Origin of the sequence: Duganella sp. Dugasp56 (assembly GCF_047304105.1) — a bacterium.
Classification (GTDB): Bacteria; Pseudomonadota; Gammaproteobacteria; order Burkholderiales; family Burkholderiaceae_D; genus Rugamonas; species Rugamonas hordei.
The window spans coordinates 1-55,453 of record NZ_JBGLYQ010000032.1 but is presented as its reverse complement, the minus strand read 5'-3'; the positions used below and the strand labels follow the sequence as shown (position 1 = coordinate 55,453).

Genomic DNA, 55,453 nt, shown 5'->3' with positions numbered 1-55,453 from the left:
TCAAGACCGATGACGACTTCCCATTCCATATGATTCTCGCTATTTGTTCTGTGGGTTAGATGCCGGCCGGAGCGCGGGTGTGCCAGTCGGTCGCCAGCTGGTACTGGTGGGCGACGTTGAGCAGCTTGGCTTCACCAAAGTGCTTGCCGATGATCTGCAGGCCCACCGGACGATTCTTGTTGCCGAAGCCGACCGGGATCGACATGCCGGGCAGGCCGGCCAGGCTGGTCGACAGCGTGTAGATGTCGGCCAGGTAGGCGGCGACCGGGTCGTCGGACTTGTCGCCCAGGTCCCAGGCCACGGTCGGCGCGACCGGTCCCATGATGACGTCGCAGACGGCGTTCGGGCCGTTCAGCACCGCTTCGAAATCCTGCGCGATCAGGCGGCGGATCTTTTGCGCCTTCAGGTAGTAGGCGTCGTAGTAGCCGTGGCACAGCACATAGGTGCCGACCATGATGCGGCGCTTGACCTCGGCGCCGAAGCCTTCGGCGCGGGTCTTGCGATACATGTCCGACAGGTCCTTGTATTCCGCGGCGCGGTGGCCGTAGCGCACGCCGTCGAAGCGCGACAGGTTGGACGAGGCTTCGGCCGGCGCGATCATGTAGTAGGCCGGGATCGACAGCGCGGTGTTCGGCAGCGAAATATCCACCAAGGTCGCGCCCATCTCGACGTACTTGGCCAGCGCGGCGCGCACGGCTTGCTCGACATCGGCGGACAGGCCTTCGCCGAAGTATTCCTTCGGCACGCCGATGCGCAGGCCCGTCAGCGGCTGGCCCAGTTCGCGCGTGTAGTCTTCGTCGATGCCGCCCATTTCAGGCGTCAGCGAAGTCGAATCGCGCTCGTCGAAGCCGGCCATCGCGTTCAGCAGCAGCGCGCAGTCTTCGGCGGTTTGCGCCATCGGGCCGCCCTGGTCCAGCGACGAGGCGAAGGCGATCATGCCGAAGCGCGACACGCGGCCGTAGGTCGGCTTGATGCCGGTGATGCCGCAGAACGCGGCCGGCTGGCGGATCGAGCCGCCGGTGTCGGTGCCGGTGACGGCCGGCGACAGGCGCGCGGCGATGGCGGCGGCGGAACCGCCCGACGAGCCGCCGGGCACGGCGCTTTTATCCCATGGATTCCTGACCGGGCCGAAGGCCGAGTTTTCATTGGCCGAGCCCATCGCGAATTCGTCGCAATTGAGTTTGCCCAAGGTGACCATGCCGGCCGCGCGGAATTTCTCCACCACGGTGGCGTCGAACGGGCTGACGTAGTTGGCCAGCATTTTCGAGCCGGCGGTCGAGCGCCAGTCGCGGGTGACGAAGATGTCCTTGTGGGCGATCGGCACGCCGGTCAGCGGCGTGGCGGTGCCGGCGGCGATGCGGGCGTCCGCCTCGGCGGCCTGCGCCAGGGTCAGCGCGCGGTCCACGTGCAGGAAGGCGTTCAGGTCGCTCTTTTCGATACGGTCGAGGAAGTGCGTCGCCAGCTCGGTGGCGGTGATGGCTTTGCTTTGCAGTAGCGCGGACAGCTCTTTAATGGTTTTGGTGTGCATGGCGTTTCAATTCAGATTCGTTGCGTCGTCCCCGCGCAGGCGGGGACCCATAGAACGCTGGCCAGATCGGCGCAGCATGGATTCCCGCTTTCGCGGGAATGACGATTTATTCGATCACTTTCGGCACCAGGTACAAGCCGTCCTGGGTCTTGGGCGCGACGGCCTGGTAGTCTTCGCGGCGGTTCGCTTCGGTGGCCGCGTCTTCGCGCAGGCGCAGCGCGATGTTGTTCATGTGCGCCGCCAGCGGATGGCTCAGCGGGGCGACGCCGTCGGTGTCGACCGCCTGCATCTGTTCGGCCAGCGCAAAAATGCCATTCAGCTGGTCCAGCGCCGTGGCGCTTTGCTGCTCGCTCATCTCAAGTTGGGCCAGTTTGGCGATGCGGGTTACGTCGGATAGGGTCAGGGACATGGCGGATGGCGCGGACGGGCCGCGCTAGGTTTAGTTGTTGTAATGATAAAAAACTGGATATTCTGCCTATTCGCTGGCAAAAGTTGATGATTTCCGGCTAACTTGCGACCTCAACCGATACACTTTTGGCTGGATTTTCGGCAAATCGCATTCAAATTATAAGGTAGAATGGCGGGTTGATGCGTTGACGGCGCTGAATCATTGCTGCCGCCGCGTCACGACAGGATTTCTTTCTAACGGCTTACGCGCACACCAGTAGCGCCACAGGACACACATGTTTGGTTTTTTACGCAGGTATATTTCCACCGATCTGGCCATCGACTTGGGCACGGCCAACACTCTGATTTACGTACGCGGCCAGGGCATTGTTCTTGACGAACCTTCGGTTGTCGCGATCCGCCAGGAAGGCGGCCCTAACGGCAAGAAGACGATCCAGGCAGTCGGTAAAGAAGCGAAACAGATGCTGGGCAAGGTCCCAGGCAACATCGAGGCGATCCGCCCGATGAAAGACGGCGTGATCGCCGACTTCACCGTCACCGAGCAGATGCTCAAGCAGTTCATCCGCATGGTGCACGACTCCAAATTCTTCCGTCCTTCGCCGCGCATCATCATCTGCGTGCCGTGCGGCTCGACCCAGGTCGAGCGCCGCGCGATCCGCGAATCGGCGCTCGGCGCCGGCGCCTCGCAGGTCTACCTGATCGAAGAGCCGATGGCGGCGGCGATCGGCGCCGGCCTGCCGGTCTCCGATGCCACCGGCTCGATGGTGGTCGACATCGGCGGCGGCACCACCGAGGTGGGCATCATCTCGCTGGGCGGCATGGTCTACAAGGGTTCGGTGCGCGTCGGCGGCGACAAGTTCGACGAGGCGATCGTCAACTACATCCGCCGCAACTACGGCATGCTGATCGGCGAGCAGACCGCCGAGGCGATCAAGAAGGCCATCGGTTCGGCCTTCCCGGGTTCGGAAGTGAAGGAAATGGAAGTCAAGGGCCGCAACCTGTCCGAAGGCATCCCGCGCTCGTTCACGATTTCGTCCAACGAGATCCTCGAAGCGCTGACCGACCCGCTCAACAACATCGTTTCGGCCGTGAAGAACGCGCTGGAACAGACGCCGCCGGAACTGGGCGCCGACATTGCGGAAAAAGGCATGATGCTGACGGGCGGCGGCGCGCTGTTGCGCGACCTGGATCGTCTGCTGATGGAGGAAACCGGCTTGCCGGTGCTGGTGGCGGAAGATCCGCTCACATGCGTGGTGCGCGGCTCCGGCATGGCGCTGGAGCGGATGGACCAACTGGGCTCGATCTTCTCCTACGAATGATCTGACAAAGACGGGGCCGCGAATCAGCGGCCCCGATGCTTAGTGCTGAGCTGACACTCGTTGGCGCGCGAGCGCCGGATTATTGGAAGTCATGGAATACAGTCCTCCGCCACTTTTCAAGCAAGGCGCCTCCGCCCGGGTCAAGATGACGGTGTTCGCGTGCATATCGATTGCACTGCTGCTGGTCGATTCACGCATGCGCACCTTGAATACCGTGCGCCAGGTCGCGGGTACCGTGCTGTATCCGCTGCAAATGGCAGCCTTGCTGCCGCGCGACGCCATCTACGGCGTCGGCGATTATTTCTCCACGCTGTCCTCGCTGGAAAAGCAGGTGCGCGAGCTCAAACGCCAGCAGATCGCCGGCGCGCTGGTGCTGCAGCAGGCGCAGCTCCAGGCCGCGGAAAACGGCCAGCTGCGCAAGCTGATGGACGCGCGCGAGCATTTGCCCGTCAAGTCGATGCTGGCTGAAATCCTGTACGACGCGCGCGACGCCAACAGCCGCAAGATCATCCTCGACCGCGGCACCCAGCAGGGCGTCTCGCTCGGCCTGCCGGTGATCGACAACCAGGGCGTAGTCGGACAGGTCACGCGGGTATTCCCGTTCACCTCCGAAGTGACGCTGCTGACCGACAAGGAGCAGGCGGTGCCGGTGCAGCTGCTGCGCAACGGCTTGCGCAGCGTGGCCTTCGGCCGCGGCAAGTCCGGCGCGCTGGAGCTGCGCTTCACGGCGCCCAACGCGGACATCCAGGTCGGCGACATCGTCGTCACCTCGGGCCTGGACGGCGTCTATCCGGCCGGCCTGGCGGTGGCGCGCGTGACGCAGGTGGAGAACAGCGCGGCCGGCTCGTTCGGCGGCGTGGTCTGCCAGCCGCTGGGCGGCATCTCGAACAACACGCAGCTGCTGATACTGATGTCGGCGCCGGACATGCCTCCGCGTCCGCCCGAGGAGGAGCAGCGCGCGCTCAAGAAGCATAACAACAAGATGGCGCCGATCAAGGAGGCGCCGAAAGAGGGCGTCGATCCGGCACCGGCTCCCGCCGCCGCGCCCGCGAACAACGCGGCGCCCGGCCTGATGCCGGTGATGCCGCCGCCCGCGCCCAAGCCGGCGCCGGCCGCCGACGCGACCGCACCTGCAACGGCGCCCGCGGCAGCGCCAACAACGACACCTGCCGCCGCGCCGGCCGCGACCAACGTCCAGCCCGCGCCCGCAGCCGCCAAACCGAAGGAGCCGGCACGATGAATCGTCCGCACTATATCCTGCTGCCGGTCAGTCCGCTGTTCATCGCGTTCAGCCTGTTCTGCGCATTCTTACTGAACCTGCTCCCCTGGGGGAACTTCATCGGCGTGCCGGATTTCGTGGCGCTGGTGCTGGTGTTCTGGGGGGTGCACCAGCCGCGCAAGGTAGGCATCGGCACCGCCTTCTTCCTCGGCCTGCTGATGGACGTCCACGATTCCACGCTGCTGGGCGAGAACGCGCTGGCCTACACGCTGCTGTCCTACTTCGCGATCATGCTGCACCGTCGCGTGCTGTGGTTCCCGCTGCTGACGCAGGCGATGCACGTGTTCCCGCTGCTGGTGATGGCGCAGTCGGTGCAGCTGCTGGTGCGCTTCTTCGTCTCCGGCAAATTCCCTGGCTGGTTCTACTTCATCGAAAGCGCCATCGCCGTGGCCCTGTGGCCGCTGGCCACCTGGCTGCTGCTTGCCCCGCAGCGGCGCGCGGTCGACCGCGACCACACGCGGCCGATCTGACGCCGGGGCAGGGGTATGACTGAGCTCAAGGACAACCAGCGCGAACTGCAGCAGTTCCGCCTGCGCCTGACGGTGCTGGGCGTGGTGGTGTTCGCGTGTTTCGGCGCGCTGCTGGCGCGCTTCATCTGGCTGCAGGTCTACAAGCATAGCGATTACGTCGCCCAGGCCGAGGAAAACCGCATCGCCATCGTGCCGATCGAGCCGAACCGGGGCCTGATCCTGGACCGCAACGGCGTGGTCCTGGCGCGCAACTACTCGGCCTTCACGCTGGAGATCACGCCGTCCAAACTGAGCGCCACGCTGGACGAAACCATCGACGAGCTGTCCAAGCTGATCACCGTCGAGCTCAAGGACCGCAAGCGCTTCAAGAAGCTGCTGGAGGAATCCAAGGGCTTCGAGAGCGTGCCGCTGCGCACCCGCCTGACCGACGAGGAAGTGGCGCGCTTTTCCGCGCAACGCTTCCGCTTTCCCGGCGTGGAGGTGCAGGCGCGCCTGTTCCGCCAGTACCCACTGGGCGAGATCGCATCGCATGTGATCGGCTTCATCGGCCGCATCAACCAGAGCGAGGCCAAGGCCATCGCCGACACCGAGGACGCCGCCAACTACAACGGCACCGATCATATCGGCAAGGAAGGCCTGGAAAAGAGCTACGAGAAGCAACTGCACGGCATCACCGGCTACGAGGAAGTGGAGAAGTCGGCCGGCGGGCGCGCCATCCGCACGCTGTCGCGCACCGCCGCCACGCCGGGCAACAACCTGATACTGTCGATCGACATCGAGCTGCAGAAGGTCATCGAGGAAGCCTTCGGCGAATGGCGCGGCGCACTGGTGGCGATCGAGCCGGAGACGGGCGACATCCTGGCCTACGTCTCGCGCCCCGGCTACGACCCCAACCTGTTCGTCGACGGCATCGACGCGCAAAGCTGGAACGAGCTCAATACCTCGCTGGACAAGCCGATGGTGAACCGGCCGTTGTCCGGCACCTATCCGCCCGGCTCCACCTTCAAGCCCTTCATGGCGCTGGCAGCGCTGGAGTCGGGCAAGCGCACGCCGGGCCAGACGATTTTCGATCCGGGTTCGTTCACGCTGGGCGGCCACAAGTTCCGCGACGATAAGCCGGGCGGCCACGGCACGGTGGACATGTACAAGTCCATCGTCGAATCCTGCGACACCTACTACTACATCCTCGGCAACGAGCTGGGCATCGACGCCATCAGCGACTTCATGAAGCCGTTCGGCTTCGGCCAGATCACCGGCATCGACCTGGAACACGAGAAGCAGGGCGTGCTGCCGTCGAAGGAATGGAAGCGCAACCGCTTCAAGAAAAATCCCGCCGCGCAGAAGTGGGTCGGCGGCGACACCATCTCCATCGCCATCGGCAACGGCTACAACAACTACACGCCGCTGCAGATGGCGCACGCGGTGTCGAACCTGGCCAACAACGGCATCGTGATGAAGCCGCACCTGGTCAAGATCATCGAGGACAGCGTCTCCCGCGCGCGCAAGCTGACGGTGCCCAAGGAAAGCTATCGCATCGCGCTCAAGCAGGAAAACATCGACGTCATCAAGAACGCCATGGTCGGCGTGACCACCGGCGGCACGGCGGCGCGCGCGTTCGCCGGCGCCGGCTACACCTCGGGCGGCAAGACCGGCACCGCGCAGCTGGTGGCGATCAAGAAGAACGAGAAGTACAACGCCAACCTGATCGCCGAACGCCTGCGCGACAACGCGCTCTACACCGCCTTCGCGCCGGCCGACAAGCCGCGCATCGCGATCGCGGTGGTGGTGGAAAACGGCGGCTTCGGCGCCGGCGTGGCCGCGCCCATCGTGCGCAAGGCGCTCGACTACTACCTGCTGGGCAAGCGCCCGAACGAAAAAGAAACCACGCGCGTGCCGAAAGAGGACGCGGAACTGCGTTCGGTGCAGGACATCCAGGCCGAGCAGGGCGTCCCCGACGACAAGAAGCCGGGCGCCGAAACGCCGGGCAACAAGGAATAAAGGATCAGCATGCGCATCAACGAAAGGCGTTCCCTGTGGCGCCGCCTTCGACCGTACTTTGCCGTCTTCGACATACCGCTCGCGCTGATCATCATGGCGCTGTTGTCGGTCGGCCTGGTCACCTTGTACTCGGCCGGTATCGGCATACCCGGCAAGGTGGAGGACCAGCTGCGCAATATCGTGCTGGCCTTCGTCGTGATGTGGGTCGTGGCCAACGTCACGCCGCAGATGATGATGCGGATCGCGGTGCCGGCCTATGTGGTGGCGGTGGCGCTGCTGGTGGGCGTGGCGCTGTTCGGCACCATCAAACTCGGTGCGCGGCGCTGGCTGCACGTCGGCGTCGATATCCAGCCGTCCGAATTCATGAAGATCGCCATGCCGCTGATGCTGGCGTGGTTCTTCCAGCAGCGCGCCGGCCAGCTGCGCTGGCAGCACTATGTGATCGCCGCCGTGCTGCTGGCGATTCCCGTCGGCCTGATCGTCAAGCAGCCCGACCTCGGCACCGCGCTGCTGGTGGTGGCCGCCGGCTTCTGCGTGATCTTCCTGGCCGGCCTGGCCTGGAAGGCGCTGATGGTGCTGTTCGTCGCCGGCGCCGCCAGCCTGCCGGTGATCTGGTCGGTGATGCACGATTACCAGCGCGAACGCGTGATGACGCTGATCGACCCCACCTCGGACCCGCTGGGCAAAGGCTTCCACATCATCCAGTCGACCATCGCGGTCGGCTCGGGCGGCATCACCGGCAAGGGCTGGACCCACGGCACGCAGGCGCACCTGGAGTTCATCCCCGAGCGCACCACCGACTTCATCTTCGCCGTGTTCTCTGAAGAATTCGGCCTGACCGGCAACCTGGTGCTGATGGTGCTGTACCTGCTGCTGATCGGCCGCGGCCTGGTCATCGCCGGCAACGCGCCGACCTTCTTCACCCGCCTGCTGGCGGGCGCCATCACGATGATTTACTTCACCTACGCCTTCGTCAACATGGGCATGGTCAGCGGCATCCTGCCGGTGGTTGGCGTGCCGTTGCCGTTCATGAGCTACGGCGGCACCGCGCTGCTGACGCTGGGCCTGGGCGCCGGCATCCTGATGAGCATTCAGCGCCACCGCAAGCTGGTGCAGACCTGATGCGCATCCAGGACGGCCGCTCGCTGTGGCAGCGCGCGCGGCCCCATGTGATGGTGTTCGACGCCCAGTTGGCCGTCATCATGCTGATGCTGCTGTCGGTCGGGCTGGTCACGCTGTACTCGGCCGGCATCGCCATTCCGGGCAAGGTGACGGACCAGCTGCGCAATATCTGCATGGCCTTCCTGGTGATGTGGGCGGTGGCGAACATGTCGCCGCAGGCGATGATGCGGCTCGCCGTGCCGGCCTACACGCTGGGCGTGATCCTGCTGCTCGGGGTGGCGCTGTTCGGCGTCGTCAAGGGCGGTTCGCGGCGCTGGCTGAACGTGGGGTTCCAGATCCAGCCTTCCGAATTCATGAAGATCGCCATGCCGCTGATGCTGGCGTGGTACTTCCAGGGCCAGCAGGGGCAACTGCGCTGGCAGTCGTATGCCGTCGCCGCGCTGCTGCTGGCGATCCCCGTCGGGCTGATCGCGCGCCAGCCGGACCTCGGCACGGCGATGCTGGTGGTGGCCGCCGGCGCCTGCGTGATCTTCCTCGGCGGCCTGTCGTGGAAGGCGATGGCGGCGCTGGGCGCCGCAGTCTGCGCCGGACTGCCGCTGCTGTGGGCCGTGATGCATGACTACCAGCGCGACCGCGTGCTGACGCTGATCGATCCCTATCACGACCCGCTGGGCAAGGGCTTCCACATCATCCAGTCGATGATCGCCATCGGCTCGGGCGGCGTCGGCGGCAAGGGCTGGACCCATGGCACGCAGGCGCATTTGGAGTTCATCCCCGAGCGCACCACCGACTTCATCTTCGCCGTCTTCTCGGAGGAATTCGGCCTGACCGGCAACCTGGTGCTGCTGGTGTTGTACCTGCTGCTGATCGCGCGCGGCCTGAAGATCGCGGTGAACGCGCCGACCTTCTTCACCCGCCTGCTGGCCGGCGCCATCACGATGATTTACTTCACCTACGCCTTCGTCAACATGGGCATGGTCAGCGGCATCGTGCCGGTGGTCGGCGTGCCGCTGCCGTTCATGAGCTACGGCGGCACCGCGCTGATGACGCTGGGCCTGGGCGGCGGCATCCTGATGAGCATACAACGCCACAGCCGCGGCATCCGCAGTGGCGCCGCCGTGCCGGCATGGGGCGCGACGGCATGATGGAGATTAAGGATACCGAACGCGAACTGAGCGAATTCCGCACCCGCGTCAACGTGCTGGGGGCGTTGGTGTTTGTCTGTTTCGGCCTGCTGCTGGCGCGCTTCATCTGGCTGCAGGTGATCAAGCACAGCGACTTCGCCGTCAAGGCGGAGGAGAACCGCATCGCCATCGTGCCTGTGGTGCCGAACCGAGGCCTGATTTTGGACCGCAACGGCGTGGTCCTGGCGCGCAATTACTCTGCCTTCACGCTTGAGATCACCCCGGCCAAGCTGACCAACACGCTGGACGAGACCATCGACGCCCTGTCCGAGCTGGTGACGGTAGAGATCAAGGACCGCAAGCGCTTCAAGAAGCTGCTGGAAGATTCCAAGGGCTTCGAGAGCGTGCCGCTGCGCACCCGCCTGACCGACGAGGAGGTGGCGCGCTTCTCTGCGCAGCGCTTCCGCTTCCCTGGTGTCGAGGTGCAGGCGCGCCTGTTCCGCCAGTATCCGCTGGGCGAAACCGCGTCGCACGTGATCGGCTTCATCGGCCGCGTCAGCCGCTCCGAGGCCAAGGCCATCGAGGATACCGACGATGCGGCCAACTACCGGGGCACCGATCATATCGGCAAGGAAGGGCTGGAGAAAAGCTACGAGAAGCAGCTGCACGGCGTAACCGGCTACGAGGAAGTGGAGAAAACGGCGGGCGGCGCGGCGATCCGCACGCTGTCGCGCACGCCGGCGGTGGCGGGCAGTAACCTGATCCTGTCGATCGACATCGAACTGCAGAAGGTGGTCGAGGAGGCGTTCGGCGAGCGGCGCGGCGCGCTGGTGGCGATCGAGCCTTCCACCGGCGATATCCTGGCCTATGTTTCGCGTCCCGGCTACGATCCCAACCTGTTCGTCGACGGCATCGACGCGCAAAGCTGGAACGAGCTCAATACCTCGCTGGACCGGCCGATGGTCAACCGTCCGCTGTCCGGCACCTATGCGCCGGGTTCCACCTTCAAGCCCTTCATGGCGCTGGCCGCGCTGGAACTGGGCAAGCGCCGGCCCGGCGACGTCACCTCCGATCCCGGCTACTACTACCTCGGCGGCCATAAGTTCAACGACGACGTGGTCGGCGGCCATGGTTCGGTCGACATGCGCAAGTCCATCATCGTGTCCTGCAATACCTATTACTACGCGCTGGGCCACGACATGGGCATCGACGCCATCCACGATTTCATGAAGCCTTTCGGTTTCGGCCAGCAGACCGGCATCGACCTGGAAAACGAGAAGACCGGCGTGCTGCCGTCGCAGGACTGGAAGCGCAAGCGTTTCAAGGGTGCGGCAGGAAAGTGGGTGGGTGGTGATACCATTTCGGTCAGCAACGGCTCGGGCTACAACGCCTACACGCCGCTGCAGATCGCCCACGCGGTGGCCAACCTGGCCAACGACGGCGTGGTGATGAAACCGCACCTGGTCAAGATCGTCGAAGACAGCGCCACGCGCGCGCGACAGCTGACCGTGCCGAGGGAAAGCTATCGCATTCCGCTGAAGCAGGAGAATATCGATTTTATCAAGAACGCAATGGTCGGCGTGACCACCGAGGCCGGCGGCACCGGATTCCGCGCCTTCAGCGGCGCGGGCTACACCGTGGGCGGCAAGACCGGCACCGCGCAAGTGATCACCATCAAATCCGGCGAGAAGTACAACGCCGCGAAGCTGGCCGAGCGCCTGCGCGACAATGCCCTGTTCACGGCGTTCGCGCCGGCCGACAAGCCGCGGATCGCGATCGCGCTGGTGGTGGAAAACGCCGGCAAGGGCGGCGCGGAAGCGGCGCCGATCGCGCGCAAGGCGCTGGACTACTACCTGCTGGGCAAGCGCCCGGCGGAGAAGGACACCACCAAGGTGCCCAAGGAAGACGCGGAGACGGTGCTGCCGGTCGAAGGGCAGACGCTGGAAGAGCAGGCGGCGGCCGCCGAGTTCGAGCGGCAGGCGCCGACGCAGCCTGCTGCGCCTACGCCTACGCCTACGCCGGCGCCCGCGACTCCCGCCGCACCGGTGCCGGCCGCTCCGGCCGCGCCAGTGCGGAAAAAACCATGAGGACGACATTATGCATAACATCGTGCGTAACATCATGCGTATAAACCGAAGCCGTATCCTGTTTTGCTTCGCCGCGCTGGCGATGCTGGCGCTGGCCGGCTGCGGCACCGCGCCGACCGTCAACGAACCGGTTTCCAAGACGCCGCGCACCGGCGGGCCGGTGATCAAGTCGCCGTCCACCACCAAGCCTTCCTCCGGCCTGCCCGAGCTGCCGCCCGCCAACTCGGGGCGCGGCGGCTATTACCAGGACGATGGTCCGGGCGACGCGCCGCCGCCTAACCTGGCCGACGTGCCGGACGCCGACGTGCGCAACGATCCGTTGCTGCCGCGCTCCAATCGTCCGTACGTCGTCTTCGGCAAGACCTACACGCCGATCACCGACAACCAGCCGTTCACGCAGATCGGCGTGGGCAGCTGGTACGGTAAGAAATTCCATGGCCAGCGCACCTCGTCCGGAGAAATCTACGACATGTACAAGATGACGGCCGCACATCCGACGCTGCCGATTCCATCCTATGCGCGCCTGACCAACCTGGTGAGCGGCGCCGTGGTCGTCGTGCGCATCAACGATCGCGGCCCGTTCCACGCCAACCGCGCGATCGACGTGTCGTACACGGCGGCGTTGAAACTGGGCTTGCTGGGCAAGGGCAGCCACGAACTGCAGATCGAACGCATCCTGCCGGATGAGGTGGACCGCATGCTTGCCACGCGCGCCGGCGTATCGGGCACGGTGTCGCCGCGCCTGCAGTCGCAATCGCCGTCGCGGCAGGCATCCGGCGGCGGCTTGGGTAACAACGGCTCGGGCTCGCCGCTGATGCTGACGCCGTCGATGTCGCTGACCCAGCCGCTGGTGTTGACGCCGAAGGCCGTGCCGGCAACCGCAACGACGAGCGGGCGGCCGGCCGCCGCGCCGGCAATCGAAGCATTGATGCTGGCCGACCGCGCGCCTGTGGACGAAAATGTGCTGGCCGCCAGCAGCGGCGGCAGCGCCAAGGGCGGCTTCTACCTGCAACTGGGCGCCTATTCGCGCGCCGAGAACGCCGATGCGATACGCAACAAGCTGGCCGGCAGCGGCTTGAATGGATTGGAGGTAGTGCAGAGCGGTCCGGTGCACCGCCTGTTCACCGGGCCGTTCAGCACGCGCCAGGAAGCGCTGCAGGCGGCGCAAGGCCTGCCGACATCACTGAGCCTGAAACCGATCGTGGTCCAGCGCTAGGGTTTATTTGCAGGCGTGTGCTTCGGCGTTCGGGAAGCCGCCGCGGATCTGTTCCAGTTTGGCCTTCAGCGCGCCGTCGACGTCGCGGAACTGGAAGGCCAGCAGCTTGCTGCCGCTCATGCGCGGCGTGATGCGCGCGGTGCGCACGCCCTGTTTCATCAACGCCGCCAGCTGGTTCTGCGCGGCGCTTTCCGACTTGAACACGCCCAGCGAGATCGCCCAGCGCAGCGGCGAATTGTCGGACATGATGAAGTAATTGGTGACGCCCAGCGCGCGCAGTTCGGCGGCCTTCTTGTCGGCGCCTTCCTTGCTGCCCTGCGGCGGCATATGCACGATATAGCTCGATACTTCCGTGCCCGGCAGGTTGTGGCGCGACTGGCGGTCGCCCAGGTTCAGCGGCGCCAGCTGGGTTTCAAAACGGCGCGCGTCGGCGATCAGGAAGCTGCCGATCTCCAGGCAGGCCTGCGCTTCCGGCGCGTCCTTGGCGGCAGCGCTGGCGGCGGCGCTGGCCGCTGCGGCGGTCGCGGCGGATGCGTTGTTGGCCTTTTCCGCCGAGACGATGGCCAGCTTGCCGGCGTTGAGCTGGTTGAGCAGGCGTTGCGGCTCGCGCTCGTTGCCGCTGAAATGGCCGAGATAGCCCCTGCCGTACGCGAACAGCGCGGCATTGATGGCAACCAGCGACCAGAAAATAAATTTCAGCACAAGCTTCCTTCGGTGTCTTACCCGGCGCTGCCGGCGGCAGCATGCAATCCGATCAACACGATATTCTCGACCACACGGTACGGCACTTTCAGCATCGGCGCAATATACGGCGCGGCGCCACCGGAGATGATGCACTCGCTGGCCCCGTGCAGCGCGAACGCGTGCTCGATGGCGCCGCTCTGCGCGGCCAGGCAGCCGCTCAGGATGGCGTCGTCGGTATTGTCGGCGAATCCGTCGGCCAGCTTACCGTCTTGCGCGATTTGCGGCAACTGCGCGGTGTTGCGCGCCAGCGAACTGGCCATCAGGCCCAGGCCCGGCAGGATCATCCCGCCGAGGAACATGCCGTCGCCGGTGACGGCATCGATGGTGGTGGCGGTGCCGCAGTTGGCGACGACGATATCGTGCCCCGGCGCCAGCGCGTGGCCGGCGATGGCGGCGGCGAAACGGTCGCAGCCCAGCTGTCCTGGATTGCGGTAGCCGTTGGTCACGCCGGCCAGCGACGGCAGCGAGGCAAACCAGTCGATCGCGTATTCGGGCAGCAGCATGGCGGGGAAGGTCCGCTGCAGCACGTATTCCAGCTGCACGCGCAGCGCGCCGCCGGCCACGTTGGCGATGATGATGCGGTCCACGCCGCGATCGCCGACCGCTTCGCTCAGGTGCAGTTCAAGGTGCAGCAGGTCGGCGTGCATGACGGCGCCGTGGGCGACCCATGCGCCCAGCTCCGTGCCCGGTTCGGCCAGCGCCCATTTGACGCGGGTATTGCCGGCGTCGATCAGTAAAATCATGATAGTCCGATAGTAGAAGATAAGCGTAGCGATACATCGCCGGACAGCACCTCGGCGCGGCCCTGTTCCGTATCGAGCATCAGGCGGCCGATGGCGTCGACGCCGGCGGCGCGGCCCTGTTGCAGCACCTTGCCGTTGTCGAGGATGACGACTTCCCGGCCTTGCCATGCGTGCAGCCGGTTCCAGCGCTCGGCAAAGGGCGCGAAGCCGGTGTCGTCGAATTCGTCCAGCACGGCGGCCAGGCGGCTGAGCAGGGCGGCCATCAGCTGGTTGCGGTCCATCTTGGCCAGCCACGGCGCGGCGGCGACCTCGCGGCCGATGGCGGCTTCCAGTTCGTCCGGCATGACCAGGTTGATGCCGACGCCGATCACCGCCCAGATGCCGCTGTCGTGGCGGGACGGCTGGGTTTCGACCAGGATCCCGGCCAGTTTTTTACCATCGCGCAGCAGGTCGTTCGGCCATTTGATCTGCACCGGCACGCCGAGCGAGGCGATGGTTTCCGCCAGCGCCACGCCGACCGCCATCGGCAGGCCGGACATCCTTTGCAGCGGGCCCTTGAAGCGCCAGGCCAGCGAGAACATCAGCGCGGCGCCCGGCGCGGACAGCCAGCTGCGGCCGGCGCGGCCGCGGCCAGCGGTCTGGTTGCCGGCGATGCGCAAGGTCGGACCGCGCAAGCCGTCGACGCGGGCCAGCAGGTCGGCGTTGGTGGAGCCGGTTTCTTCGACGAGTTCAATCGCCACGTGCGACGCGCTCGTCGCACAGGCGGCGTTGATGGCGGCGGCGGACATGGTCATGGTCATGGCGGCGTGGCCGGCCCGGGCGGGGCGGCAGTTTCAACAGCGGCGGATGTGCGCGGCTTGTGCGGCGCCTTGCCGAAGGCGAAATCGTAGACCGCATTCGGCAGCGCCCTCAACACCTTGGCGACGACCCCCATCTGCCACGGGATCACCTTGTAGCTGCTGCCTGCGGCAATGGCGCGCACGGCCCGGGCAGCGAATTTTTCCGGCGCCATCAGGAACGGCATCGGGTAGGGATTCACCCTGGTCATCGGCGTGTCGATGTAGCCGGGGCAGAGCGTCACCACCTTGATGCCGTAGGGTTTCATCTCCAGCCGCAGCGATTCGCAGTAGCTGATCACCGCCGCCTTGGAGGCGCTGTACGCTTCGGCGCCGGGCAGGCCGCGTATGCCCGCCACGCTGCCGATGCCGACCAGGCGCGCCGGCGCGCGCTGCGTCCGCATCGCGGCGATGAAGGGCGCGAAGGTGGCGGCGGTGGCGACCACGTTGGTCGCGATCACCGCTTCGAACACGGCGATGTCCTCGGCGAACTCGGTCAGCGTGCCGACCGAGATGCCGGCGTTGGCGATCACCACGTCGACGCCGCCCGCGTAGGCGAGGAAGGCTTGCGCGGCGGCCGCGATGGCGGCGTGGTCGCGCACGTCGGCCGCGTAGGCGCGGTGGCGTTCGGAATTGGGAAGGGTGGCGATCAGCTGGTCCAGCATCTCGCCGCGGCGGGCCAGCAGGCCGAGCGTGGCGCCCTGCGCCGCATATTCGGCGGCGAGGGCCGCGCCCAAGCCGCTCGAGGCGCCGGTGATGAAGACCCGCAGCGGGCCGGCGCCGTGGTCAGGCATGCTTATTTCTTTTCCGCTTTCGCTTTCGCGACCAGGATGTCCATCACCTGCAGGCCTTCGGCGTGCAGTTCCGCTTCGGTGTTGGCGGACTTGGAGCCTTCGTTGGCCATGGTCGGCGAGGTGACGTACTTGCCGTCGATGGCGATCATCGGCCACGAGTCGACGCCGTAGGCGTCCATCATCGAGATCGACTTGCGCACGCTGCCGGCCACGCCGAATCCGCGATAGGTGTCGATGAACTTCTGCTTGTCGATGCCCTGCTTGGCGATGAAATCGAATACCAGCTCGTCACGGTTCATGCGGTTGCGGTTGACGTGCATCTCGTTGAAGATCTTGCTGTGCATGGCGTCGTTCAGCAGGCCCATGGCGCTCAGCGTGAAGAACATCTTTTCCTGCGGCAGGTCGGTGCCGCTGCGCGAGATGTGCATGCGCTTGAAGACTATGGCGTCGCCCTGTTTCTTGACCCATGCGGTCAGCGACGGATCGAAGGCGAAGCAGTGCGGGCAGGCGTAGTCGAAGAACTCCAGCACTTCCACTTTCTTGCCGGTGTCGACCGGCTGCGGCGCCGCCAGCGTCTTGTACTCGACCCCGTTTTTCGGATCGGCGGGGGAGGCCGACGACAGTGCCACAGCGCTCATCATCAGCGCGCCAATTACGAATTTCATCAATCGCATCTTGAGACTCCTGGCTTATTTTTGATTGCGCACGACTGCGACGTCGACGCCGTTTTCGGACAACTTGCTGCGTACCTTGTTCATCGCCTCGACCTGGTTGAACGGGCCCAGGCGCACGCGGTGCAGTACACCGGTGTCGGTGGCGCGGTCCGAGACGTTGGCCTCGAAGCCCAGCAGGGCCAGCTTGGCGCGGGCGCTTTCGGCATCGGCGATTTCACGGAAGGCGCCGGCCTGCAGGTAGTAGATGAATTTGTCGTCGCCGCTGTCCGCAGCGGCGGCCGGAGCTGTCTTGGCCGGCACCGGCGCGACGTTGGCGGCTGCCGGCACGGCTGCCGTCGCAGGCGGTGCCGCTTTAGGCTTTTCTGCCGGCGCAGGCGCTGCGGCCGGCGTGCCCTGGATCTTGTCCACCACCGCCTGCAGCGGATCGCCCGCCGGCGCCTTCGGCGTGTCCTTGGCAAAATCCTTTGCCGCTTCGCGCGCCGCGTCCTTGTTGCCGTACATCGGCTTGTTCGGATCGGCGGCCTGTCCCGCAGTCGGTTCCGTCGCCTTGCTGCTGCGTCCCTTGTCGGTGAACGGCGTCGAGCCCTTGTTGATCACCAAAGCCACGACGACGGCGATCGTCAGGCCGATGACCAGGCCGATCACGATGCCGATGATGGTGTTGCCTTGCTGACGCGAACGCGGGTTAAAGCTGGAGCGGAAATTCATTGTGCGGGATGTCCTTCGCAATTACATTTTATTGGGCGCGGAGACGCCGATCAGCGCCAGGCCGTTGCGCAGCACCTGGCGGGTGGCGACCATCAGCGCGATACGGGCCGCCTTGAGCGCCTCGTCGTCGACCAGCACGCGTTCGGCGAAGTAGAAGCTGTGCAGGTTGGCGGCCAGGTCGCGCAGGTAGAACGCGATCTGGTGCGGGCCCAGTTCCGCCTGCGCGCGCGCCAGCGTTTCCGGGTAGGCGGCCAGCGTGGCCAGCAGCGTCGCCTCGGTCGGCGCGGTCAGCGGCGACAGGTCGACGTTGGCCAGGTCGGCCTCGGCGCCGGTCCACTGCTCCAGCATGCGACAGATGCGCGCGTGGGCGTACTGCACGTAATACACCGGATTCTCGTCCGAGGTCTTCAGCGCGACGTCGACGTCGAACACGAACTCGGTGTCGGCCTTGCGCGAGATGAGGAAGAAGCGCACCGCGTCGCGGCCTTTTTCGATGTCGCCGCCGCCCGACCATTCAATCAGGTCGCGCACGGTCACGTAGGAGCCGGCGCGCTTGGAGATCTTGACTTCCTCGCCGCCCTTCATCACGGTGACCATCTTGTGCAGCACGTAGTCCGGGTAGCCTTGCGGGATGCCGACGTTGACCGCCTGCAGGCCGGCGCGCACGCGGGCGATGGTGCCGTGGTGGTCCGAACCCTGGACGTTGATGGCCTGGGTGTAGCCGCGCTGGAACTTGACGATGTGGTAGGCGACGTCCGGCACGAAGTAGGTGTAGGTGCCGTCCTTCTTGCGCATCACGCGGTTCTTGTCGTCGCCGTAGTCTTCGGTCTTGAGCCACAGCGCGCCTTCTTCCTCGTAGGTCTTGCCGGACTTGTTGAGCATGTCCACGGCCGCATCGACCTTGCCGTCGGCGTACAGCGACGATTCGAGGTAGTAGTTGTCGAACTTGACGCCGAAGGCCTGCAGGTCGATGTCCTGCTCGTTGCGCAGGTAGGTCACGGCGAAGTGGCGGATCGATTCGATGTCCTCGACGTCGCCCGAGGCGGTGGCCGGCGAGCCGTCCGAGGCCGACACGGTTTTCTTCGCCATGAAGTCGGCGGCGATGTCGGCGATGTAGTCGCCGTTGTAGGCCGATTCGGGCCACTGGGCGTCGCCCGGCTTGTAGCCGCGCAGGCGCGCCTGCACAGAGTTGGCCAGCGTCTGGATCTGCACGCCGGCGTCGTTGTAGTAGAACTCGCGGGTCACATCGTAGCCCTGGGAGCCGAACAGCGACGACAGCGCGTCGCCCAGCGCGGCCTGGCGGCCGTGGCCCACGTGCAGCGGGCCGGTCGGGTTGGCCGAGACGAATTCGATGATGACCTTCTTGCCGGCGCCGGCCGCCGAGGCGCCGTAGGACGCGCCTTGCGCCAGCACGGCCTTGACCACGGCCTGCTTGGAGGCGGCGGTGACGCGCAGGTTGATGAAGCCCGGACCGGCGATGTCGGCCGATTCCACCAGGCCCTTGCCGGCCGGGTTGGCCAGCAGCGCGTCGACCACCTTGGTGGCCAGTTCGCGCGGGTTCATTTTCAGCTGCTTGGCCAGTTGCATGGCGATGTTGCAGGCCACGTCGCCATGCGAAGGATCGCGCGGCCGCTCCAGAACGACGTTGGCAGTGACGTCGGTACCGGCCAGGATGGGTGCGAGGGCGGCCTGGAACAGGGCGGTGATATCTTGTTTTTGTTGGGCGAGCATGAGCAGTCTGGCGGCCGGGCCGCGCTAAAAATGTATCCGAAAGCGAAAATGGCCGGCGGCGGGCGCCGGCCAAACAGCGGTAATTATACTGGTTTGCCAAGATGGTGCGTGGGCACGCCGGACGCGTGAAGCAAGAAAGCTGGCTGAAGTCAACGGCGGCTTTCTTCCGTCGCATTACAAAAGTGTAACGCCGCATTCGTTGCCATGGCGCGGATTTGAAAATATGATTTGCGCACATCCACCACCAAACGGAGCACCTCATGTCTGGATTCAAGCACGTGGTACTGGCGGCCGCCCTGCTGGCCTCGGCCCAGGCGCATGCCGGCGACGCCGTCTCCGGCCCGCTGCCCCCGGGGTGGACGCCGTTGCAGGGCGGGGCGACGCTGTCGGGGGCGTTCCGGCAGCCGGGCAGCACCGATGTCGCCGTGCTGGTGCGGCACGGCGGCGGGGATGCATACGGCCTGGCCGTGGTTTCGGCGGCGGGAGGCAAGGCGGCAGGCGTGGTCAAGACCTTCGGCGATGCCCGGGCCAATCCGCCCAGCTTGTCCCTGGTCCGGCCGGGCAGCTACCGGCCCGTGTGCCACGACGGTGGCGATTGCCCGCCGCAGGCCATCGCCAACGAGGCGATCGGCCTGTGCTTCGGCGAAGCCAGCTGCGAGATCATCTATTTCCGTGACGGCGTCCTCCATGAGCTGGTGACGACGGACTGACGCCGGGGCCGGCCCCGGCCGGCATATATGTACCGTTACACTTCGCTTCATGCCCTTGTCATATGCACTGCTGTATACTGCGCGATCACGCCCGCCGGCAATACCTGGAATTAGCATATGAACAAGCAGCGCCCGACGCTCTCCTTAAAGTCCCCCGCAAAGGCTGCAGCGCCCAAGCTGCGCGCCAGCCATGCGCGCGACCTGAAACCGTCGCTGCAAACCAGCTTCCAGACCGGCCTCAAGCCCGATTCGCTGGCCTATAGCCTGATCGGCGCCGCCCAGGCGGTGGCCCAGGTCCGTACCGGCACCAATCTGCCGCAGGCGCTGGCCCAGGTCTGGGCCAAGGGCGACGCCACGCCGCAGGCGCGCGGCGCGATGCAGGACATCGCCTACCGCTGCATGCGCCAGCTGGGCCAGAGCGAAACCCTGATCGGCCTGATGGCGCCGAAGGCCCCGGAACCGCTGGTGGCGGCGCTGCTGGCCTGCGCGCTGGCGCTGATCACCGCGCCGGACGAGGTGCCGCCGTACGAGGAATTCACCGTGGTGGACCAGACCGTGACGGCGGCCGACGCCCATCCGGACACCGCCCGCGCCAAGGGCATGGTCAACGCCGTGCTGCGCCGCCTGCTGCGCGAGCGCAAGGCGCTGCTGGAGACCGCGCTGCTGCAGCCGCTGGCCAAGTGGAACTACCCGCAATGGTGGATCGACGCGGCCAAGGCCGCCTGGCCGCAGGACTGGCAGGGCCTGCTGGCGACCGGCAACACCGCGCCGCCGCTGACCTTGCGCGTCAACGTGCGCAAGACCACGATGGAACAATACCTGGCCACCCTGGACGCGGCCGGCATGGCCGCCGAACAGATCGGCCCGTTCGCCGTGCGGCTGGCCAAGCCGGTCGGCGTGACCTTGATACCGGGCTTTGCCGACGGCGCGGTCTCGGTGCAGGACGCCGGCGCCCAGCTGGCCGCGCCGCTGCTCGATGTCCGGGACGGCATGCGCGTGCTCGACGCCTGCGCCGCGCCGGGCGGCAAGACCTGCCATATATTGGAGCTGGCCGACGCCAGCGTCACCGCGCTGGACGCCGACGCCAAGCGCCTGGCGCGCGTGGGCGAGAACCTCGAGCGGCTGCAACTGCAGGCCACGCTGCGCGCCGCCGACGCCCAGAGCGCCGGATGGTGGGACGGCAAACCGTTCGACCGCATCCTGGCCGACGTGCCGTGCACGGCCTCCGGCATCGTGCGCCGCCACCCGGATATCCGCTGGCTGCGGCGCAAGGGCGACACGCTCCAACTTGCAACACTTTCGTCCAAAATCCTCGACAATCTTTGGCAGATGCTTGCCCCGGGTGGTAAATTGCTATTCGTGACATGTTCCGTGTGGCCGCAGGAATCCGAGGCGCAGGCGGCCGCTTTTGCTGTACGTAATCAGGCTGTGCGGCTCGATGCGCCCGGTCAGTTGCTCCCCGCCGGCGGCTCCGGGCAGGATCACGATGGTTTGTTCTACGCGCTGTTCCAGAAAAATGCGTAACCGTTTTGCCTGTATATTCCCGAGTACGACGCAACCGACGCAACCATTGAGCACCGGCCCACACGTGACACGACGATTTTTTCGCCTCCTGATCGGACAACTGCTGCTGATACTGGCATGCCTGCTGCCGCAGGCGGCAAGCGCCGCCGATGGCGTCGAGATCCGCCGGGCGCTGGTCGAGGCCAGCGACGAGGGCTACCGGCTCAACGCCAAGTACGGCTTCGAGCTGACCAAGGACATGGAGGACGCGCTGGGCTACGGCGTGTCGCTGTACTTCACCACCGAGATCGAATTCACCCGTCCGCGCTGGTACTGGTTCGACGAGAAGGCCATCGTCAAGCGCCAGACCCTGATACTGGGCTACAACGTGCTGACCCGCAGGTACAGCGTCAGCGTCAGCGGCGGCGTCAAGCTCAACTACTGGTCGTCGCTGGAAGAGGCGCTGGAGACGATACGCAACCCGAACCGCTGGGTGGTGGCGCCGCGCGGCGCGCTCAAGGTCGGCGAAACCTATAACGTCAAGCTCAGCATGGGGCTGGACCCCAACTACGTGTCCAAGCCGCTCAAGGTCAACGCCCTCAACAGCAGCGAATGGCGTCTGGCGTCGGACAAGAAAAACTTCCCGTATAAGGCGGAGTAGTGAGCACGGCCCTGCGGTATTTTTCCGTCGTCGGCGGCGCCATTGTCAGTATCCTGCTGTTCCTGCTGGCGTCCGCGTCGGCCAATTCCGGCTTTTTCGACCGCTACTACGCCTGGCTGCTGGGCCTGAACGCGGCTGTGGCCGGCGCCTTGCTGCTGCTGGTGGCGGTGTCGCTGTTCCGCCTGTATGCCCGCTACAAGAGCGGCAAGTTCGGCTCCAAGCTGATGGCCCGGCTGGTGCTGCTGTTTGCCGCCATCGGCGTGCTGCCGGGCCTGGTGATCTTCCTGGTGTCGGTGATGTTTGTTTCCCGGTCGATCGAATCCTGGTTCAACGTGCCGGTCGAGCAGGCGCTGGAATCGGGCATCAACCTGAGCCGCGCCGGCCTGGACGCGGCGTTGGGCGACCTGACCGTGATCGCCCAAAAGACCGTCCAGCAACTGGCCGAGCAACCCTACGGCACCGAGCGCGCCACCCTGGCCGGCCTGGTCAAGGAACAGGCGGGCATGCAGAACGCCATCATCGTCGATGCCGAGGGCGGCCTGGTCGTCAGCGCCCGCGCCAGCCGCAGCGGCAACCTGTCGGCCGACCTGCCGACCCGCGAAATGATGGACAAGGCCAAGAGCGGCGACAGCTACGGCGCGCCCGAGGGCGGCAACGAGCTGCGCAGCAATCTGATCGATGCACCGGTCAACCAGCAGGACAACGCCAACCAGCTGCGCCTGCGGGTGGTGATGGCGATCCCGGACCGGGTGCAGGACAACGGCACCCACCTGGCGCCGCGCTACCTGCAGCTGATCCAGCTGGCGCCGGCCCAGCTGGCCGCCGACGGCGAAACCATCCGCAGCGCCTATTCCGACTACAAGGAGCGCTTCGTGGCCCGCGTCGGCCTGCGCAAGATGTACATCGTCACCCTGACCCTGACCCTGCTGCTGGCCGTGTTCGGCGCCATCGCCAGCGCCTTCCTGATCGCCAGCGACCTGGCCCAGCCGCTGCTGCTGCTGGCCGAGGGCACGCGCGCGGTGGCCGAGGGCGACCTGTCGCCGCGGCCCATCGTCGCCACCTCGGACGAGCTGGGCACGCTGACGCAGTCGTTCAACACCATGACGCGCCAGCTGTCGGACGCGCGCAGCGCCGTCGAGCGCAACCGGGCGGCGCTGCAAAACGCGAAAGCCCACCTGGAATCGGTGCTGGCCAATATGTCGGCCGGCGTGATGGTGCTGGACCACGAATTCCACCTGATCAGCTGCAACGACTCGGTCGAGCGCATCCTGCAGCAGGCCGGCGTGACGATGATAGGGCAGAAGCTCGACGAGATCGAAGGCTTGCAGGAGTTCGGCGGCGCCATCGTGGCCGCGTTTGCCGCGCAGAGCGCGCAATCGGCGGCCGGGCGCAACCTGCAGCGGCTGCACTGGCAGCGCCAGATCGAGGTGCCGCGCCGCAGCGCCAGCCTGGACGACAACGACCTGACCTTGCTGACGCGCGGTTCGCGCCTGCCGGTCGAGGGTGGCGGCAGCGGCTACCTGGTGGTGTTCGACGATATTTCCGACGTCATCTCGGCCCAGCGCTCGATCGCCTGGGGCGAAGTCGCGCGGCGGCTGGCGCACGAGATCAAGAACCCGCTGACGCCGATCCAGCTGTCGGCCGAACGCCTGCAGATGAAGCTCGAAGGCAAGCTGGCGCCGGCCGACGAGGAGCTGCTCAACCGCGGCACGGCCACCATCGTCAACCAGGTGGCGGCGATGAAGCGCATGGTCGACGACTTCCGCGACTACGCCAAGACGCCGCCGGCCGTGCTGCAACCGCTGGACCTGAACGCGCTGGTCGAGGAAATCCTGCACCTGTACCTGAGCGGCGAGGGCGACGACATCATCCACCCGCAGCTGGCGCCCGGCCTGCCGCTGGTGATGGGCGACGCCACCCAGCTGCGCCAGGTGATCCACAACCTGCTGCAGAATTCTCAGGACGCGATGGCCGAGCTGCCGGCCGGCGCGCCGCAACCGCACATTGACGTGATCAGCGAAGCCATTCATTATCAGGGCGCGGACGGCAGCACGCGCACGGCGGTGCGCCTGGCGATCTCCGACAACGGCCCCGGATTCGCGCCGAAGATCCTGGCGCGGGCGTTCGAACCGTATGTCACGTCGAAGGCGCGCGGCACCGGCCTGGGCCTGGCGATGGTGAAAAAAATTATCGATGAACATGGGGGACGGATCGATATCCAGAACCATGTCGATAGAAGTGGCGCGTCGGTATTGATTTTGCTGTTAAAGTTAGCACCGGCGACGCAAAATACCTAGTTTCAATGACTAAAAAAATCATTGCCGCACATATGACGGCGAAATGAGGAAGGCAAGGGAAGATGGCAAACATTCTGGTAGTGGACGATGAAATGGGTATCCGCGAGTTGCTCTCGGAAATCTTGAGCGACGAGGGACACGCAATACAACTGGCGGAAAACGCCCAGCAGGCGCGCGAGGCGCGTGCCGGCGGCGCGCCGGACCTGGTGCTGCTCGATATCTGGATGCCGGATACGGACGGCGTCACCTTGCTCAAGGAATGGCAGCGCGACGGTTTGCTGACCATGCCGGTGATCATGATGTCCGGCCACGCGACGATCGATACGGCGGTCGAGGCGACCCGCATCGGCGCGCTCAATTTCCTGGAAAAGCCGATCGCGCTGCAAAAACTGCTGAAGGCGGTCCAGCAAGGCTTGACGCGGGCCCAGGAAACGGTGCGCGCGCCGGCGCTGGCGCCGCGTCCGGCGGTGGCCCAGCCGGAGGAGGTGGCCAATGTCAGCTTCACGCAGGCTCCGGCCGCGTCGATCACCGTGCGCGGCGGCGCCACCGTCGCCGGCAGCGACAACCACATGTTCAACTTGTCGTTCGACCTGCCGCTGCGCGAGGCGCGCGACGCCTTCGAGCGCATGTACTTCGAGCACCACCTGGGCCGCGAAGGCGGCAGCATGACGCGCGTGGCCGAGAAGACCGGCCTGGAACGCACCCACTTGTACCGCAAGCTCAAGCAATTGGGCGTGGAGCCGGGCAAGCTGGCAAAAAAGGGCGCCTGAGTCCGTGACCGGACCCATGGTCCCCGGCGCTGCCCCCAAGCGGGCGCCGGTGCCGACCTGGCTGGTTACGGGCTCTCGCGCCGGCGAGCGCGAAAACGCCATTGCCGCCCTCCTGACGACGGGAGTGGCCAGCGTCATCATCCTGGAGGGCTTGTCGGACGGCGGTTCGGCACTGGCCTTCGACCCTGCCGACGGTCCCGTCCGGCTCGATCCTGTTCCGCAAGTGTTGCGTATTGCCCCCGGCTGTCTTCATTGCAGCGGCAATCTCGTTTTGCGAGTAACATTGAATCGCGTGCTGCGCCAACCTCCCGCGCGGCTGTATATCAGTCTGGCAACGGCCGAGCACCTGGAACTGCTGCGTTCCTGGCTGTCCGAGGCGCCCTACGGCGAGTTGCTGGATTTGCAATCCGATATCGCGGCCTAGACCCAGCCTGCCGATCGGGCCTTGTAGGACTTGAATCGTCTGCTTTCGGCCCCATTTCTGTGCTGAAGGCGGAACCGAAGAGTGTCTCGCCCCCTGGAGAAAGGAAGCAAAATGAACCTCATCTACAACAGCGAACAGTACAGCGTGGTCGAATTCGGCGCTGACCGGAATCTGGATGCCTTGCGTTTCGGCGGCTATGAAATCGTCGACAAGGGCGGCAAACGGGAGATTTTCATCAACGGCATCCTGGCGCAGAACTTCCGCCGCGACGTCAACGAGCTGATCGCCGGCGAGCCGACGATGGCGGAGATTGATGAATTTCTGGGCAGTTACGATGAGTTGATGAGCCATCCGGTGGCCCTGCACTGAGATCGCAGGCGGCACATGGCGTTATAATCACGCCATGTGCCAACTTCTAGGAATGAATTGCAATGTCCCCACCGACATTGTGTTCAGCTTTACCGGCTTCGCCATGCGCGGCGGCCAGACCGACACCCACCACGACGGCTGGGGCATCGCCTTTTTCGAGGGCGCCGGCGTACGCCATTTCGTCGACCACCAGGCCGCCATCGCCTCGCCGATCGCCGAGCTGATCAAGCGCTATCCGATCAAGTCCAAGAACGTCATCGCCCACATCCGCAAGGCCACGCAAGGCCAGGTGGCGCTGGAGAATTGCCATCCCTTCGTGCGCGAGCTGTGGGGGCGGTACTGGGTGTTCGCCCACAACGGCGACCTGAAAGCGTTCGCGCCGCTGCTGAACGGCGCCTACCGCCCGGTCGGCACCACCGACAGCGAACAGGCGTTCTGCTATATTTTGCAGCAGTTGCGCGCCCGCTTCGGCGAGCGGCGCCCGCCGCTGGCCACCTTGCGCGCCGCGCTGGCCGAGCTGGCCGGTGAAATCGCCGCCTACGGCACCTTCAACATGCTGCTGTCGTCCGGCGGCGAGCTGTTCGCCCATTGCTCGACCCACCTGTTTTACCTGGTGCGCCAGTATCCCTTCGATACCGCCAAGCTGTCCGACGAGGATGTCAGCGTCGATTTCTCGCAAGTGACGACGCCCAACGACCGGGTCGCCATCATCGTCACCCAGCCGCTGACGACCAACGAACAATGGACGGCTTTTACCGCCGGTGAACTGAAAGTGTTTATCGACGGTATTCCTCAAGCGGCAGATTGATATAAATTATCCAGACAGCCAGCCGCAATACTGTCAAAATATTAGTATGGCGAAATATCAGCCCCATGCCTTGGACTGACTAGCAATGATCGATCTCTCCCAACAAGATGCCGGTTCCCGCAGCCTGCGCGTGCGCGAATTCTATCTGGGCCGCCAACCCATCCTGGATCGCAACCAGGCGCTGTTTGGTTATGAGTTGCTTTTCCGCAACGCTCCGGTCGGCCCGGCCAACGTCACCAACGAACTGACCGCGACCGCGGCGGTGATCGCCCATGCCTCGCAGCTGGGGATGGAAAAAACCATCGGCGACGCGCTGGGTTTCGTCAATGTCGATGCCAGCGTGCTGATGACCGACATCTTTTCCTTCCTGCCGCGCGAGAAAGTGGTGCTGGAGATCGTCAATACGATGCAGGCGACGCCGCAAATCCTGACCCGCATGCAGGAGCTGGTGGGCCATGGTTTCAGCTTCGCGCTGGACGACGTGACCGGCGACACCGGCAAGGTCGCCGAGCTGCTGCCGCTGGTCGACTACGTCAAGATGGACATGCGCAACATCCCGCTGTCGACGCTGATGAAGCTGGCGCCGCGCTTCCGCCAGGACAAGAAAAAGCTGGTGGCCGAGAAGGTCGAGACGCGCGAGGAATTCAAGAATTGCCTGGACCTGGGCTTCGATTACTTCCAGGGCTATTACTTCGCCAAGCCGGTCATCATGAGCGGCAAGAAGCTGTCGCCGTCGCAGCTGGCGGTGATGGAGCTGATGACCCTGGTCACCTCGGAAGCGGACAACCAGGACATCGAGCGCGCCATCAAGCGTGACGTGTCGCTGGCGCTGAACCTGCTGCGGCTGGTGAACACGCCGGCCGTCGGCGCCCGCCAGCGCATCGATTCGCTGAGCCAGGCGGTGACGATACTGGGCCGCCGCCAGCTGCAGCGCTGGCTGCAGATCATGCTGTACGCCGAACCGAGCAAGCGCGGCCACAGCATGACGCCGCTGCTGATGCTGGCCACCACCCGCGGCCGCCTGCTGGAGCTGTTGGCCGGCAAGCTGCGGCCCAGCCATCGGGGCGTGGCCGATATCGCTTTCACGGTCGGCATCATGTCGCTGATGGATACGTTGTTCGGCATACCGATGTCGGAGATCCTGGCCCAGATACCGGTCAACGAGGAAGTGTCGGAAGCGCTGCTGTACCGCGGTGGTTTCTTTGGCGACCTGCTCAAGCTGGCCGAGTGCATCGAACGCATCGAAGAGATGGACGACCACATCATTCCAACGCTGCGCGATCTCGCCATGTCTACCGACGAACTGGTGGAGCTGGAAATGGCCGCCTTCGAATGGAGCGACAACGTGGTGCGCTACGCCTTGTAACGCACCACGAACTGCAGGTCACGCGCCGTTCAAGTCGCGTGGCCGGCGCCTGGCCAGTGCTTGACCAGTTCGGGATCGGTGCGCATTTCCCACAGCGCCAGCACCACCACCGCGATGCCGACCACCACCGAGTTCCACATCAGCTCGCGGTTGTCGGCGATTTTCAGCACCCACGGCGATACCGCCACCCAGATCCCCACCAGCAGGTTGAGCACCACGGCCCAGAAGTAGGTCTTGTACAGGTCGAATGCCGCCAGTATCGCCATCACCGCGCCGGAAATGAAGGCGGTCCAGGCTTGCGTGGACGGAATCGGATAGCCGAATACCCAGGGCGTGATGAAGAACCACAGCCCCAGCAACAGGATCAGCTGGTCTTGCCAGCGTTTGACGGATGGATTAGTTGCCATATGCGCCTCCCAAAGACAGGCCGCCGGATGGCGGCGTTCATTCTTAGGCCGCGGGTGTGGTGAAAAGTTCATCGCGGCTTGCCATTTAATTATTGCAACGTTATGCTCGTGCCCTTGTGATAACACTCGACGGGACAGCTCTATGGCCTCTGTTTTACTCAGCGTGGATCAGGTATCCAAATCGTATGGCGCGCGCAAGGCGGTCGACGGCGTCTCGTTCAAGGTGCATCAGGGCCAGACCGTCGGCCTGATCGGCCCCAACGGCGCCGGCAAGTCCACCACGGTGGGCATGATCTGCGGCCTGCTGCAGGCCGACAGCGGCGGCATCACGATGGATGGCGAGACCATTACGCTGGGCGTCAGCGGCGCCAAGCGCAAGATCGGTTTCGTGCCGCAGGACCTGGCGCTGTACGACGACCTGACGTCGCTGGAAAACCTCAAGCTGTTCGGCGCGCTGTACGGCCTGAAGGGCGCGTTGCTGAAGCAGCGCTGCGAGCAGGCGCTGGCGCTGGTCAACCTGGCCGACCGCGCCAACGACAAGCCGGCCACCTTTTCCGGCGGCATGAAGCGCCGCCTCAACATCGCCGCCGCGCTGCTGCACGATCCGCAGCTGCTGATCCTCGACGAGCCGACCGTCGGCGTCGACCCGCAAAGCCGCAACGCCATCTTCGACACGCTGGAAGCGCTGAAGGCGCAGGGCCGCTCGCTGATCTACACCAGCCACTACATGGAGGAAGTCGAGCGGCTGGCCGACCACATCGTCATCATCGACCACGGCAAGGTGCTGGCCGACGAAACCCCGGCCGCCCTGTACCAGCGCCTGCCGGCACAGGCCGCGCTGCGCGCCGAGCTGGCCGCCGAACCGTCGGCCGCGCTGCTGGACGGCGTCAGGGCGCAGCCGGGCGTGACCGGCGTGCAGTGCGAAGGCCATGCGCTGGACATCGGCCTGGCCGACGCCGCGCGCGCGCCGGCGGTGCTGGCCTGGCTCGCCGGACAGGGGCCGCTGCTGCACTTCGCCACCGCCAAGACTTCGCTGGAAAACATCTTCCTCAACCTGACCGGCCGCAGCCTGCGCGACTGATAGGAACACCATGACTGCTTTGATCGCACTGGTCCGCAAAGACCTGATCCTGTATATCAACGACAAGCGCGCGCTGATGCTGCACCTGCTGATGCCCGTGATCCTGGCGGCCTTCTTCGGCTCGCTGTTCGGCGGCGGCTCGGAGGCCAAGACCAGCAAGATCGAGGTCGGCCTGGTGCAGCTGGACCAGTCCGACAGCGGCAAGAAAATCGCCGCCGGCCTGAAAGGAGACAGCTCGCTGAAGATCGTCGAGCTGAGCGACGCCGAGGCCAGGGCCCGGGTGCGCGAGGGCAAGCTGGCGGTGGCGGTGGTGATCCCCGACGGCTTTGGCGAGCGCGCCGGCGACGCCCTGTTCAGCGGCCGCGACAAGCCGGAAATCCCGGTCTACTACGATCCTTCGCAATCGACGATGCTGGCGATGGTGAAGGGCTTGCTGACGCAGCAGGTGATGCAGGTGACCAGCGCCGCCGTCATGAGCCCGAAGGGCAACAAGACCACGGAACGGCAGCTGGCCGAACTGCAGGCCAGCGGCGCCAGCGATCCGGACAAGGCCCAGATCAGCGAGTTCCTCGTCAGCCTGAAAAAATTCCAGGACCAGCGCGCCGCCACCGAGGCCGAGAAGGAAGCCGCCGCCAAGGCCGGCGGCAAGCCGGCGCCGGAAACCGCTCCGGTCGGCATGAGCATGCCCTACACCACGCAGGACCAGCCGCTCAGCAGCGGTCCCAAGTACAACGGCTATGCGCACTCGTTCGCCGGCATGGGCGTGCAGTTCATCCTGTTCATGGGCATCGACATGGGCATCGGCATTTTGCTGGCGCGCCGCATGGGCATCTGGAACCGCCTGCTGGCGGCGCCGATCTCGATGACGACGGTGCTGGCCGGACGCGCCATCTCCGGCGCCATGATCGCGTTGGGGCTGATGTGCGCGATGTTTGCCTGCGCCGTGCTGATCTTCAAGGTCGAGATCAGCAGCATCGGCGGCTTCCTCGGCATCGCCCTGAGCTTCTCGCTGATGACGGCGGCCTTCGGCCTGCTGATCGCCGCCTTCGGCAAGACGCCGGAAGCGGCGCGCGGCATCGCCGTGTTCGCCACGCTGATCATGGTGATGCTGGGCGGGGCCTGGGTTCCGTCGTTCATCTTCCCGGAATGGGTGCAGCAGGTCACGCTGGTGGTGCCGACGCGCTGGGCCATCGACGGCTTCGACGCCGTCACCTGGCGTGGCCTGGGCCTGGAAGGCGCGCTCAAGCCGATCGCCGTGCAGCTGGGTTTTGCGGCGGTGTTCGGTTCGCTGGCGCTGTGGCGCTTCCGCCGTTAAAGTTTCCGCAAAACAATCCGTTACATAAGGATACAAACCGTTTCGTGAGCTTTTTCGATGGCGTTATCCGTCAGGTCCCTGATCGCGCAGTGCGTCAATCAGGTCATCCGCCAGCACTATCCTGAACAATATTGTTCGCTGTGCCACGTGTACGCCATCGTCGGTTCGAATCTGATCAGCATCGTGCTGGACCGGGTCTACCGGCCGGTGGCGGGCCTGGCCGCGGTCGATTGCGGCGCCGGCCGGCTGATGCGCATGATGGATAACGATGCCTTTTCCAATCCTGCCGGCGGCGCCTATCACTGCTGGATCGAATCGGCCGACGACCTGGTCGGCGAGCGGGAGGTGGTCGACCTGACCTTCCGCCACAACCACACCTACGCTGAAAAGAATGGCTACGGCTGGCACCGCGAGCCGCCGCCCGATTATTTGTGGGGACCGCAAAGCCGCATCGTGGTCAAGGCGCCGTTGGCGGCGATCCCCGACGGCTTCCCCGACGGCATGGTGTGGCTGTGCGAAACGGAAGAGGGCTGGCAGTGGATGACGCGCCAGCTGATGGAGCACCAGAACGCCTTCGTGGCGCTGACGGCGGAGGCCTTGAAGCTGTTGAAGCAAAGCCTGCCGCCCGGATCCACGCTGCTGGCGCCGGCGGCGCCGCAGGTGAACACGCCGGCCACCGTGGTGATGGCCGCGCTCTAGATAACTTAGTTAAGACAGATTCGGCGCCAGCCAGCGCTCCAGTTCAGCCTTGTCCACCTTGCGGCGTTCGGCCATGTCGGCCAGCTGGTCTTCGCCGATCTTGCCGACCACGAAGTACTTCGATTCCGGGTGCGCGAAGTAGAAGCCCGACACGGCGGCGCCCGGATACATGGCAAACGATTCCGTCAGCTCCATGCCGATCTCGCCGGCCTGCAGGGTCTTGAACATGTCGCGCTTGACGGTGTGCTCGGGGCAGGCGGGGTAGCCCGGCGCCGGACGGATGCCGACATACTTCTCCGCGATCATGTCGTCGTTGCTCAGCGTCTCGCCGGTGGCATAGCCCCACAGGTCGGTGCGCACGCGCTCGTGCATGTATTCGGCGAACGCCTCGGCCAGGCGGTCGGCCAGCGACTTGAGCATGATGGACGAGTAGTCGTCGTGCGCGTCCTCGAAGCGCTTCTCGTACTTCTCGATGCCCAGGCCGGCGGTGACGGCGAACATGCCGATGTAGTCCTTGACGCCCGAGGCCTTGGGCGCGATGAAATCGGCCAGGCACTGGTTAGGGCGCTGCACGCCGTCCACCACCGGCTTGACGCCCTGCTGGCGCAGGCCGTAGTAGGTGAAGTCCACGGTGGCGCGGGTGTCGTCGGTATAGATCTCGATGTCGTCGTCGTTGACCGTGTTGGCCGGCAGCAGGGCGATGACGCCGTTGGCGCTCAGCCAGCGGCCGTCGATCAGCTTCTTCAGCAGCGCCTGGCCTTCCTCGAACACCTTGGTGGCCGCCTCGCCGACCACTTCATCGGTCAGGATGGCGGGGAACGGGCCGGCCAGGTCCCAGGTCTGGAAGAACGGGCCCCAGTCGATGTAGCGGGCGATGGTCGCCAGGTCGACGTTCTTGAACTCGCGGCGGCCGATGAACTTCGGCTTGACCGGCGCGCCGGCGCCGTCGAACGGCACCACCATCTTGTTGGCGCGCGCGTCCTTCAGCGACAGCATCGGCAGCGCCTTCTTGTTGGCGTGCTGCTCGCGGATGCGGATGTAGTCCTGCGAAATCTCTTCGATGTACTGGTCGCGGCTCTCCGGCGTCAACAGCGACTGCGCCACCGACACCGAGCGCGACGCGTCCGGCACGTAGACCACCGGGCCTTCGTAGTTGTGGGCGATCTTGACGGCGGTGTGGGCGCGGCTGGTGGTGGCGCCGCCGATCAGCAGCGGGATCTTCAGCATGCGGAAGTGCTCGTCGCGCTGCATTTCCTTGGCCACGTGGGCCATCTCTTCCAGCGACGGCGTGATCAGGCCGGACAGGCCGATGATGTCGGCGTTTTCCAGCTTGGCGCGCGCCAGGATCTCGGAGCAGGGCACCATCACGCCCATGTTCACCACTTCGAAGTTATTACATTGCAGGACCACCGAGACGATGTTCTTGCCGATGTCGTGCACGTCGCCCTTGACGGTGGCGATGACGATCTTGCCCTTCGGCTTGGCGACGATGCCGGTGCGCTTTTCCTCGGCCAGCTTTTCTTCCTCGATGTACGGAATAAGGTGGGCCACGGCCTGCTTCATCACGCGCGCCGACTTGACCACCTGCGGCAGGAACATCTTGCCCTGGCCGAACAGGTCGCCGACGATGTTCATGCCGTCCATCAGCGGGCCTTCGATCACGTGGATGGGACGGCCGTTGGCGGCCAGCACCTGCTGGCGCATCTCTTCGGTGTCGTCGGTGATGAACTGGGTGATGCCGTGCACCAGCGCGTGCGCCAGGCGCTTCTCGACCGGGCCGCTGCGCCATTCCAGGTTCTGCGCATCCTGCTTGCCGGCGCCGGCCTTCAAGGTGCCGGCGATGTCGATCATGCGTTCGGTGGCGTCGTCGCGGCGGTTCAGCACCACGTCCTCGACGCGCTCGCGCAGCTCGGCCGGCAAGTCGTCGTAGACGCCGACCATGCCGGCGTTGACGATACCCATGGTCATGCCGGCCTTGATCGCGTGGTACAGGAACACGGTGTGGATCGCCTCGCGCGCCGGGTCGTTGCCGCGGAAGGAGAACGACACGTTGGAGACGCCGCCCGAGATTTTCGCGTGCGGCAGGTTTTCCTTGATCCAGCGGGTGGCGTTGATGAAGTCCACCGCGTAGTTGTTGTGCTCTTCGATGCCGGTGGCGATGGCGAAGATGTTCGGGTCGAAGATGATGTCCTCCGGCGGGAAGCCGACGGTGTTGACCAGCAGCTTGTAGGCGCGCTCGCAGATTTCGATCTTGCGCTCGAAGGTGTCGGCCTGGCCTTTTTCATCGAAGGCCATGACGATGACGGCGGCGCCGTAGCTGCGGCACAGCTTGGCCTGGCGGATGAATTCCTCCTCGCCTTCCTTCATCGAGATCGAATTGACGATGGACTTGCCCTGCACGCACTTCAGGCCCGCTTCGATCACCGACCATTTGGACGAGTCGATCATGATCGGCACGCGCGAGATGTCCGGTTCGGAGGCGATCAGGTTGAGGAAGCGGGTCATCGCCGCCAGCGAATCGAGCATCGCCTCGTCCATGTTGATGTCGATGACCTGGGCGCCGTTTTCCACCTGCTGGCGCGCCACGCTCAGCGCCTCGTCGTACTGCTCGTTGAGGATCATGCGCGCGAACGCTTTCGAGCCGGTGACGTTGGTGCGCTCGCCGACGTTGACGAACAGCGAGCTGTCGTCGATGGTGAACGGTTCCAGGCCCGACAGGCGCTGCGCCACCGGCACGACCGGCACGGTGCGCGGCGCGGTCTTGGCCAGCATCGAGGCTATGGCCTTGATGTGGTCCGGCGTGGTGCCGCAGCAGCCGCCGGCCACGTTGATGAAGCCGGCGTCGGCGAATTCGCGCAGCAGCGCCGAGGTGTCGGCCGGCAGTTCGTCGAAGCCTGTGTCGCTCATCGGGTTGGGCAGGCCGGCGTTCGGGTAGATGCAGACATAGGTGTCGGCGATCTGCGACAGCTCTTCGGCGTAGGGACGCATCAGCGCCGCGCCCAGCGCGCAATTGAGGCCGATGGTCAGCGGCTTGGCGTGGCGCACGGAATTCCAGAAGGCTGGAACGGTCTGGCCGGACAGGATGCGGCCCGAGGCGTCGGTGACGGTGCCGGAGATCATCAGCGGCAGGCGCGGCAGGCCCGGGTTCTCTTCGTAGAATTTGTCGATCGCGAACAGCGCGGCCTTGCAGTTGAGCGTGTCGAAGATGGTCTCGACCAGCAGCACGTCGACGCCGCCTTCGACCAGTCCCTTGGTTTGCTGGTGGTAGGCGTCGACCAGCTGGTCGAAGGTGATGTTGCGCGCGGCCGGGTCGTTGACGTCGGGCGAGATCGAGGCGGTCTTCGGCGTCGGGCCGAGGGCGCCGGCGACGAAGCGCGGCTTGTCGGCGCTGCTGTACTTGTCGCAGGCGGCGCGCGCCAGCTTGGCCGCTTGCACGTTCATCTCATAGGCCAGGTGGGCCATGTGATAGTCGTCCTGCGCGATGGTGGTGGCGCCGAAGGTGTTGGTTTCGATCAGGTCGGCGCCGGCGGCCAGGTAGCGCTCGTGGATTTCCTGGATCACTTGCGGCTGGGTCAGCGTCAGCAGCTCGTTGTTACCCTTGACGAACAGCTCGCGCGCGCCGGAACCAGCGGGGGCGGCGAAGTCGATGAACCGGCCCGTCGGGCCGCCGCGGTACGCGGTTTCATCCAGCTTGTACTGCTGGATGATGGTGCCCATCGCGCCGTCGAGAATCATGATGCGGCGGGCGAGGATCTCGCGCAGCTGGGCATCGGTCTTGGACATCACGGGGCGGGACACGTTGTTATTCATCTAATACTTTCTGTGGTCGTGGGCGAGCGGCGCCAACGATGGTCGGCGGTCTAAAATTATACGGCATCGCGGAATAAGCTTCAGCCAACCGCTGCGTCGCAGCAACAATCTGCCGTTTTGTTACTTGTTTGCTACTTGTCCTTACTTGGTTTTGCATGGATTTACCGGGGAAACAGAGCGATACCAAGTGCAACATTGCGCAATTAGCCAGCAACGTCGCGTCGACAGAATGAAGCCTCCTTCATGTCGATTGCGCTACGATGAAAATCACCGTCATTATTTCCGCGCACTGCAAGGGGCGCGAGCTGGAATGCGTGCTCACCGGCTATGCCAGGCAAACGCACAGGCCGGACCAGATCATCATCGCCCAGGACGGCGTGGACCCGGCGATCGGCGCCGCCATCGCCGCGGTACAGGCCGAGGGCTGGCAATTACCGCTGCTGCACCAGATGCAGGAGCAGCGCGGCTTTGGCAAGTACCGCGCGCTCAACCGCGCCATCCTGGCGGCCTGCGGCGACCTGTTGCTGTTCACCGACGGCGACTGCATTCCGCGCGACGACTATGTCGAGAACTACGTGCGGCTGATGCGGCGCGGGATCTTTTTATCCGGCGGCAGCCACATCAGCATTCCCGAGGCCTACCACATGCGCAACAACCTGCTGGGGGCGGTGCGCGACCAAAGCCTGTTCAGCTATGGTTATCTGAGCGCGATACCCGGTTTTCACAAGGGCGCGTCGCGGCTGACGCGCAACCGGCTGCTGGCGCGGATGCTGGACGTGCTGACCCAGCGCGACGCCTTCAGCGGCTCCAACAGCTGCGCCTGGCGCAAGGATGTGCTGGCCGTCGGCGGTTTCGACGAGCAGATGGCCTACGGCGGCGGCGACCTGAACATGGGCTTGCGGCTGAACCATATCGGCGTACGCGGCGTGCGGGCGCGGCATACGCTGGTGAGCCTGCATCTGGATCACGGCCGCAACTACTACTGCGCCGACAAGGAGCGCGCCAACCACGACTGGAACCGGCAGGTGCGCAGCAGCAAGCTGGTGCTGCCGCGCGAATCGCAGATATGTGCCGGGTTTGTCCAAATCGTCTGACATGCCGGCGCCATCGTTCGCCTGCCAGCTCCGTGATTTAACTTATACTTCCTTATTTGCAAAATTAAGGAAGTATCGATGAAGATTTCTCAATCCATCCGCCTGATCTGCGCGGCCGGCGCGCTGGGTTTGGCTTTGAATGCCAACGCCGACAGTTTCGTTTCGTCGGCCTCCAGCGCTGGATCGGCGTCCAGCGGCAGTATTTCCGATTCGCTCAACGGTTCGAGCAACAGCTCGAAAGGCGACAACCGCCGCGTCGCCGACGGCGAGTACCGCATCATCCAGATCGCCGCCACGCCCGACCGCGCCGGCCGTACCCGTGTGACCATGGAGACCGGCGATCCGCAGCAGCGCGTCGTGCTGGACCTGCCGCAGACCACCTTCGACAAGCAGCAACTTGCCGTCGGCGATGCGATGTATGCGCAGAACCGCGTCTACGGCATCGAGTTCGGCCGCGGCGACACGCATCAGCCGTTCTACCTCGTGCTGGCCGATGAGTGGTACGGCGAGCTGGCCTCGCGCCCACTCGGCATTTGAAGCTGGCCCGCGCGCTGGCGCTGGCCACGCTGGCCTGCGCCGCGCTGTGCACGGCCGGCGCCGCGCAGGCCGGCGGTTCCTCCGGTGCTTCACGTTTTTGCGACCGCAGCCAGCCGCTGACCGCGTTCGAACAAGACCGCTTGCTGCGCTTTGCCGCCGTGCTGCGCGAGGAACTGGCCGGCGTCGACGATGGGCTGGCGCTGGTCAGCCGCTCGGGACTCGACCTGTCGCGCTTCGGCATCCGCTACTCGCACGCCGCGCTGGCCTGGCGTTCGGAAGCCGGCGCCTGGTCCGCGCGCCAGCTTTACTATGCCTGCGACGAGCATCGTCCACGGATATTCGACCAGGGACTGGCCGGCTTCGCGCTCGGCACCGACGATCCCGCGCTGGGCTACATCTCCATCGTGCGGCTGCCGCCGCAGGCCATCGCGCCGCTGCGTCCGGCCTTGCTCGACACTCCGCGCGTGCTGCATCTGCTGGCCGCGCAGTACAGCGCCAGTGCCTATGCCTTCAGCACCCGCTACCAGAACTGCAACCAGTGGGTCATGGAAATGCTGGCCGCCGGCTGGGGCGACCTGGCGGATGGCGACGACCTGCGCGAACGAGCCCAGCGCTGGCTATATGGCGAGCGCTATGCGCCGGAACCGGTCGACGTCGATTCCCGCGTCCTGATGCTGGTCTCGCACTTCGTGCCGCTGCTGCATCTGGACGACCATCCCGATGATGACCGCTGGGCGATGAAACTGAAGATCAGTCTGCCCTCGACTGTCGAAGCCTTTGTGCACCTGCGCTTCCCAGGCAGCGAGCGCGTCGAACTGTGCCACGACGAGCGGCAGATCGTCATCCACCGAGGCTGGACGCCGATCGCCGCAGGCTGCAAGCCGGGCGACGGCGATCGTGTGATCTCGCTGCGCGACTAGTGGACTAGCGCATCGCCATCGCCACCGCGTCGTCCAGCCGGTCGTTCCCCCAGAACATGGCGCCGTCCACCATGAAGGTCGGCGCGCCGAAGATATGCAGCGCCTTGGCCTGCTCGGTGCGCGTGCGCAGCCGGGCCTTGTTGGCGTCGCTCTGCGCTTCCTGCAGGATGGCTGCGGCGTCCTGGCCCAGCGAGGTCAGGATGTCCGTCATGACTTCCGCGCTGCCGATGTCGCGGTCTTCGGAAAAATTGGCGAGCATTACACGCTCGCACAAATCCTGCATCCATGGCTGTTCTTCGCACAGGATGGCCACGCGCGCCGCCAGCAGCGAGTTGCGCGGGAACTCGGTCGGCTGCCGCCAAGGCAAGCCGTACTTGGCGCACTGGCGCGGCATGTCCTGCCAGACGTAGGCGCCTTTGTCCTTCTGCAGAACGAAGGGCGAGTTGTTCCAGCCCGCTTCCTTGAAGATCGGGCCAAGCAGGAAGGGGCGCCAGGCCACGCCGTCCGGCGCCAGGCTACGGATGCGCATCACGCTCAGGTAGCTGTAGTTGCTGGCGAAGTCGAACCAGAATTCAATTTTCATTTTGCATCTCCTTGATAGATCAGCAGACAGCGGATTTCAATGCTTTCACGTAGCGGCGCACCCGTCGGTGTTTCCGGGTGCTCAAAAGCGGCATGGGGCGTATGGCCCGCCATTTCGGTATCGTACTGCTTGAAGATCAGCACCTCCTCGCGCGTCATCGCATGGAAGTATGCCCATGATTGCGCGGGATTGTGCATGGCCTGGTAAATTTCTCCGGTGCGCTCGGGGTAGAAGATATCGCTGGCGACCAGATCGTCGGACGACACGCTGCGCGCGTCGCACACGGCCAGCGGCGCATCGAACACCGGATGGCGGATCGAACGCCACAGGTTCACGATGGCGTAGCGCCGAACGCCTGCCGCCTTGTCGCCCAACTCCTGCAGCAGCCTGCGGTGCGCCGACGCCGGCGTGAAATCGCAGTGCACCCGTCCCGCCGCGCCGGGGCGCTGGCCTTCGACGCGGCCGAACGCCTGCGGCGAACCAGGCGTGCGCTTGCGCACCAGATGGTCGAACACAAAGGCCAGGCTGGCGCCGGAGACTGCGAGCGCAAGCTCCGCCACTTCGGGATAGTAGAGGCGTACCACCTGGTCCTTGTCGAGGAAGTCGCGCACCGCAGTGGGCGCCTCGCGCAGCTCGTAGCCTTCGCGGTCGATGGACAGGCCGCCGTCCGCGCGCGCGTCGCGTATCGCCACCGCCACGGATTCGTAGGCGGCGTTCTGCCACGGCCGGCCGTCGGGCGGCGGGTACATATAGGTGTATGGCCGCTCGGATGTCGGCTGCAGGAACTCCAGCGCGGCGGTGGTGTGATGAGTCATGTCGGTCTCCCTGAAAGCCTCATTGAATCCGATTCCGCCTCGCCGCTCAAACGGTATATTCGCCGCATTCACATTCCTGTTGTGCATGCGTGATACAGTCATGCCATGCCTAACCGCCTTTTGGATCTTCCGCCGCTGGACCTGCTGCGCAGCTTTGTCGCAGTCGGCCGCCGCATGAGTATCACGCTCGCGGCACAAGACATGTGCCTGACGCAGTCGGCGCTCAGCCGCCAGATACAGGCGCTGGAATCGTCGCTGGGCTACCGGCTGCTGGTGCGCGGGCACCGCTCCATCGAGTTCACCGGCGAGGGCCGGCGGCTGTTCCGCAGCGCGGATGCGATGCTGGAGCAATTGGGCGACGTGGTAGCCAGCCTGCGCCCCGCCGATACGCGGCAGCCGGTCACCATCAGCGCCAGCATCGGCGTGACGGCCTTGTGGATATTGCCGCGCCTGAACGCGTTCCAGCAGGCGGCGCCGGACATCGACGTGCGGGTGGCCGCCAACAACCGCTTCGTCGATCTGGAACGCGAGCAGGTCGATTTATCGCTGCGGTATTGCCGGCCGGAGGAGGCGCCGCAAGGCGCGCTGCGGCTGTTCGGCGAAGCGCTGGTACCGGTGGCGCATCCCGCGTTGGCCGTGGCCGCGATTGAAGATCCGGCGCAGTTGCGCCGGCAGGTGTTGCTTGAGTTTGACGACGTATCGCGTCCTTGGCTGCAATGGGCTGCCTGGCTGCGCGGCGCCGGTGCAGGGAAGGCCAAGCCCCAAGGCATGCTGCGTTTCAATCAGTACGATCAGGTGGTGCAGGCTGCGCTGGCCGGGCAGGGCGTCGCGCTGGGACGGCTGGAACTGGTGCGACCTTTGCTGGAGCAGGGCAAGCTGGCGCTGGCCAGCGGCTTGCCGCCGGCCGCCAGCGATTATGCCTACTGGCTGCTGACGCGGCGCGACGCCGGCGCGGACGCCGTCATCGTCGCCGACTGGATACGCGCCGAAGCACGCAAGGCTGCGGGCTGAGTTGTCAGGCGAAGGTCAAGCCTTCAAGCGGGAAGCCTTTGATGAACTCGGCCGCCGGCAAGCGCTTGCCGCCCGGCTTTTGCAGTTCCGTCAGGCGCAGCGAGCCGCTGCCGCAGGACACGACGATGCCGTGCTGCGCGTCGGCCGCCAACACCTGGCCGGCCGGCGCCTTGCTGTCGGCTTCCAGCAGTTCGGCGCCCCACAGCTTGACGTTGACGCCGTTGACCGACGCGTGCGCACCGGGGAAGGGATTGAAGGCGCGGATCTTGCGACCGATCTCGACGGCCGGTAGGGTGAAGTCCAGCGCCGCCTCTTCCTTGCTGATCTTGGCGGCGTAGCTGACGCCGGCCTCCGGCTGCGGCACGGCTTCCAGCTGGCCGTGCCTCATCTTGTTGAGCGCCTCGACGATCATCTTGCCGCCGAGCGCGGCCAGCTTGTCGTGCACCATGCCGGTGGTGTCCTGGTCGCCGATGGCGATGCGCTCGATCAGCAGCATCGGGCCGGTGTCCAGGCCTTCTTCCATTTCCATGATGGTGATGCCGGTCTCGCGGTCGCCCGCCTCGATCGCGCGGTGGATGGGCGCGGCGCCGCGCCAGCGCGGCAGCAGCGAACCGTGGATGTTGAGGCAGGGCTTGATGTCGAGCGTGCTGCGCGGCAGGATCAGGCCGTAGGCGGCCACCACCATGACGTCGTACGGCGTCGACAGCAGGCGCGCATGCGCGGCCAGCGCCTGCTCGGCGCGCACCGGGTCCTTGCTGTCGGTGCGCAGCGACAGCGGCTGCAGCACTTCGATGCCGTGCGCGACCGCGTATTGCTTGACGGCGGACGGTTGCAGATGCATGCCGCGTCCCGCCGGACGGTCGGGCTGGGTCAGCACCAGCGGAATTTCAAAGCCCGCCTCATGCAGGGACTGCAGGGCCACGGCGGCAAATTCCGGCGTGCCGGCAAAGATGACTTTCATGCGGTTCCCCGGTGATGCTGAATGATGGAAATCAGAAGCGGCGGCCTTGCGCGCGCAACTGGGCTTCGCGCGCCATGCCGCGCTCTTCCTTGACCAGCTTGCTCTTGATGCGGTTGCGCTTCAGCGGCGACAGGTATTCGACAAACACCTTGCCCAGCAGGTGATCCATCTCGTGCTGGATGCAGACCGCCAGCAGGCCGTCGGCTTCCACTTCGAAAGGCTGGCCCTTGACGTCCAGCGCGCGGACCTTGACCTGGGCGTGGCGTTCGACGCCGTCGTAGATGCCGGGCACCGACAGGCAGCCTTCGTCGTAGACCTGCTTCTCTTCGCTGGCCCAGATGATTTCCGGATTGATGTAGGCGACCAGCGCGTCCTTGGTTTCGGAGATGTCGATGACGACCAGCTGCTCATGCACGTCGACCTGCGACGCGGCCAGGCCGATGCCGGGCGCTTCGTACATGGTTTCGGCCATGTCGGCGACCAGCTTTTCCAGCCGCTCGTCGAAGACGGTGACCGGTTTGGCGACCTTGTGCAGGCGTGGGTCGGGGTAACGCAAAATATTTAAGATAGCCATGTGCTGTAACTGTGTTGATAACTAAGTGATTGCCTTGATAACGCGCGCGGTGGACCGGAGGTCGCCGCGGCGGTTTTCCCCATCAAAAATGCAACATCCGCGCCGGGTACCATTGCGCGGTTTCTCTTGCTAGTTCAGGGTTTTATGGGCAGAATTTGATTCAATTTAGCAAGCCTTTTCACCTTCTTGCTATCGTGTGCCTGCGCAATGTATGGCGCATTTACCGGATCTACTAATGAAAAATTTTAGCACAGTCGGCACCCGCTTAGTATTGGCGGCGCTTTTTTCCGGTCTGACGGCGGCCTCGGCGGAACCACTGAAATGTGAATTCCGCGCCGACGCGCCGGACCAGCACCTGGTGGTCAAGGGCGATACGCTGTGGGACATTTCCGGTAAATTCCTCGAGCGTCCATGGTGCTGGCCGACCGTCTGGGGCATGAACCGCGACGAGATCGCCAACCCGCACTGGATCTATCCGGGCCAGATCATCTGGTTCGACCGCACCGCCGGCCGCCTGCGGCTGGGCAACAAGATCGAGGCGACCATCGACGGCGCCGGCGGCGCGTCCAACCTGCGGCTCAAGCCGCAACTGCGCACCGAGGGCCTGGGCAAGGACGCGGTGACGTCGATTCCGGCCGGCGTCATCGAGCCGTTCCTGACGCAGCCGCTGATCATCGAAAACGACGAACTGGCCGGCGCACCGCGCGTGGTGGCCACGCAGGAAAGCCATGTGTTCCTGGGCAAGGACGACAAAGCCTATGTGCGCGGCGACCTGAAGGGCAACACCTCGTTCCAGGTGTTCCGTCCCGGCACCCCGTTGAAGGATCCGGTCACCAAGCAGGTCATCGGCTACGAGGCGTTTTACCTGGGCACGCTGAAGCTGCAGACCGAAGCCAAGCCGGGCAGCGGCAGCGACGTGCACACCTTCATCGTCGCCAGCGCCAAGGAGGAAATGGGCAAGGGCGACCAGCTGCGCGCGATTCCGCCGATGCCGATGCAGAACTATGTGCCGCATCCGCCTGAGCTGAAGGTCAATTCGCGGGTGGTGGCGATCTACGGCGGCGTGACGCACGCCGGCCAGAACCAGGTAGTCAGCATTAATCGCGGAAAGCTTGACGGACTCGACATCGGCTCCGTGCTGCAGCTGTACCATGCGGGGAAGACTGTGAGCGACGGCACCGCCAAGAAGAGCTGGCTGGGCATGCGCGAACAGCAGGTCAAGTTGCCGGATGAGGAAGTGGGCAGCTTGTTTATCTTCCGCGTGTTTAAGCATATTTCCTACGGCTTGATCATGCAGGTGTCGGCGCCGGTGGAAGTGGGCGACGTCGCCAAGTCGCCGGAGTGACCCGCGCCGTGCAAGCCACGGATACCCCCACCGCCGAGTTCCAACCAGTCAGCGCGCCCGCGCTGACCGGCTGGCTGCGCCTGCAGATGACGGCCGGCGTCGGCCTGCTGACGGCGCACCGGCTGCTGGAGCGCTTCGCCACGCCGGAGGCGATCTTTGGCGCCGAGCGCGACACGCTGCTGGAGGAGGTCAAGCGCGACCAGGCCGACGCGCTGCTGCAGCCGCCCGCCGAACTGGCTGCGCTGGTCGAGGCCACGCTGGCCTGGCAGCAACAACCCGGCAACCTGCTGCTGACCTTGGACCATCCAGGCTATCCCGCATCGCTGCGCCATGTCGCGGCCGCGCCGCTGATGCTTTACGTCAAGGGCAATGCCGGGCTGCTGGCGCGGCCGTCGCTGGCCGTGGTCGGCGCGCGCAATGCCAGCGTGCAGGGCATGCTGAACGCCGCCCGCATGGCCGAGGCGCTGTCCGACGCCGGCCTGACCATCGTGTCCGGCCTGGCGCTGGGCATCGACGCGGCGGCCCACGCGGGCGGCTTGAACGGCCCGGGCAGCACCATCGCCGTCATCGGCACCGGCCCCGACCGCATCTACCCGGCCCGCCACGGCGAGCTGGCGCGGCGCATCGCCGAGCAGGGCTGCATCGTCAGCGAGTACGCGCTGGGCACGCCGCCGCTGCGCGACAACTTCCCCCGCCGCAACCGCGTCATCAGCGGGCTGGCGCGCGGCGTGCTTGTGGTGGAGGCGGCCGCGAAGTCCGGCTCGCTGATCACGGCGCGGCTGGCGGTGGACCAGGGCAAGGCGTTGTATGCGATTCCCGGCTCCATCCACGCCACCTTGTCCAAGGGCTGCCACATCCTGATACGCGAGGACGGCGCCAAGCTGGTGGAAACGGCGGCCGACATCCTGACCGACCTGCAATTGCTGGCGCCCGGCGCCGGCGGCGCGCGGCTGCCGCTGGACGACAGCTTTGTCGACCGCGTGCTGGAGGCGATGGGCGACGATCCGGCCCCGGCCGACCTGCTGGCGCTGCGCCTGGGACAGGCCGCCGCCGACCTGCAGGGCCAGTTGCTGGCGCTGGAACTGGCGGGCCTGATCGAGCGTTTGCCCGGCGGTATGTTCCAGCGCTTGCGCGCATGACAGCGTCCAAGTTGCTGAAAGATAAGGCGTTCTGTGCAGCACTTGTGCGGCATCTGTTTTAGCTGATAGAGTAGAGCCATGTTCGACATCCTTGTTTACCTCTACGAGACGTATTACCGTCCCGATGCCTGCCCTGAACCGGCGGCATTGGCCAAGAAACTGTCGGCTGTCGGTTTTGACGATGTAGAGATTTCCGAGGCATTGGTCTGGCTGACCGACCTGACCGCGATGGCCGGGGTCGAGCAAACGCTGACGGCGGCCTCCACCGGCACCCGTTTCTACGTGGACGAAGAGCAGGACGTGCTCGGTTCGGCCGCGATCGGCTTCATCCAGTTCCTGGAATCGGCCAAGGTGTTGTCACCATTGCAACGCGAAATCGTCATCGAACGGGCGCTGGCGCTGGAAGAGGCGCCGGTCTCGCTGGGCAAGCTCAAGGTCATCGTCCTGATGTTGCTCTGGAGCCAAGGCAAGGAGCCGGACGCGCTGATGTTCGACGACCTGTTCGGCTCCGACGAGGACCAGGCGCCACGCCTGCTGCACTAATATATACGTGCAGCCTGCCTTGGATTTCCTTCCGGGCAATAAATTAAACAACATTCACCGGCGCCGCTACCCGGTATGGCGCTGTTTGCTTGCAGTCTGGCCGGCAACCCGCTTATCATTGGCGCTTTGACAAGACTGTCACGCGCCGGGCTTGCCATCGGCGACGCAAAAGTGCAGACTGCGACGCGATCCATGTATGATGCGCATGCTGCACCCATCCAAAGTGTTAAAAAACGAGATACAAAATATGACCAAAACCCTCATCATCGCCGAGAAGCCTTCTGTCGCGAACGACATCGCGAAGACGCTTGGCGGCTTTACCAAGCACGATGAGTACTTTGAATCCGACGAGTACGTGCTGTCCTCCGCCGTCGGTCACCTGCTGGAAATTGCCGTACCGGAAGAACACGACGTCAAGCGCGGCAAGTGGAGCTTCGCCCACCTGCCGATGATCCCGCCGTACTTCGCGCTCAATCCGATCGCCAAGACCGAGTCGCGGCTCAAGGTGCTCAACAAGCTGATCAAACGCAAAGACGTCACCACCCTGATCAACGCATGTGACGCGGGGCGCGAAGGGGAACTGATTTTCCGCCTGATCGCGCAGAACGCCAAGGCCAAGCAGCCGGTCAAGCGCCTGTGGCTGCAATCGATGACGCCCGGCGCGATCCGCGAAGGCTTCACCCATCTGCGCAGCGACGAAGACATGATGCCGCTGGCCGACGCCGCCCGCTGCCGCTCGGAAGCGGACTGGCTGATCGGCATCAACGGCACCCGCGCGATGACCGCGTTCAACTCGAAAGAGGGCGGCTTCTATCTGACCACCGTGGGCCGCGTGCAGACGCCGACCTTGTCGATCGTGGTCGAGCGCGAAGAGAAGATCAAGAAATTCGTCCCCCGCGACTTCTGGGAAGTGCGCGCCGAGTTCGTCTGCGCGGCCGGTATCTACGAAGGCCGCTGGCTGGACACCAAGTTCAAGAAGGACGAGACCGATCCGGAGAAGCGCGCCGAGCGCCTGTGGAGCAAGGCCGCGGCCGACACCATCGCCATGGCTTGCCGCGGCAAGCAGGGCGTGGTCACCGAGGAAGCAAAGCCGACCACGTCGATGGCGCCGGCGCTGTTCGACCTGACCAGCCTGCAGCGCGAAGCCAACTCGCGCTTCGGCTTCTCGGCCAAGAACACGCTGGGCCTGGCCCAGGCGCTGTACGAAAAGCACAAGGTGCTGACCTACCCGCGTACCGATTCGCGCCACCTGCCGGAAGACTACATTCCGACCGTGCTGCAGGCGCTGGACGTGGTCAAGGAAAACCCGAACTACCACCAGTTCGCCAAGCAGATCCTGGACAAGAAGTGGGTCAAGCCGAACAAGCGCATCTTCGACAACACCAAGATCTCGGATCACTTCGCGATCATCCCGACCACGATCGCGCCGAAGAATTTGTCCGAGCCGGAACAGAAGCTGTACGACCTGGTCACGCGCCGCTTCATGGCCGTGTTCTTCCCGCCTGCCGAGTTCCAGGTCACCACCCGCTACACCGAAGTGATGGGCCATCAGTTCAAGACTGAAGGCAAGGTCATGACCAATCCGGGCTGGCTGGCGATCTACGGCAAGGAAGCGTCGACCGACGACGACAAGGAAGGCAACGCCAACGGCAATCTGGTGCCTGTGGCCAAGGGCGAAAAGGTGCTGACCGACCAGGTCAACGCCAACGGCCTGGTCACCAAGCCGCCCGCACGCTACACCGAGGCGACGCTGCTGTCGGCCATGGAAGGCGCCGGCAAGCTGGTCGAGGACGACGAGCTGCGCGATGCGATGGCCGGCAAGGGCCTGGGCACGCCGGCCACGCGCGCCGCCACCATTGAAGGTCTGCTGACCGAGCGCTACCTGCTGCGCGAAGGCCGCGAGCTGATGCCGACCGCGAAGGCGTTCCAGCTGATGACCTTGCTGCGCGGCCTGGGCGTCAACGAACTGACCGCACCGGAACTGACCGGCGAGTGGGAATACAAGCTGTCGCAGATGGAGAAGGGCAAGATCTCGCGTGACGAGTTCATGCGTGAAATCGCCCAGATGACGCAGATCATCGTCAAGCGCGCCAAGGAATACGACAACGATACGATCCCCGGCGACTACCACACGCTGCGCACGCCTTGCCCGAACTGCAACAGCGTGGTCAAGGAAAACTATCGCCGCTTCGCCTGCACCAAGTGCGACTTCTCGATGAGCAAGACGCCGGGCAGCCGCCAGTTCGAGATCGAGGAAGTCGAGCAGTTGCTGAAGGACCGCACCATCGGCCCGCTGCAAGGCTTCCGTTCGAAGATGGGGCGTCCGTTCGCGGCCATCCTGCGCATCGTGCGCGACGAAGAGATCAAGAACTTCAAGCTGGAGTTCGACTTCGGCCAGAACGACGATTCGGAAGATGCGGAACCGGTCGACTTCACCGGCCAGACCGCGCTGGGGCCTTGCCCGAAATGTGCCGGCGGCGTGTACGAGATGGGCCTGGCGTATGTGTGCGAGAACAGCGTCGCCAAGCCGAAGACGTGCGACTTCCGCAGCGGCCGCATCATCCTGCAGCAGGAGATCCTGCCCGAGCAGATGGCCAAGCTGCTCAACGACGGCAAGACCGACCTGCTGCCGGGCTTTGTTTCGCAGCGCACGCGCCGTCCGTTCAAGGCCTTCCTGGTGAAGGGCAAGGACGGCAAGATCAGCTTCGAGTTCGAAGAGCGCAAGGCCAAAGCGCCCGCCAAGGGCAAAGCGGCGGTGGCGGACGACGGCGCGGAAGATGCGGCGGAAGCGGCTCCGGCCAAAAAAGCCCCGGCCAAGAAAGCCGCGCCGGTCAAGGCCGCAGCGGTGAAAAAGCCGGCAGCCAAGAAAGCGCCAGCCAAAAAAGCAGCGCCGAAAAAAGCCGCCGCAACTGCCGAGTAATCCTCAGCGGCACCAGTGAAAACGGGACCTTGATGGTCCCGTTTTTTTCGATCTTCACCGTCAGCGAATGTGTAGACGGCGCCTGCTGTGAATCACTGCAAGGATGACAATTGCATCAGACTCCACCTTGTAGATCAAGCGATAGTGAAATACGATCCGCTGCCGGATCGCCGGGTTATTTGTTTCGGGAATCACCACACCCAGATGAGGGAAGCGACCGAGGCCGTCTGCAGCGGCCACAATCTTTTTAACTACCTTGGATGCATTCGGTGGCGAGTCCTGCGCTATCAGATTTGCTATAGCTTCGAGGTCCTCAGTCGCGGCTTCCGACCAAGCTATCTTTCTAGCCATTTGCTAAGACGCTGCTTAACCTCGTTTTGCGTCAGGGTTCCCTCCGCTTTTACGCGCTCCTCGCTGCTCTCAATCTTGGATAAAACGTAGAGATGATACTGAATATCGTCCAAGGAGCAGTCGTCCGGCAACGACTCCAAAAGGTTGATTACTCTCTGTTTGGCGGGTGACATGTTTGAACTCCTGAATCTGATATCTTTGCATGACTTTAGTATATCGCGCGACTGCGGTCATTGATCTTTCCGAAAGTAGTAGACATTGCGTCGGAAGAGGATTGAAATATTAACTTATTCGTTAATAGGACTGCATTACTCTCTTACATCTCAGGAGCGACTATGGTCGATCGTGTTGCAGAACTTGCCGCGCTAGGTTGTGCGCTTCCCGCTCATGAACGGCTGCGCCTGCTTACTTTACTGCTCGAGTCTTTACGTGAGGATGCTTTGGTCGATGTGGATGCCGCTTGGATAGCGGAAATCGAACGTCGAGTGGCGTCTCATGAGCAAGGGGATTGCGAGTTATTTGAGGTTCACGACGTGATGAGAGAGATGACTGGATCTCGCCAGCTCAATCAACGATAAACAACTTGGCGCCGATCGTTGTTGACGAGCGGTGCGGCTCGGCGTTGTCGGCTACCTGGTAGCTGGTGCCGGGCGTCAGTGTGTAGCTGCGGCCGTCTTCCAGTTCGGTATGCAGTTCGCCTTCCAGGCAGAACAGGATGTGGCCTTTGACGCACCAGTGATCTGCCAGGTAGCCTGGCGTGTACTCGACCATGCGAACGCGGATCGCGCCGAACTTTTGGGTGCGCCAGTAGGCGGTGCCGGTTTCGCCCGGATGCTCGGTGGGCTCGATGGACCGCCAGTCGGTGGTGCCGAAGGGGATGTCTGAAATCTGCATGAATGGCTCTCGGCTACTTGGTGTTTAACTCGTCAACGGCCTGCTTGTATTCGGTCGATGCCTTGAGCCGGTCCATGTAGCGGATATTGCGTTTGGCGCTGGTGGGGATCGTGTAATCGGACAAACTGCCGCGCGCGCCGCAGTGGCCGGGATGACAGCTGGCGCTGCCGTTGATCCGGTCTGTGAGGCTGAGCTGGCCGGCGTTGGTGCTGATCGACATCGTGCAGGGCGCTTCGCCCGGCAGTGGCGCTTGCGGGTCGCGATAAACGAAATGCCCCTGGTCGTATTTGGCGATGCCGCTGATGCTGCACGTGTGCCCGTTATAGAACTGCAGCTCGGCGCGGAAATAGATGCGCTGATCGTCGTAACGGACGATTTCGACGATGTCCTCGGATTGATAGGGCTCGTCGGGTTTGCCCTCTCCCACGTACACAGCATTGGCAAAGCGGTGCTTGTACACGCCCTGCATCTGGTCGATCAGTTTGGACGATGCGGAATCGGCGCTCGCCGCCGCAGTGCTGAAGAGAAAGCCGAAAGCCAGGATAGCGCAGCGTAGGGTCATGATTATTTTGAACTGACTCGCCATGCTCGGCCAGGCGCCAGCGCCGGCATCACCATGTCGCCGGAGTTCCATTGTAGCGCTTGTTGCAAGGTCGGCGTCGTCAGGGACGGCGCCGCATCAAGAGTTGACGCGACTGCCTGCCATTGCTGGTCATGGTGGTAGACGGTGATCTCGCAGGCGCCGCTCGGGCTGCCGCGGGCCCATGCCATCCAGCGCTCGCCGATGAGCAGGTAGGCCAGCTCATCGCTGTCGGGGTCTTCGAGGCGCGCGCCATGCATGGCACCGGTGGGTTCCCGGTACCAGTCCTCTTCGTAGCTGTGGTCGAGGCCCTCCTCGTGGATGTGGTCGGCGTCGTCGAAACGCATCCAGCCGGCGTCGAGGTCGGCGCTGATCGCGGGGCAGGCGATGGCGGGGCGCCATTCGCAGCGGTCGCCGTCCACCACCGTTTCGCCGGCAAAGCCGCTGATGCCGGCGCGGCCGACGGGAATGCGCAGGTCGATGTGATAGCGCGCGGCCTGGAACCACCACACCTGCGTGGTCAGGTCGCTGCTGCCGTTGCTGCGCCAGATGCCCTTGCGGCGCCACAAGCCTTCGTATTCTGCTGGAACCATGTCACTTCAAGTCCTCGGTATAAAAATACACCGTACCACGAATCGCGCCGGCGGGCACATGCAGTGCTGCGGCCAATGCTTGAGCGTCCGGCTGCTGCAGCGCTTGCTTGCGCAGCGTGATGGCCGCCGTCGATGCGCCGCTTGCCGCGGTGTAGGCAACGATGTGGTCGAAGTCCGGCCGGCTGTCGATCCGCTTGACCAGGTAGCGCTGATTGCCGCTGCCGATCTGCACGTAGCTGGCGTCGGCGCTGGTCTTCTGCGCCGGCGACAGCTGGCGGAACATCAGCACCTTGTCGACCACGACGGTGGCGGCGGCGAACTGCGTTGCGCCGCCTTGCTCAAAGTGTCCCTTCACCAGATCCGCCTTGAACTGCCGCAGCGGCACAGCTGCCGACGGCGCCAGCCGCGACAGCTCGAACTTCTCCGGCGCGATGGTCCACAGCGCGGTCTTGCCGTCGAGACGCTTGCGCAGCGCGGCGTCGGTGGCGGCATCGGCGACGTGCACCTGCAGGATCACCTGATAGGCGTGCGGCGCATGGAACATCGGCAGGTGCGATGCATACAGCCCTTGCTTGCCGCCAAACAGCGCCATGCCGTGCTCGCCGTAGGTGGCGTCGGCGGCGGCAGCGCCGCCGGCCGCCAGGGCCAGCGCCAGCGTTACGGCGACGGCCCTCATGCCTTCACCAGCAGCTTGCCGCGGTGCTCGCCGGTGAACAGCGAATTCAGCGTGGCCGGCAATTGCTCGAAGCCGTCGATCACCGTTTCCTCGAACACGATCTCGCCCGCCTTCACCCACGGCGCGACGATGCGGACCATCTCGTCCATGCGGTGCAGATAGTCGCGCGCCAGCATGCCCTGGATCGTGGCGCGCTGGTACAGCATGTGATGCAGCAGGCGCGGTCCCAGTTCCGGCGTCTCCAGCCCGCCGCTGTACTGGCTGATCTGGCCGCAGATGACGATGCGCGCGCGGCGGTTGATGATGGGGATGATGGCATCGGTCACCATGCCGCCGACGTTATCGAAATACACGTCGACGCCACCGGTCAGGCGCTTGATTTCCGCGCCCAGCGCGTCGGCATCGTTCCAGGCCTTGTAGTCGATGGTCCAGTCCGCACCCAGTGTGTCGCGCAGCCAGTCGCACTTGGCTTGGCCGCCGGCGATGCCCAGCACGCGGGCGCCGTGGCGCTTGGCGAACTGCACCACCAGCGATCCGACCGCGCCGGCCGCGCCGGAGACCACCACTACTTCGCCCGCATGCGGCTTGCCCGATTCGGTCAGTCCGAACCAGGCGGTGCGGCCCGGCATGCCAAGCACGCCCAGCGCGGTGGTGACCGGTGCCAGGTCGGGATCGATGCGTTTCAGTCCGCTTGCGTGCACACGCGCATGGGTTTGCCAGCCGGTATAGCTCTGCACCCAGTCACCGGCGGCAAAGCCGGGCGCGTTCGAGGCCAGCACCTGCGCCACCACGCCGCCCTGTTGCACGGCGTCGAGCGGATGCGGATCGGTGTCGTAGGTCGGCTTGGTCGACTGGCCGATGCGCATGTACGGATCGACGCTGAACCAGCGCGCTTCAATCAGCACTTCGCCGTCGCCGAGCGTGGTGGACAGCGGTTGTTCAACGAGCTCGTAGTGCTCGGCGGTGATCTGGCCGACAGGCTGCCGGCGGTAGATCCATTGTTTTTGGGTGAGGGTCGTCATGCTGCTGATGGTAAGATGCTATTCGTATCGCGTAAAGCAACTTAAATTCACTTTTTGTATCCTGTTTGGACATCATGAATCTTTCTGACCTGCGTGTGTTTGTCAGCGCCGCCCGCCGGCCGTCGCTGGGCGCGGCCGCGTTGGAGATGCATTTGACGCCGTCGGCCGTGTCCAAGGCCTTGAAGCGGCTGGAGGACAGCCTGGGCAAGCCCTTGTTCGACCGCACCGGCAAGCAGCTGGTGCTGAACGACAGCGGCCAGTTGCTGCTGTCGCGCGCGCAGACGCTGCTGGCGCTGGCCGACCAGGCCAGGGCCGATTTGATGGGCGAGCAGGCCACGGTCGACAGCCGCATCGGCGGGCCGGCGATTTTGCTGTGGCGTCACGGGCAGATGTTGTCGCAGGCCTTGCAGGCCTATCCGGAGGGCAGCCTGCGCATGCAGGCGATGTTCGAGGATGAAGCGCTGGCGGCGCTGGCGCGCGGCGACATCAACGCCGCCATCGTCACCGGCGACGTGATCGAAGGCCGTGGCGAGCATTGGTCGGACGAATGGCAGGTCACGCCGCTGGGCAGCGTGACCCTGCATCTGGTGGCGGGGCGGCGGCATCCGCTGGCGGTGGACGAGGCCACCTCGGCGCAGGTGCTGGAGCATGATTTTGCTTGTCCTTCGCGATCGCTGTTTTGTGGCGTGCAGCGCGGCGCCCGCTCCGACGGCTGGCGCGACGATCAGCTGCCGCGCAAGATCCGCTACTGGACCGACGACCTGCAATTGCTGCTGACGCTGGTCAAATCCGGCCAGGCGCTGGCCTATCTGCCGGACTTCGCGCTGGCCGATCCGGAACTGCGCCGCATCCACGTCACCGATTGCGCGTTCGAATGCGTGGAGCAGGTGGCGCTGGTGTGGAATCACGTCAAGGCCGGCGCCTGGCAGCGCGAGCTGGCTGCCGCCTTGGCCAGATACACCTGGTAACTTTTCTTACTGGAATGTGGTCACCGCCTTGCGTGGCGGCCGCGTTAATTGCTCAAGACGCTGATGAGCAGCGATCTGCAAACCACTAGAAAAGGAACTCCATCATGAAAACCAAATCCCTGATGATCGCCGGCATGCTTTCCATGATCAGTGCAGCAGCCTTCGCGCAAACCAATCCAGTGGCGCAAGTCCGCCAGGACAACGCTCAGATTCGCCAGGACAGCAAGGAAGTACACCAGGACACCCGCCAGATCAAGCGTGACAACGCGGTGATCGCCGCCAAGCAAGGCCAGGTCGCCGCCGGCAAGCAGCAACTGCAGGCGGAGCGCGGCGAACGCAACGCGCTGGCCCGTGCCGAGCACGCCGAGATCAAGAAGGGCGACATCGCCAGCGCGCAACAGCTGGATCAGGCGCGCCGGGCCGAGCAGCACGATATCAAGGTGCAGAAGCAGGTCATCAAGCACGACGAAAAAGTGATCGCCCGCCGCAGTGCCGACAAGCATCACGAGCAGCTGGCGCGCCATGAGGAGAAGGTGGAGCGCCATGCCGACAAGGTCCAGCGCGACCACGACGCCGCCAAAATCTGATTGCCGAAGTTTTAAGAAAGCCGGGCGCCTCCAAACCGCCCGGTTTTTTTGCGCTTGCGCCATGCGGACCCAACCACTATAGTGAAAGCACCATGACCGTCGCCCTCAACTCCGTCAGCGCCAGCCCGGCGTACCAGCCTTACGTTCCCACCGTGTCCGGTGTGGCGGCGGGGGCCTTGTCGTCCGAGGCGGTCAGCCTGTCGGCGCAGTCGGCGGTGGTGGCCTCGCTGGGCGGGAGCACCGGTGCCTCGGTCTACACGCCGTCGGGCTTGCTGGATGCGCTGCAGCAGGCGGGACAAACCACCGAACCGATCAGCGTGCCTGAGCAGGGCAGCAACGTCGACACTTCGGCCACTGCCCAGCAGGCGTTGGACCAGGGGATTCTTTCCTCTTTGGCATCGTCGCCATCGGCGTCCGGCGTTTATACCGGCGCCGGCACCGTCAGCGGACTTTCCGCACAGGCATCGGCTAACTGGGCCGACCTGCTGAAGGCCAATCCCAATCTGGCCAGCACCGTCATTTCCTACTCCTTCAACGCCGGGCTGGTCAGCTCGCTGGACGTCACAGCCTAGTCATACTTCAGCAATAAAATAATTGCCGTGGTACACTAGAGGTTCTTCAGGGTAACTATATCCTCTCGCCCGATCGCAGTTTCCAGCGTTGTAGTCGTATTTCCAACATTGCCTTAGCCGGCAATCTCTATCATGAAAAATTTGAAAATCGGCACGCGCCTTGCCGCGGGCTTTGGCTTGGTATTGGCGTTGATGACGCTGATGACCGTGATCGGCATCGGCCACATGCAGACCGTGGCGGAAGCCACCCGCGACATGATGCAGCAGCCGCTGGCCAAGGAACGCATGATCAGCGACTGGTATCGCCTGATCCACACCAGCGTGCGCCGCACGTCGGCGATCTCCAAGAGCAGCGACCCGTCGCTGGGACCGTTCTTTGCCGAAGAGACGGCCTCCTCCACCGCCGAGGTCAACAGCCTGCAAAAGAAAGTCGAGCCATTGCTCGAGAGCGAGAAGGAAAAATCGCTGTTCGAGGAAATGAAGGCCAACCGCAAGCGCTACCTGGCCTCGCGCGACGGCATCGTCGCGCTGAAGAAGGATGGCAAGCTGGAGGAGGCCGCCGAGCTGCTGGAGCAGCGCTTCACTCCCGACGGCAAGGCTTACCTGGAATCGCTGCGCGGCCTGCTGGAACTGCAGCGCAAGAGCATCGACGACAACGCGGTGGCGATTGAAACGCTGTACCAGCGCAGCCGCCAGTTCATGATCGCGTTCGGCCTGGTGGTGCTGGCGCTGGGCGTCGTCTGCGCCTGGCGTTTGACGCGCGGCATCACGGTGCCGCTGAACCAGGCGGTGGAAATCGCCGTCGCCGTGGCCAACAAGGACCTGACCAGCCATATTGCCGTCACCAGCAAGGATGAGACCGGCCGCCTGCTGGAAGCGTTGCGCATGATGAACGACGGCTTGATCGGTATCGTCGCGGAAGTACGCAGCGGCACCGAAGGCATTTCCAGCGCATCGAGCCAGATCGCCGCCGGCAACCTGGACCTGTCGGGCCGTACCGAAGAGCAGGCATCTAGCCTGGAAGAGACCGCGTCGTCGATGGAGGAACTGACGTCGACCGTCAAGCAGAACGCCGACAACGCGCGCCAGGCCAATCAGCTGGCGGTCAAGGCAACGGAAGTGGCGCAGCGCGGCGGCGGCGTGGTGGCGGACGTGGTCGAAACCATGGACGCGATCAACGTCTCGGCGCGCAAGATCGTCGACATCATCGGCGTCATCGACGGCATCGCCTTCCAGACCAACATCCTTGCGCTGAACGCAGCGGTGGAAGCGGCCCGCGCCGGCGAGCAGGGCCGCGGTTTCGCGGTGGTGGCGACCGAAGTGCGCAGCCTGGCGCAACGCAGCGCGACGGCGGCCAAAGAGATCAAGACGCTGATCGACGATTCGCTGGAAAAAGTCGACGCCGGCAGCATGCTGGTTACGCAGGCGGGCATGACGATGAGCGAAGTGGTGGACAGCATCCAGCGCGTGACCGACATCATGGGCGAGATCACGACGGCCAGCCTGGAGCAGAGCTCCGGCATCGAACAGGTCAACCAGGCGATCGGCCAGATGGACCAGGTAACGCAGCAGAACGCCGCGCTGGTGGAAGAAGCCGCCGCCGCGGCAGCCTCGCTGCACGACCAGGCCGACGCGCTGGCGCAGGTGGTGGCCGTGTTCAAACTGAGCGCCGCCCCAAGCGGGCGCCGCACGGCAGCCGGCACCGGCCGCCGCCCAGTCACCCCGCGCCTGCAACTCAGCGTCTAAAAATAAAACCGGGGTCAGTGC

55 protein-coding genes (1 of these 55 cut by a window edge) are annotated in these 55,453 nt (G+C 64.8%); 33 read left to right on the top strand and 22 right to left on the bottom strand.

The window, feature by feature from the left end; genetic code table 11:
• The 3 genes from gatB to gatC all read right to left on the bottom strand — a co-directional run.
• Positions 1 to 29, bottom strand: partial view of an Asp-tRNA(Asn)/Glu-tRNA(Gln) amidotransferase subunit GatB gene (gatB, locus tag ACCD07_RS21765; protein ID WP_413448531.1) — the beginning only. It extends 1,432 nt beyond the left edge of the window; the window shows 29 of its 1,461 coding nt (coding positions 1–29); its start codon is at positions 27 to 29; its stop codon lies off the left edge, out of view.
• Positions 30 to 55: 26 nt separating this feature from the next.
• A complete protein-coding gene (gene gatA / locus ACCD07_RS21760; RefSeq protein ID WP_353399324.1) occupies positions 56 to 1,528 on the bottom strand; it encodes an Asp-tRNA(Asn)/Glu-tRNA(Gln) amidotransferase subunit GatA in 1,473 nt (490 codons plus the stop codon).
• A gap of 106 nt (positions 1,529 to 1,634) precedes the next feature.
• A complete protein-coding gene (gene gatC / locus ACCD07_RS21755; RefSeq protein ID WP_176654858.1) occupies positions 1,635 to 1,937 on the bottom strand; it encodes an Asp-tRNA(Asn)/Glu-tRNA(Gln) amidotransferase subunit GatC in 303 nt (100 codons plus the stop codon).
• A gap of 274 nt (positions 1,938 to 2,211) precedes the next feature.
• Between gatC and ACCD07_RS21750 the strand changes: the two genes are divergently transcribed.
• The 8 genes from ACCD07_RS21750 (at position 2,212) to ACCD07_RS21715 (ending at position 12,551) form a co-directional block, all read left to right on the top strand.
• On the top strand, positions 2,212 to 3,255 hold the full coding sequence (locus tag ACCD07_RS21750) for a rod shape-determining protein (protein ID WP_008445008.1): 1,044 nt from the start codon (positions 2,212 to 2,214) through the stop codon (positions 3,253 to 3,255).
• 91 nt (positions 3,256 to 3,346) lie between these two features.
• Complete coding sequence (gene mreC, locus ACCD07_RS21745) at positions 3,347 to 4,495, top strand: rod shape-determining protein MreC (protein ID WP_353399327.1); 1,149 nt, start codon at positions 3,347 to 3,349, stop codon at positions 4,493 to 4,495.
• The gene (mreD, locus tag ACCD07_RS21740; RefSeq protein WP_176654856.1) at positions 4,492 to 5,004 is read left to right on the top strand and encodes a rod shape-determining protein MreD; all 513 of its coding nucleotides are present in this window, start codon (positions 4,492 to 4,494) and stop codon (positions 5,002 to 5,004) included. Before mreC ends, mreD begins: the two co-directional genes overlap by 4 nt.
• 15 nt (positions 5,005 to 5,019) lie before the next feature.
• A complete protein-coding gene (gene mrdA, locus ACCD07_RS21735; protein ID WP_176654855.1) occupies positions 5,020 to 7,002 on the top strand; it encodes a penicillin-binding protein 2 in 1,983 nt (660 codons plus the stop codon).
• A 9-nt stretch (positions 7,003 to 7,011) separates the two neighbouring features.
• The gene (gene rodA, locus ACCD07_RS21730) at positions 7,012 to 8,124 is read left to right on the top strand and encodes a rod shape-determining protein RodA (RefSeq protein ID WP_176654854.1); all 1,113 of its coding nucleotides are present in this window, start codon (positions 7,012 to 7,014) and stop codon (positions 8,122 to 8,124) included.
• Entirely contained in the window at positions 8,124 to 9,269 is a 1,146-nt protein-coding gene (gene rodA / locus ACCD07_RS21725; RefSeq protein WP_413448530.1) for a rod shape-determining protein RodA, read from the top strand. The genes rodA (ACCD07_RS21730) and rodA (ACCD07_RS21725) overlap by 1 nt, the downstream gene beginning before the upstream one ends.
• Complete coding sequence (mrdA, locus tag ACCD07_RS21720; protein ID WP_413448529.1) at positions 9,266 to 11,335, top strand: penicillin-binding protein 2; 2,070 nt, start codon at positions 9,266 to 9,268, stop codon at positions 11,333 to 11,335. Before rodA (ACCD07_RS21725) ends, mrdA (ACCD07_RS21720) begins: the two co-directional genes overlap by 4 nt.
• A gap of 34 nt (positions 11,336 to 11,369) precedes the next feature.
• The gene (locus ACCD07_RS21715) at positions 11,370 to 12,551 is read left to right on the top strand and encodes a septal ring lytic transglycosylase RlpA family protein (protein WP_413448528.1); all 1,182 of its coding nucleotides are present in this window, start codon (positions 11,370 to 11,372) and stop codon (positions 12,549 to 12,551) included.
• Positions 12,552 to 12,554: 3 nt separating this feature from the next.
• On the opposite strand, the gene ACCD07_RS21710 is transcribed toward ACCD07_RS21715, so the two are convergent.
• The 7 genes from ACCD07_RS21710 to argS are packed head-to-tail and all read right to left on the bottom strand — an operon-like array spanning position 12,555 to position 18,781.
• Positions 12,555 to 13,253, bottom strand: coding sequence for an SPOR domain-containing protein (locus ACCD07_RS21710; RefSeq protein ID WP_413448527.1), 699 nt, complete (start codon positions 13,251 to 13,253; stop codon positions 12,555 to 12,557).
• A gap of 17 nt (positions 13,254 to 13,270) precedes the next feature.
• Positions 13,271 to 14,038 (bottom strand): type III pantothenate kinase, encoded by a 768-nt coding sequence (locus ACCD07_RS21705; RefSeq protein WP_176654849.1) that lies wholly within the window; start codon positions 14,036 to 14,038, stop codon positions 13,271 to 13,273.
• Positions 14,035 to 14,838, bottom strand: coding sequence for a biotin--[acetyl-CoA-carboxylase] ligase (locus ACCD07_RS21700; RefSeq protein ID WP_413448526.1), 804 nt, complete (start codon positions 14,836 to 14,838; stop codon positions 14,035 to 14,037). The genes ACCD07_RS21705 and ACCD07_RS21700 overlap by 4 nt, the downstream gene beginning before the upstream one ends.
• Positions 14,835 to 15,668 carry an SDR family oxidoreductase gene (locus ACCD07_RS21695; protein ID WP_413448525.1) on the bottom strand — a complete coding sequence of 278 codons (834 nt, stop codon included), beginning with the start codon at positions 15,666 to 15,668 and terminating at the stop codon, positions 14,835 to 14,837. The genes ACCD07_RS21700 and ACCD07_RS21695 overlap by 4 nt, the downstream gene beginning before the upstream one ends.
• 2 nt (positions 15,669 to 15,670) lie before the next feature.
• Positions 15,671 to 16,342 carry a thiol:disulfide interchange protein DsbA/DsbL gene (locus ACCD07_RS21690; protein ID WP_413448524.1) on the bottom strand — a complete coding sequence of 224 codons (672 nt, stop codon included), beginning with the start codon at positions 16,340 to 16,342 and terminating at the stop codon, positions 15,671 to 15,673.
• 15 nt (positions 16,343 to 16,357) lie between these two features.
• Positions 16,358 to 17,050 (bottom strand): SPOR domain-containing protein, encoded by a 693-nt coding sequence (locus ACCD07_RS21685; protein ID WP_413448523.1) that lies wholly within the window; start codon positions 17,048 to 17,050, stop codon positions 16,358 to 16,360.
• A 21-nt stretch (positions 17,051 to 17,071) separates the two neighbouring features.
• Positions 17,072 to 18,781 (bottom strand): arginine--tRNA ligase, encoded by a 1,710-nt coding sequence (gene argS / locus ACCD07_RS21680; RefSeq protein ID WP_413448522.1) that lies wholly within the window; start codon positions 18,779 to 18,781, stop codon positions 17,072 to 17,074.
• Positions 18,782 to 19,041: 260 nt separating this feature from the next.
• Between argS and ACCD07_RS21675 the strand changes: the two genes are divergently transcribed.
• From ACCD07_RS21675 to ACCD07_RS21635, 9 genes are all read left to right on the top strand, one after another.
• Entirely contained in the window at positions 19,042 to 19,491 is a 450-nt protein-coding gene (locus ACCD07_RS21675; protein WP_413448521.1) for a hypothetical protein, read from the top strand.
• A gap of 117 nt (positions 19,492 to 19,608) precedes the next feature.
• Positions 19,609 to 21,015 (top strand): 16S rRNA (cytosine(967)-C(5))-methyltransferase RsmB, encoded by a 1,407-nt coding sequence (gene rsmB, locus ACCD07_RS21670; protein ID WP_413448520.1) that lies wholly within the window; start codon positions 19,609 to 19,611, stop codon positions 21,013 to 21,015.
• Complete coding sequence (locus tag ACCD07_RS21665; RefSeq protein WP_353399357.1) at positions 21,008 to 21,655, top strand: DUF4390 domain-containing protein; 648 nt, start codon at positions 21,008 to 21,010, stop codon at positions 21,653 to 21,655. The genes rsmB and ACCD07_RS21665 overlap by 8 nt, the downstream gene beginning before the upstream one ends.
• The gene (locus tag ACCD07_RS21660; protein WP_176654840.1) at positions 21,655 to 23,952 is read left to right on the top strand and encodes an ATP-binding protein; all 2,298 of its coding nucleotides are present in this window, start codon (positions 21,655 to 21,657) and stop codon (positions 23,950 to 23,952) included. The genes ACCD07_RS21665 and ACCD07_RS21660 overlap by 1 nt, the downstream gene beginning before the upstream one ends.
• Before the next feature lie 62 nt (positions 23,953 to 24,014).
• Complete coding sequence (locus ACCD07_RS21655) at positions 24,015 to 24,722, top strand: response regulator (protein ID WP_176654839.1); 708 nt, start codon at positions 24,015 to 24,017, stop codon at positions 24,720 to 24,722.
• Positions 24,723 to 24,726: 4 nt separating this feature from the next.
• Positions 24,727 to 25,146, top strand: a complete 420-nt coding sequence (locus tag ACCD07_RS21650; RefSeq protein WP_353399363.1) for a GTPase — start codon at positions 24,727 to 24,729, stop codon at positions 25,144 to 25,146.
• A gap of 111 nt (positions 25,147 to 25,257) precedes the next feature.
• Complete coding sequence (locus ACCD07_RS21645) at positions 25,258 to 25,515, top strand: DUF3567 domain-containing protein (protein WP_176654838.1); 258 nt, start codon at positions 25,258 to 25,260, stop codon at positions 25,513 to 25,515.
• A 34-nt stretch (positions 25,516 to 25,549) separates the two neighbouring features.
• Positions 25,550 to 26,323 carry a class II glutamine amidotransferase gene (locus tag ACCD07_RS21640; protein WP_353399367.1) on the top strand — a complete coding sequence of 258 codons (774 nt, stop codon included), beginning with the start codon at positions 25,550 to 25,552 and terminating at the stop codon, positions 26,321 to 26,323.
• A gap of 85 nt (positions 26,324 to 26,408) precedes the next feature.
• On the top strand, positions 26,409 to 27,689 hold the full coding sequence (locus tag ACCD07_RS21635; RefSeq protein WP_176654836.1) for an EAL and HDOD domain-containing protein: 1,281 nt from the start codon (positions 26,409 to 26,411) through the stop codon (positions 27,687 to 27,689).
• Between the two features lie 29 nt (positions 27,690 to 27,718).
• On the opposite strand, the gene ACCD07_RS21630 is transcribed toward ACCD07_RS21635, so the two are convergent.
• Positions 27,719 to 28,096: an SPW repeat protein gene (locus ACCD07_RS21630; RefSeq protein WP_353399370.1), complete on the bottom strand. Its 378-nt coding sequence runs from the start codon at positions 28,094 to 28,096 to the stop codon at positions 27,719 to 27,721.
• Between the two features lie 142 nt (positions 28,097 to 28,238).
• Between ACCD07_RS21630 and ACCD07_RS21625 the strand changes: the two genes are divergently transcribed.
• Genes ACCD07_RS21625 through ACCD07_RS21615 form a run of 3 tightly spaced genes read left to right on the top strand, consistent with a single transcriptional unit; the run spans position 28,239 to position 31,191 of the window.
• The gene (locus tag ACCD07_RS21625) at positions 28,239 to 29,177 is read left to right on the top strand and encodes an ATP-binding cassette domain-containing protein (RefSeq protein ID WP_413448519.1); all 939 of its coding nucleotides are present in this window, start codon (positions 28,239 to 28,241) and stop codon (positions 29,175 to 29,177) included.
• Positions 29,178 to 29,187: 10 nt separating this feature from the next.
• Positions 29,188 to 30,492 carry an ABC transporter permease gene (locus ACCD07_RS21620; protein ID WP_413448518.1) on the top strand — a complete coding sequence of 435 codons (1,305 nt, stop codon included), beginning with the start codon at positions 29,188 to 29,190 and terminating at the stop codon, positions 30,490 to 30,492.
• Between the two features lie 57 nt (positions 30,493 to 30,549).
• Positions 30,550 to 31,191: a hypothetical protein gene (locus ACCD07_RS21615; protein ID WP_353399379.1), complete on the top strand. Its 642-nt coding sequence runs from the start codon at positions 30,550 to 30,552 to the stop codon at positions 31,189 to 31,191.
• Positions 31,192 to 31,200: 9 nt separating this feature from the next.
• Here the strand turns inward: ACCD07_RS21615 and metH are convergent, their stop codons facing one another.
• The gene (gene metH / locus ACCD07_RS21610; protein ID WP_413448546.1) at positions 31,201 to 34,974 is read right to left on the bottom strand and encodes a methionine synthase; all 3,774 of its coding nucleotides are present in this window, start codon (positions 34,972 to 34,974) and stop codon (positions 31,201 to 31,203) included.
• A gap of 287 nt (positions 34,975 to 35,261) precedes the next feature.
• On the opposite strand from metH, the gene ACCD07_RS21605 reads away from it, so the two are divergent.
• From ACCD07_RS21605 to ACCD07_RS21595, 3 genes are all read left to right on the top strand, one after another.
• Positions 35,262 to 36,095 (top strand): glycosyltransferase, encoded by an 834-nt coding sequence (locus ACCD07_RS21605; protein ID WP_413448517.1) that lies wholly within the window; start codon positions 35,262 to 35,264, stop codon positions 36,093 to 36,095.
• 78 nt (positions 36,096 to 36,173) lie between these two features.
• Positions 36,174 to 36,632, top strand: a complete 459-nt coding sequence (locus tag ACCD07_RS21600; protein WP_176654827.1) for a hypothetical protein — start codon at positions 36,174 to 36,176, stop codon at positions 36,630 to 36,632.
• The gene (locus ACCD07_RS21595) at positions 36,629 to 37,552 is read left to right on the top strand and encodes a DUF2145 domain-containing protein (protein WP_413448516.1); all 924 of its coding nucleotides are present in this window, start codon (positions 36,629 to 36,631) and stop codon (positions 37,550 to 37,552) included. Before ACCD07_RS21600 ends, ACCD07_RS21595 begins: the two co-directional genes overlap by 4 nt.
• A 4-nt stretch (positions 37,553 to 37,556) precedes the next feature.
• On the opposite strand, the gene ACCD07_RS21590 is transcribed toward ACCD07_RS21595, so the two are convergent.
• Positions 37,557 to 38,135, bottom strand: a complete 579-nt coding sequence (locus ACCD07_RS21590; protein ID WP_353399394.1) for a 2-hydroxychromene-2-carboxylate isomerase — start codon at positions 38,133 to 38,135, stop codon at positions 37,557 to 37,559.
• Entirely contained in the window at positions 38,132 to 38,950 is an 819-nt protein-coding gene (locus tag ACCD07_RS21585; RefSeq protein ID WP_353399397.1) for a CmcJ/NvfI family oxidoreductase, read from the bottom strand. Before ACCD07_RS21585 ends, ACCD07_RS21590 begins: the two co-directional genes overlap by 4 nt.
• 105 nt (positions 38,951 to 39,055) lie before the next feature.
• Between ACCD07_RS21585 and ACCD07_RS21580 the strand changes: the two genes are divergently transcribed.
• Positions 39,056 to 39,961, top strand: a complete 906-nt coding sequence (locus ACCD07_RS21580; RefSeq protein WP_413448515.1) for a LysR substrate-binding domain-containing protein — start codon at positions 39,056 to 39,058, stop codon at positions 39,959 to 39,961.
• A gap of 4 nt (positions 39,962 to 39,965) precedes the next feature.
• Here ACCD07_RS21580 and fmt read toward each other — a convergent pair whose 3' ends face one another.
• Entirely contained in the window at positions 39,966 to 40,922 is a 957-nt protein-coding gene (fmt, locus tag ACCD07_RS21575) for a methionyl-tRNA formyltransferase (RefSeq protein WP_413448514.1), read from the bottom strand.
• 31 nt (positions 40,923 to 40,953) lie between these two features.
• Positions 40,954 to 41,496 carry a peptide deformylase gene (gene def, locus ACCD07_RS21570; RefSeq protein WP_176654821.1) on the bottom strand — a complete coding sequence of 181 codons (543 nt, stop codon included), beginning with the start codon at positions 41,494 to 41,496 and terminating at the stop codon, positions 40,954 to 40,956.
• 235 nt (positions 41,497 to 41,731) lie between these two features.
• Here def and ACCD07_RS21565 point away from each other — a divergent pair, with 235 nt between their 5' ends.
• The 4 genes from ACCD07_RS21565 (at position 41,732) to ACCD07_RS21550 (ending at position 47,443) form a co-directional block, all read left to right on the top strand.
• Positions 41,732 to 42,841 (top strand): LysM peptidoglycan-binding domain-containing protein, encoded by a 1,110-nt coding sequence (locus tag ACCD07_RS21565; protein ID WP_176654820.1) that lies wholly within the window; start codon positions 41,732 to 41,734, stop codon positions 42,839 to 42,841.
• Positions 42,838 to 43,980: a DNA-processing protein DprA gene (gene dprA / locus ACCD07_RS21560; RefSeq protein WP_176654819.1), complete on the top strand. Its 1,143-nt coding sequence runs from the start codon at positions 42,838 to 42,840 to the stop codon at positions 43,978 to 43,980. Before ACCD07_RS21565 ends, dprA begins: the two co-directional genes overlap by 4 nt.
• A 78-nt stretch (positions 43,981 to 44,058) precedes the next feature.
• Entirely contained in the window at positions 44,059 to 44,523 is a 465-nt protein-coding gene (locus ACCD07_RS21555) for a DUF494 family protein (RefSeq protein WP_176654818.1), read from the top strand.
• A gap of 247 nt (positions 44,524 to 44,770) precedes the next feature.
• Positions 44,771 to 47,443 carry a DNA topoisomerase III gene (locus ACCD07_RS21550; RefSeq protein ID WP_176654817.1) on the top strand — a complete coding sequence of 891 codons (2,673 nt, stop codon included), beginning with the start codon at positions 44,771 to 44,773 and terminating at the stop codon, positions 47,441 to 47,443.
• Between the two features lie 60 nt (positions 47,444 to 47,503).
• Here the strand turns inward: ACCD07_RS21550 and ACCD07_RS21545 are convergent, their stop codons facing one another.
• A complete protein-coding gene (locus ACCD07_RS21545; RefSeq protein WP_176654816.1) occupies positions 47,504 to 47,794 on the bottom strand; it encodes a type II toxin-antitoxin system RelE/ParE family toxin in 291 nt (96 codons plus the stop codon).
• 335 nt (positions 47,795 to 48,129) lie between these two features.
• On the opposite strand from ACCD07_RS21545, the gene ACCD07_RS21540 reads away from it, so the two are divergent.
• The gene (locus ACCD07_RS21540) at positions 48,130 to 48,372 is read left to right on the top strand and encodes an addiction module protein (RefSeq protein WP_176654815.1); all 243 of its coding nucleotides are present in this window, start codon (positions 48,130 to 48,132) and stop codon (positions 48,370 to 48,372) included.
• Here the strand turns inward: ACCD07_RS21540 and ACCD07_RS21535 are convergent.
• Genes ACCD07_RS21535 through ACCD07_RS21515 form a run of 5 tightly spaced genes read right to left on the bottom strand, consistent with a single transcriptional unit; the run spans position 48,359 to position 51,559 of the window.
• Entirely contained in the window at positions 48,359 to 48,688 is a 330-nt protein-coding gene (locus ACCD07_RS21535; RefSeq protein WP_353399413.1) for a DHCW motif cupin fold protein, read from the bottom strand. The two genes, ACCD07_RS21540 and ACCD07_RS21535, sit on opposite strands and share 14 nt — an antisense overlap.
• A 13-nt stretch (positions 48,689 to 48,701) precedes the next feature.
• On the bottom strand, positions 48,702 to 49,250 hold the full coding sequence (locus tag ACCD07_RS21530) for a hypothetical protein (RefSeq protein ID WP_413448513.1): 549 nt from the start codon (positions 49,248 to 49,250) through the stop codon (positions 48,702 to 48,704).
• Between the two features lie 2 nt (positions 49,251 to 49,252).
• Positions 49,253 to 49,861 (bottom strand): hypothetical protein, encoded by a 609-nt coding sequence (locus ACCD07_RS21525; protein WP_413448512.1) that lies wholly within the window; start codon positions 49,859 to 49,861, stop codon positions 49,253 to 49,255.
• Position 49,862: 1 nt separating this feature from the next.
• Entirely contained in the window at positions 49,863 to 50,537 is a 675-nt protein-coding gene (locus ACCD07_RS21520; RefSeq protein WP_176654811.1) for a hypothetical protein, read from the bottom strand.
• On the bottom strand, positions 50,534 to 51,559 hold the full coding sequence (locus tag ACCD07_RS21515; protein ID WP_176654810.1) for an MDR family NADP-dependent oxidoreductase: 1,026 nt from the start codon (positions 51,557 to 51,559) through the stop codon (positions 50,534 to 50,536). Before ACCD07_RS21515 ends, ACCD07_RS21520 begins: the two co-directional genes overlap by 4 nt.
• Before the next feature lie 74 nt (positions 51,560 to 51,633).
• On the opposite strand from ACCD07_RS21515, the gene ACCD07_RS21510 reads away from it, so the two are divergent.
• The 4 genes from ACCD07_RS21510 to ACCD07_RS21495 all read left to right on the top strand — a co-directional run bounded on the left by ACCD07_RS21510 (position 51,634) and on the right by ACCD07_RS21495 (position 55,432).
• Positions 51,634 to 52,527: a LysR family transcriptional regulator gene (locus tag ACCD07_RS21510; protein WP_413448511.1), complete on the top strand. Its 894-nt coding sequence runs from the start codon at positions 51,634 to 51,636 to the stop codon at positions 52,525 to 52,527.
• Between the two features lie 104 nt (positions 52,528 to 52,631).
• Positions 52,632 to 53,114, top strand: coding sequence for a hypothetical protein (locus ACCD07_RS21505; RefSeq protein ID WP_413448510.1), 483 nt, complete (start codon positions 52,632 to 52,634; stop codon positions 53,112 to 53,114).
• Positions 53,115 to 53,206: 92 nt separating this feature from the next.
• Positions 53,207 to 53,686, top strand: a complete 480-nt coding sequence (locus tag ACCD07_RS21500; RefSeq protein WP_413448509.1) for a hypothetical protein — start codon at positions 53,207 to 53,209, stop codon at positions 53,684 to 53,686.
• 132 nt (positions 53,687 to 53,818) lie between these two features.
• Positions 53,819 to 55,432, top strand: a complete 1,614-nt coding sequence (locus ACCD07_RS21495; RefSeq protein WP_413448508.1) for a methyl-accepting chemotaxis protein — start codon at positions 53,819 to 53,821, stop codon at positions 55,430 to 55,432.
• Positions 55,433 to 55,453 lie beyond the last annotated feature (21 nt).

Coding starts and splice junctions, on each gene's coding strand:
- mreD (WP_176654856.1), top strand. CDS start 4,492: ATGAATCGTCCGCACTATATCCTGCTGCCGGTCAGTCCGCTGTTCATC.
- ACCD07_RS21535 (WP_353399413.1), bottom strand. CDS start 48,688: ATGCAGATTTCAGACATCCCCTTCGGCACCACCGACTGGCGGTCCATC.
- ACCD07_RS21585 (WP_353399397.1), bottom strand. CDS start 38,950: ATGACTCATCACACCACCGCCGCGCTGGAGTTCCTGCAGCCGACATCC.
- argS (WP_413448522.1), bottom strand. CDS start 18,781: ATGCTCGCCCAACAAAAACAAGATATCACCGCCCTGTTCCAGGCCGCC.
- rodA (WP_413448530.1), top strand. CDS start 8,124: ATGCGCATCCAGGACGGCCGCTCGCTGTGGCAGCGCGCGCGGCCCCAT.
- ACCD07_RS21580 (WP_413448515.1), top strand. CDS start 39,056: ATGCCTAACCGCCTTTTGGATCTTCCGCCGCTGGACCTGCTGCGCAGC.
- ACCD07_RS21505 (WP_413448510.1), top strand. CDS start 52,632: ATGAAAACCAAATCCCTGATGATCGCCGGCATGCTTTCCATGATCAGT.
- ACCD07_RS21640 (WP_353399367.1), top strand. CDS start 25,550: ATGTGCCAACTTCTAGGAATGAATTGCAATGTCCCCACCGACATTGTG.
- ACCD07_RS21495 (WP_413448508.1), top strand. CDS start 53,819: ATGAAAAATTTGAAAATCGGCACGCGCCTTGCCGCGGGCTTTGGCTTG.
- ACCD07_RS21500 (WP_413448509.1), top strand. CDS start 53,207: ATGACCGTCGCCCTCAACTCCGTCAGCGCCAGCCCGGCGTACCAGCCT.
- mrdA (WP_176654855.1), top strand. CDS start 5,020: ATGACTGAGCTCAAGGACAACCAGCGCGAACTGCAGCAGTTCCGCCTG.
- ACCD07_RS21520 (WP_176654811.1), bottom strand. CDS start 50,537: ATGAGGGCCGTCGCCGTAACGCTGGCGCTGGCCCTGGCGGCCGGCGGC.
- metH (WP_413448546.1), bottom strand. CDS start 34,974: ATGTCCAAGACCGATGCCCAGCTGCGCGAGATCCTCGCCCGCCGCATC.
- ACCD07_RS21620 (WP_413448518.1), top strand. CDS start 29,188: ATGACTGCTTTGATCGCACTGGTCCGCAAAGACCTGATCCTGTATATC.
- mrdA (WP_413448529.1), top strand. CDS start 9,266: ATGATGGAGATTAAGGATACCGAACGCGAACTGAGCGAATTCCGCACC.
- ACCD07_RS21705 (WP_176654849.1), bottom strand. CDS start 14,038: ATGATTTTACTGATCGACGCCGGCAATACCCGCGTCAAATGGGCGCTG.
- ACCD07_RS21605 (WP_413448517.1), top strand. CDS start 35,262: ATGAAAATCACCGTCATTATTTCCGCGCACTGCAAGGGGCGCGAGCTG.
- ACCD07_RS21600 (WP_176654827.1), top strand. CDS start 36,174: ATGAAGATTTCTCAATCCATCCGCCTGATCTGCGCGGCCGGCGCGCTG.
- ACCD07_RS21525 (WP_413448512.1), bottom strand. CDS start 49,861: ATGGTTCCAGCAGAATACGAAGGCTTGTGGCGCCGCAAGGGCATCTGG.
- ACCD07_RS21540 (WP_176654815.1), top strand. CDS start 48,130: ATGGTCGATCGTGTTGCAGAACTTGCCGCGCTAGGTTGTGCGCTTCCC.
- ACCD07_RS21690 (WP_413448524.1), bottom strand. CDS start 16,342: ATGCGATTGATGAAATTCGTAATTGGCGCGCTGATGATGAGCGCTGTG.
- ACCD07_RS21550 (WP_176654817.1), top strand. CDS start 44,771: ATGACCAAAACCCTCATCATCGCCGAGAAGCCTTCTGTCGCGAACGAC.
- fmt (WP_413448514.1), bottom strand. CDS start 40,922: ATGAAAGTCATCTTTGCCGGCACGCCGGAATTTGCCGCCGTGGCCCTG.
- ACCD07_RS21675 (WP_413448521.1), top strand. CDS start 19,042: ATGTCTGGATTCAAGCACGTGGTACTGGCGGCCGCCCTGCTGGCCTCG.
- ACCD07_RS21565 (WP_176654820.1), top strand. CDS start 41,732: ATGAAAAATTTTAGCACAGTCGGCACCCGCTTAGTATTGGCGGCGCTT.
- ACCD07_RS21750 (WP_008445008.1), top strand. CDS start 2,212: ATGTTTGGTTTTTTACGCAGGTATATTTCCACCGATCTGGCCATCGAC.
- rsmB (WP_413448520.1), top strand. CDS start 19,609: ATGAACAAGCAGCGCCCGACGCTCTCCTTAAAGTCCCCCGCAAAGGCT.
- mreC (WP_353399327.1), top strand. CDS start 3,347: ATGGAATACAGTCCTCCGCCACTTTTCAAGCAAGGCGCCTCCGCCCGG.
- ACCD07_RS21665 (WP_353399357.1), top strand. CDS start 21,008: ATGCGTAACCGTTTTGCCTGTATATTCCCGAGTACGACGCAACCGACG.
- ACCD07_RS21625 (WP_413448519.1), top strand. CDS start 28,239: ATGGCCTCTGTTTTACTCAGCGTGGATCAGGTATCCAAATCGTATGGC.
- ACCD07_RS21530 (WP_413448513.1), bottom strand. CDS start 49,250: ATGACCCTACGCTGCGCTATCCTGGCTTTCGGCTTTCTCTTCAGCACT.
- ACCD07_RS21545 (WP_176654816.1), bottom strand. CDS start 47,794: ATGGCTAGAAAGATAGCTTGGTCGGAAGCCGCGACTGAGGACCTCGAA.
- ACCD07_RS21700 (WP_413448526.1), bottom strand. CDS start 14,838: ATGACCATGACCATGTCCGCCGCCGCCATCAACGCCGCCTGTGCGACG.
- ACCD07_RS21715 (WP_413448528.1), top strand. CDS start 11,370: ATGCGTATAAACCGAAGCCGTATCCTGTTTTGCTTCGCCGCGCTGGCG.
- rodA (WP_176654854.1), top strand. CDS start 7,012: ATGCGCATCAACGAAAGGCGTTCCCTGTGGCGCCGCCTTCGACCGTAC.
- ACCD07_RS21615 (WP_353399379.1), top strand. CDS start 30,550: ATGGCGTTATCCGTCAGGTCCCTGATCGCGCAGTGCGTCAATCAGGTC.
- gatC (WP_176654858.1), bottom strand. CDS start 1,937: ATGTCCCTGACCCTATCCGACGTAACCCGCATCGCCAAACTGGCCCAA.
- ACCD07_RS21655 (WP_176654839.1), top strand. CDS start 24,015: ATGGCAAACATTCTGGTAGTGGACGATGAAATGGGTATCCGCGAGTTG.
- ACCD07_RS21630 (WP_353399370.1), bottom strand. CDS start 28,096: ATGGCAACTAATCCATCCGTCAAACGCTGGCAAGACCAGCTGATCCTG.
- ACCD07_RS21635 (WP_176654836.1), top strand. CDS start 26,409: ATGATCGATCTCTCCCAACAAGATGCCGGTTCCCGCAGCCTGCGCGTG.
- ACCD07_RS21695 (WP_413448525.1), bottom strand. CDS start 15,668: ATGCCTGACCACGGCGCCGGCCCGCTGCGGGTCTTCATCACCGGCGCC.
- gatA (WP_353399324.1), bottom strand. CDS start 1,528: ATGCACACCAAAACCATTAAAGAGCTGTCCGCGCTACTGCAAAGCAAA.
- ACCD07_RS21555 (WP_176654818.1), top strand. CDS start 44,059: ATGTTCGACATCCTTGTTTACCTCTACGAGACGTATTACCGTCCCGAT.
- ACCD07_RS21590 (WP_353399394.1), bottom strand. CDS start 38,135: ATGAAAATTGAATTCTGGTTCGACTTCGCCAGCAACTACAGCTACCTG.
- def (WP_176654821.1), bottom strand. CDS start 41,496: ATGGCTATCTTAAATATTTTGCGTTACCCCGACCCACGCCTGCACAAG.
- ACCD07_RS21515 (WP_176654810.1), bottom strand. CDS start 51,559: ATGACGACCCTCACCCAAAAACAATGGATCTACCGCCGGCAGCCTGTC.
- ACCD07_RS21645 (WP_176654838.1), top strand. CDS start 25,258: ATGAACCTCATCTACAACAGCGAACAGTACAGCGTGGTCGAATTCGGC.
- ACCD07_RS21685 (WP_413448523.1), bottom strand. CDS start 17,050: ATGAATTTCCGCTCCAGCTTTAACCCGCGTTCGCGTCAGCAAGGCAAC.
- ACCD07_RS21510 (WP_413448511.1), top strand. CDS start 51,634: ATGAATCTTTCTGACCTGCGTGTGTTTGTCAGCGCCGCCCGCCGGCCG.